General features: G+C 67.0%; 62 protein-coding genes (2 of these 62 running past the window's edge). 37 read left to right on the top strand and 25 right to left on the bottom strand.

Annotated elements, in window-relative coordinates; all coding sequences use genetic code 11:
- Both acnA and V474_RS13475 read left to right on the top strand, forming a co-directional pair.
- A protein-coding gene (gene acnA / locus V474_RS13470; protein ID WP_059151961.1) for an aconitate hydratase AcnA crosses the window boundary here: on the top strand, positions 1–2,585 show its 3' portion. The gene continues 88 nt to the left of window position 1, outside the view; the window shows 2,585 of its 2,673 coding nt (coding positions 89–2,673); its start codon lies off the left edge, out of view; the stop codon is at positions 2,583–2,585.
- A 210-nt stretch (positions 2,586–2,795) separates the two neighbouring features.
- Complete coding sequence (locus V474_RS13475; protein ID WP_201786032.1) at positions 2,796–3,527, top strand: hypothetical protein; 732 nt, start codon at positions 2,796–2,798, stop codon at positions 3,525–3,527.
- A 533-nt stretch (positions 3,528–4,060) separates the two neighbouring features.
- Here V474_RS13475 and ruvB read toward each other — a convergent pair.
- From ruvB to V474_RS13500, 5 genes are all read right to left on the bottom strand, one after another.
- Positions 4,061–5,089 (bottom strand): Holliday junction branch migration DNA helicase RuvB, encoded by a 1,029-nt coding sequence (ruvB, locus tag V474_RS13480; RefSeq protein WP_059151962.1) that lies wholly within the window; start codon positions 5,087–5,089, stop codon positions 4,061–4,063.
- 3 nt (positions 5,090–5,092) lie between these two features.
- Complete coding sequence (ruvA, locus tag V474_RS13485) at positions 5,093–5,698, bottom strand: Holliday junction branch migration protein RuvA (RefSeq protein ID WP_059151963.1); 606 nt, start codon at positions 5,696–5,698, stop codon at positions 5,093–5,095.
- Between the two features lie 203 nt (positions 5,699–5,901).
- Positions 5,902–6,339 carry a hypothetical protein gene (locus V474_RS13490; RefSeq protein WP_059151964.1) on the bottom strand — a complete coding sequence of 146 codons (438 nt, stop codon included), beginning with the start codon at positions 6,337–6,339 and terminating at the stop codon, positions 5,902–5,904.
- Positions 6,336–8,735 (bottom strand): DNA translocase FtsK, encoded by a 2,400-nt coding sequence (locus V474_RS13495; RefSeq protein ID WP_059151965.1) that lies wholly within the window; start codon positions 8,733–8,735, stop codon positions 6,336–6,338. The genes V474_RS13490 and V474_RS13495 overlap by 4 nt, the downstream gene beginning before the upstream one ends.
- A gap of 91 nt (positions 8,736–8,826) precedes the next feature.
- Positions 8,827–9,399: a thiamine phosphate synthase gene (locus tag V474_RS13500; RefSeq protein ID WP_059151966.1), complete on the bottom strand. Its 573-nt coding sequence runs from the start codon at positions 9,397–9,399 to the stop codon at positions 8,827–8,829.
- Between V474_RS13500 and V474_RS13505 the strand changes: the two genes are divergently transcribed.
- Positions 9,398–10,054 carry a YggS family pyridoxal phosphate-dependent enzyme gene (locus V474_RS13505; RefSeq protein WP_059151967.1) on the top strand — a complete coding sequence of 219 codons (657 nt, stop codon included), beginning with the start codon at positions 9,398–9,400 and terminating at the stop codon, positions 10,052–10,054. The genes V474_RS13500 and V474_RS13505 overlap by 2 nt on opposite strands.
- Before the next feature lie 307 nt (positions 10,055–10,361).
- On the opposite strand, the gene pyk is transcribed toward V474_RS13505, so the two are convergent.
- Positions 10,362–11,855: a pyruvate kinase gene (gene pyk, locus V474_RS13510; protein ID WP_059151968.1), complete on the bottom strand. Its 1,494-nt coding sequence runs from the start codon at positions 11,853–11,855 to the stop codon at positions 10,362–10,364.
- 77 nt (positions 11,856–11,932) lie between these two features.
- On the opposite strand from pyk, the gene V474_RS13515 reads away from it, so the two are divergent.
- Complete coding sequence (locus tag V474_RS13515; RefSeq protein ID WP_059152157.1) at positions 11,933–12,244, top strand: DUF1244 domain-containing protein; 312 nt, start codon at positions 11,933–11,935, stop codon at positions 12,242–12,244.
- A 7-nt stretch (positions 12,245–12,251) separates the two neighbouring features.
- Here the strand turns inward: V474_RS13515 and sugE are convergent, their stop codons facing one another.
- Positions 12,252–12,569 carry a quaternary ammonium compound efflux SMR transporter SugE gene (gene sugE / locus V474_RS13520; RefSeq protein ID WP_059151969.1) on the bottom strand — a complete coding sequence of 106 codons (318 nt, stop codon included), beginning with the start codon at positions 12,567–12,569 and terminating at the stop codon, positions 12,252–12,254.
- 359 nt (positions 12,570–12,928) lie between these two features.
- Between sugE and V474_RS13525 the strand changes: the two genes are divergently transcribed.
- Positions 12,929–13,165 carry a DUF2312 domain-containing protein gene (locus tag V474_RS13525; RefSeq protein WP_043977104.1) on the top strand — a complete coding sequence of 79 codons (237 nt, stop codon included), beginning with the start codon at positions 12,929–12,931 and terminating at the stop codon, positions 13,163–13,165.
- A 42-nt stretch (positions 13,166–13,207) separates the two neighbouring features.
- On the opposite strand, the gene V474_RS13530 is transcribed toward V474_RS13525, so the two are convergent.
- Entirely contained in the window at positions 13,208–13,921 is a 714-nt protein-coding gene (locus tag V474_RS13530) for a CPBP family glutamic-type intramembrane protease (RefSeq protein WP_059151970.1), read from the bottom strand.
- A gap of 95 nt (positions 13,922–14,016) precedes the next feature.
- Between V474_RS13530 and V474_RS13535 the strand changes: the two genes are divergently transcribed.
- From V474_RS13535 to V474_RS13550, 4 genes are all read left to right on the top strand, one after another.
- Positions 14,017–14,334, top strand: coding sequence for a heavy metal-binding domain-containing protein (locus V474_RS13535; protein WP_043977106.1), 318 nt, complete (start codon positions 14,017–14,019; stop codon positions 14,332–14,334).
- 139 nt (positions 14,335–14,473) lie between these two features.
- Complete coding sequence (locus tag V474_RS13540) at positions 14,474–15,238, top strand: YebC/PmpR family DNA-binding transcriptional regulator (RefSeq protein ID WP_043977107.1); 765 nt, start codon at positions 14,474–14,476, stop codon at positions 15,236–15,238.
- 166 nt (positions 15,239–15,404) lie between these two features.
- Positions 15,405–15,881: a crossover junction endodeoxyribonuclease RuvC gene (ruvC, locus tag V474_RS13545; RefSeq protein WP_043977109.1), complete on the top strand. Its 477-nt coding sequence runs from the start codon at positions 15,405–15,407 to the stop codon at positions 15,879–15,881.
- A 187-nt stretch (positions 15,882–16,068) separates the two neighbouring features.
- Positions 16,069–17,829, top strand: coding sequence for a cation:proton antiporter domain-containing protein (locus V474_RS13550; protein WP_059151971.1), 1,761 nt, complete (start codon positions 16,069–16,071; stop codon positions 17,827–17,829).
- Between the two features lie 63 nt (positions 17,830–17,892).
- Here V474_RS13550 and V474_RS13555 read toward each other — a convergent pair whose 3' ends face one another.
- From V474_RS13555 to V474_RS13565, 3 genes are all read right to left on the bottom strand, one after another.
- The gene (locus V474_RS13555) at positions 17,893–18,228 is read right to left on the bottom strand and encodes a GIY-YIG nuclease family protein (protein ID WP_059151972.1); all 336 of its coding nucleotides are present in this window, start codon (positions 18,226–18,228) and stop codon (positions 17,893–17,895) included.
- A gap of 64 nt (positions 18,229–18,292) precedes the next feature.
- Positions 18,293–18,691 carry an acyl-CoA thioesterase gene (locus tag V474_RS13560; protein WP_059151973.1) on the bottom strand — a complete coding sequence of 133 codons (399 nt, stop codon included), beginning with the start codon at positions 18,689–18,691 and terminating at the stop codon, positions 18,293–18,295.
- Positions 18,688–20,766: a S9 family peptidase gene (locus V474_RS13565; protein WP_059151974.1), complete on the bottom strand. Its 2,079-nt coding sequence runs from the start codon at positions 20,764–20,766 to the stop codon at positions 18,688–18,690. Before V474_RS13565 ends, V474_RS13560 begins: the two co-directional genes overlap by 4 nt.
- Before the next feature lie 449 nt (positions 20,767–21,215).
- Between V474_RS13565 and V474_RS13570 the strand changes: the two genes are divergently transcribed.
- The 5 genes from V474_RS13570 (at position 21,216) to V474_RS13590 (ending at position 26,562) form a co-directional block, all read left to right on the top strand.
- Entirely contained in the window at positions 21,216–23,036 is a 1,821-nt protein-coding gene (locus V474_RS13570) for an aminopeptidase P family protein (RefSeq protein ID WP_236711264.1), read from the top strand.
- Between the two features lies 1 nt (position 23,037).
- The gene (locus V474_RS13575; protein WP_059151975.1) at positions 23,038–23,439 is read left to right on the top strand and encodes a cupin domain-containing protein; all 402 of its coding nucleotides are present in this window, start codon (positions 23,038–23,040) and stop codon (positions 23,437–23,439) included.
- Between the two features lie 197 nt (positions 23,440–23,636).
- A complete protein-coding gene (locus V474_RS13580; protein ID WP_059151976.1) occupies positions 23,637–24,341 on the top strand; it encodes an EF-hand domain-containing protein in 705 nt (234 codons plus the stop codon).
- Positions 24,342–24,370: 29 nt separating this feature from the next.
- The gene (locus V474_RS13585; RefSeq protein ID WP_059151977.1) at positions 24,371–25,126 is read left to right on the top strand and encodes a response regulator; all 756 of its coding nucleotides are present in this window, start codon (positions 24,371–24,373) and stop codon (positions 25,124–25,126) included.
- A gap of 5 nt (positions 25,127–25,131) precedes the next feature.
- Positions 25,132–26,562, top strand: coding sequence for an ATP-binding protein (locus tag V474_RS13590; RefSeq protein ID WP_407938332.1), 1,431 nt, complete (start codon positions 25,132–25,134; stop codon positions 26,560–26,562).
- Between the two features lie 169 nt (positions 26,563–26,731).
- Here V474_RS13590 and V474_RS13595 read toward each other — a convergent pair whose 3' ends face one another.
- Positions 26,732–28,330 (bottom strand): helicase HerA-like domain-containing protein, encoded by a 1,599-nt coding sequence (locus V474_RS13595; protein WP_059151979.1) that lies wholly within the window; start codon positions 28,328–28,330, stop codon positions 26,732–26,734.
- 298 nt (positions 28,331–28,628) lie between these two features.
- Between V474_RS13595 and pabB the strand changes: the two genes are divergently transcribed.
- From pabB to arfB, 4 genes are all read left to right on the top strand, one after another.
- Positions 28,629–30,458: an aminodeoxychorismate synthase component I gene (gene pabB, locus V474_RS13600; RefSeq protein ID WP_059151980.1), complete on the top strand. Its 1,830-nt coding sequence runs from the start codon at positions 28,629–28,631 to the stop codon at positions 30,456–30,458.
- A complete protein-coding gene (locus V474_RS13605) occupies positions 30,458–31,624 on the top strand; it encodes a pyridoxal phosphate-dependent aminotransferase (RefSeq protein ID WP_059151981.1) in 1,167 nt (388 codons plus the stop codon). The genes pabB and V474_RS13605 overlap by 1 nt, the downstream gene beginning before the upstream one ends.
- 275 nt (positions 31,625–31,899) lie before the next feature.
- Complete coding sequence (locus V474_RS13610) at positions 31,900–32,595, top strand: RluA family pseudouridine synthase (RefSeq protein ID WP_059151982.1); 696 nt, start codon at positions 31,900–31,902, stop codon at positions 32,593–32,595.
- Positions 32,588–32,995 carry an alternative ribosome rescue aminoacyl-tRNA hydrolase ArfB gene (gene arfB, locus V474_RS13615; RefSeq protein WP_043977130.1) on the top strand — a complete coding sequence of 136 codons (408 nt, stop codon included), beginning with the start codon at positions 32,588–32,590 and terminating at the stop codon, positions 32,993–32,995. The genes V474_RS13610 and arfB overlap by 8 nt, the downstream gene beginning before the upstream one ends.
- Positions 32,996–33,006: 11 nt before the next feature.
- Here the strand turns inward: arfB and V474_RS13620 are convergent, their stop codons facing one another.
- The 5 genes from V474_RS13620 to dksA form a co-directional block, all read right to left on the bottom strand.
- Entirely contained in the window at positions 33,007–33,216 is a 210-nt protein-coding gene (locus tag V474_RS13620) for a hypothetical protein (protein WP_059151983.1), read from the bottom strand.
- 38 nt (positions 33,217–33,254) lie between these two features.
- Complete coding sequence (locus tag V474_RS13625; protein ID WP_059151984.1) at positions 33,255–33,644, bottom strand: DUF4112 domain-containing protein; 390 nt, start codon at positions 33,642–33,644, stop codon at positions 33,255–33,257.
- Positions 33,645–33,729: 85 nt separating this feature from the next.
- Positions 33,730–35,226, bottom strand: coding sequence for an ABC transporter substrate-binding protein (locus V474_RS13630; protein ID WP_059151985.1), 1,497 nt, complete (start codon positions 35,224–35,226; stop codon positions 33,730–33,732).
- A 66-nt stretch (positions 35,227–35,292) separates the two neighbouring features.
- Positions 35,293–35,658 carry a PilZ domain-containing protein gene (locus V474_RS13635; protein WP_059151986.1) on the bottom strand — a complete coding sequence of 122 codons (366 nt, stop codon included), beginning with the start codon at positions 35,656–35,658 and terminating at the stop codon, positions 35,293–35,295.
- Between the two features lie 163 nt (positions 35,659–35,821).
- Positions 35,822–36,280 (bottom strand): RNA polymerase-binding protein DksA, encoded by a 459-nt coding sequence (dksA, locus tag V474_RS13640; RefSeq protein WP_059152159.1) that lies wholly within the window; start codon positions 36,278–36,280, stop codon positions 35,822–35,824.
- Positions 36,281–36,577: 297 nt separating this feature from the next.
- Between dksA and V474_RS13645 the strand changes: the two genes are divergently transcribed.
- Positions 36,578–36,916 (top strand): SEL1-like repeat protein, encoded by a 339-nt coding sequence (locus tag V474_RS13645; RefSeq protein WP_059151987.1) that lies wholly within the window; start codon positions 36,578–36,580, stop codon positions 36,914–36,916.
- A gap of 18 nt (positions 36,917–36,934) precedes the next feature.
- Here V474_RS13645 and V474_RS13650 read toward each other — a convergent pair whose 3' ends face one another.
- From V474_RS13650 to V474_RS26820, 5 genes are read right to left on the bottom strand one after another with little or no spacing between them, the layout of a single operon-like run.
- The gene (locus tag V474_RS13650; protein ID WP_082699779.1) at positions 36,935–38,092 is read right to left on the bottom strand and encodes a GNAT family N-acetyltransferase; all 1,158 of its coding nucleotides are present in this window, start codon (positions 38,090–38,092) and stop codon (positions 36,935–36,937) included.
- Positions 38,089–38,883 (bottom strand): glycerophosphodiester phosphodiesterase family protein, encoded by a 795-nt coding sequence (locus tag V474_RS13655; protein WP_059151988.1) that lies wholly within the window; start codon positions 38,881–38,883, stop codon positions 38,089–38,091. Before V474_RS13655 ends, V474_RS13650 begins: the two co-directional genes overlap by 4 nt.
- Positions 38,864–39,328 carry a RidA family protein gene (locus V474_RS13660; RefSeq protein ID WP_059151989.1) on the bottom strand — a complete coding sequence of 155 codons (465 nt, stop codon included), beginning with the start codon at positions 39,326–39,328 and terminating at the stop codon, positions 38,864–38,866. The genes V474_RS13655 and V474_RS13660 overlap by 20 nt, the downstream gene beginning before the upstream one ends.
- Positions 39,325–39,993, bottom strand: coding sequence for an HAD family hydrolase (locus V474_RS13665; RefSeq protein ID WP_059151990.1), 669 nt, complete (start codon positions 39,991–39,993; stop codon positions 39,325–39,327). The genes V474_RS13660 and V474_RS13665 overlap by 4 nt, the downstream gene beginning before the upstream one ends.
- A complete protein-coding gene (locus tag V474_RS26820; protein ID WP_330219643.1) occupies positions 39,990–40,400 on the bottom strand; it encodes a DUF3572 domain-containing protein in 411 nt (136 codons plus the stop codon). The genes V474_RS13665 and V474_RS26820 overlap by 4 nt, the downstream gene beginning before the upstream one ends.
- On the opposite strand from V474_RS26820, the gene V474_RS13675 reads away from it, so the two are divergent.
- The 3 genes from V474_RS13675 (at position 40,360) to spt (ending at position 42,327) form a co-directional block, all read left to right on the top strand.
- Positions 40,360–40,722, top strand: a complete 363-nt coding sequence (locus tag V474_RS13675) for a response regulator (RefSeq protein ID WP_043977149.1) — start codon at positions 40,360–40,362, stop codon at positions 40,720–40,722. The two genes, V474_RS26820 and V474_RS13675, sit on opposite strands and share 41 nt — an antisense overlap.
- Positions 40,723–40,811: 89 nt before the next feature.
- Positions 40,812–41,051, top strand: coding sequence for an acyl carrier protein (locus V474_RS13680; protein ID WP_059151992.1), 240 nt, complete (start codon positions 40,812–40,814; stop codon positions 41,049–41,051).
- Between the two features lie 7 nt (positions 41,052–41,058).
- Positions 41,059–42,327 (top strand): serine palmitoyltransferase, encoded by a 1,269-nt coding sequence (gene spt / locus V474_RS13685; protein ID WP_059151993.1) that lies wholly within the window; start codon positions 41,059–41,061, stop codon positions 42,325–42,327.
- Between the two features lie 38 nt (positions 42,328–42,365).
- Here the strand turns inward: spt and V474_RS13690 are convergent, their stop codons facing one another.
- From V474_RS13690 to V474_RS13700, 3 genes are all read right to left on the bottom strand, one after another.
- Positions 42,366–42,914, bottom strand: a complete 549-nt coding sequence (locus tag V474_RS13690; protein WP_059151994.1) for an NADPH-dependent FMN reductase — start codon at positions 42,912–42,914, stop codon at positions 42,366–42,368.
- A gap of 115 nt (positions 42,915–43,029) precedes the next feature.
- Positions 43,030–43,350 (bottom strand): usg protein, encoded by a 321-nt coding sequence (locus V474_RS13695; RefSeq protein WP_059151995.1) that lies wholly within the window; start codon positions 43,348–43,350, stop codon positions 43,030–43,032.
- A gap of 150 nt (positions 43,351–43,500) precedes the next feature.
- On the bottom strand, positions 43,501–44,139 hold the full coding sequence (locus V474_RS13700) for a YqaA family protein (protein ID WP_059151996.1): 639 nt from the start codon (positions 44,137–44,139) through the stop codon (positions 43,501–43,503).
- A gap of 169 nt (positions 44,140–44,308) precedes the next feature.
- Here V474_RS13700 and V474_RS13705 point away from each other — a divergent pair, with 169 nt between their 5' ends.
- The 15 genes from V474_RS13705 to V474_RS13770 form a co-directional block, all read left to right on the top strand.
- On the top strand, positions 44,309–44,887 hold the full coding sequence (locus tag V474_RS13705; protein WP_236711267.1) for a hypothetical protein: 579 nt from the start codon (positions 44,309–44,311) through the stop codon (positions 44,885–44,887).
- Positions 44,877–46,202 (top strand): DNA-packaging protein, encoded by a 1,326-nt coding sequence (locus tag V474_RS13710; protein ID WP_052505835.1) that lies wholly within the window; start codon positions 44,877–44,879, stop codon positions 46,200–46,202. Before V474_RS13705 ends, V474_RS13710 begins: the two co-directional genes overlap by 11 nt.
- Before the next feature lie 55 nt (positions 46,203–46,257).
- The gene (locus tag V474_RS13715) at positions 46,258–47,421 is read left to right on the top strand and encodes a phage portal protein (protein WP_059151997.1); all 1,164 of its coding nucleotides are present in this window, start codon (positions 46,258–46,260) and stop codon (positions 47,419–47,421) included.
- Positions 47,418–47,726 carry a DUF6127 family protein gene (locus tag V474_RS13720; protein ID WP_059151998.1) on the top strand — a complete coding sequence of 103 codons (309 nt, stop codon included), beginning with the start codon at positions 47,418–47,420 and terminating at the stop codon, positions 47,724–47,726. Before V474_RS13715 ends, V474_RS13720 begins: the two co-directional genes overlap by 4 nt.
- On the top strand, positions 47,723–48,145 hold the full coding sequence (locus V474_RS13725) for an HK97 family phage prohead protease (protein WP_059151999.1): 423 nt from the start codon (positions 47,723–47,725) through the stop codon (positions 48,143–48,145). Before V474_RS13720 ends, V474_RS13725 begins: the two co-directional genes overlap by 4 nt.
- Before the next feature lie 47 nt (positions 48,146–48,192).
- Positions 48,193–49,332 (top strand): phage major capsid protein, encoded by a 1,140-nt coding sequence (locus V474_RS13730; RefSeq protein ID WP_059152000.1) that lies wholly within the window; start codon positions 48,193–48,195, stop codon positions 49,330–49,332.
- A 125-nt stretch (positions 49,333–49,457) separates the two neighbouring features.
- Positions 49,458–50,006 carry a head-tail connector protein gene (locus tag V474_RS13735; protein WP_059152001.1) on the top strand — a complete coding sequence of 183 codons (549 nt, stop codon included), beginning with the start codon at positions 49,458–49,460 and terminating at the stop codon, positions 50,004–50,006.
- Complete coding sequence (locus V474_RS26210; protein WP_169795068.1) at positions 50,003–50,167, top strand: hypothetical protein; 165 nt, start codon at positions 50,003–50,005, stop codon at positions 50,165–50,167. Before V474_RS13735 ends, V474_RS26210 begins: the two co-directional genes overlap by 4 nt.
- 3 nt (positions 50,168–50,170) lie before the next feature.
- Positions 50,171–50,560 (top strand): DUF3168 domain-containing protein, encoded by a 390-nt coding sequence (locus V474_RS13740; RefSeq protein WP_059152002.1) that lies wholly within the window; start codon positions 50,171–50,173, stop codon positions 50,558–50,560.
- A 99-nt stretch (positions 50,561–50,659) separates the two neighbouring features.
- Positions 50,660–51,067, top strand: coding sequence for a phage major tail protein, TP901-1 family (locus tag V474_RS13745; RefSeq protein ID WP_059152003.1), 408 nt, complete (start codon positions 50,660–50,662; stop codon positions 51,065–51,067).
- Positions 51,064–51,390 (top strand): gene transfer agent family protein, encoded by a 327-nt coding sequence (locus V474_RS13750; protein WP_059152004.1) that lies wholly within the window; start codon positions 51,064–51,066, stop codon positions 51,388–51,390. The genes V474_RS13745 and V474_RS13750 overlap by 4 nt, the downstream gene beginning before the upstream one ends.
- Complete coding sequence (locus V474_RS13755) at positions 51,387–51,587, top strand: phage tail assembly chaperone (protein ID WP_059152005.1); 201 nt, start codon at positions 51,387–51,389, stop codon at positions 51,585–51,587. The genes V474_RS13750 and V474_RS13755 overlap by 4 nt, the downstream gene beginning before the upstream one ends.
- Complete coding sequence (locus tag V474_RS13760; protein WP_059152006.1) at positions 51,577–52,149, top strand: hypothetical protein; 573 nt, start codon at positions 51,577–51,579, stop codon at positions 52,147–52,149. The genes V474_RS13755 and V474_RS13760 overlap by 11 nt, the downstream gene beginning before the upstream one ends.
- 13 nt (positions 52,150–52,162) lie before the next feature.
- Positions 52,163–54,505, top strand: a complete 2,343-nt coding sequence (locus V474_RS13765; RefSeq protein ID WP_059152007.1) for a DUF2460 domain-containing protein — start codon at positions 52,163–52,165, stop codon at positions 54,503–54,505.
- On the top strand, positions 54,502–54,794 hold the beginning of the coding sequence (locus tag V474_RS13770) for a DUF2163 domain-containing protein (protein ID WP_059152008.1). Its footprint extends 532 nt past the window's final position; 293 of the gene's 825 nt are visible here — the first part of the coding sequence; the start codon lies at positions 54,502–54,504; the stop codon falls past the right edge of the window. Before V474_RS13765 ends, V474_RS13770 begins: the two co-directional genes overlap by 4 nt.

Genomic DNA, 54,794 nt, shown 5'->3' on the forward strand with positions numbered 1-54,794 from the left:
CAGCCGAGAAGATCGGCGACGTCAGCCGCCTGCCTTTCTCGATGAAAGTGTTGCTTGAGAACCTCCTGCGCTTCGAAGACGGCGGATTTACCGTCTCCACCGATGACATCAAGGCCATCGCCGGTTGGCAGCAGAACCCCGTCACTGGCGAGGAGATCCAGTACCGCCCGGCGCGCGTACTGCTTCAGGACTTCACCGGCGTGCCTTGCGTGGTCGATCTGGCCGCCATGCGCGATGCGATCTCCAAGCTTGGCGGCGATACCTCCAAGATCAACCCGCTGGTTCCCGTGAACCTGGTCATCGACCACTCGGTCATGGTCGACGAGTTCGGGCACCCCAAGGCTGCCGAGCAGAACGTCGAGATCGAGTACCAGCGCAATATGGAGCGCTATGACTTCCTCAAGTGGGGCTCCAAGTCGCTCGACAATTTCTATGCCGTTCCCCCGGGCACCGGCATCTGCCACCAGGTTAACCTGGAGAACATCGCCAAGACCGTCTGGTCCTCGACCGACCAGAACGGCGATCTCGTCGCTTATCCCGATACCTGCGTCGGCACCGATAGCCACACCACCATGGTCAACGGCCTGGGCGTGCTGGGCTGGGGCGTGGGCGGGATCGAGGCCGAAGCCGCGATGCTGGGCCAGCCGGTTTCGATGCTCATCCCCGAAGTGGTCGGGTTCAAGCTGATCGGCGAGCTTCAGGAAGGCGTCACGGCCACCGACCTGGTGCTCACTTGCACCTCGATGCTGCGCAAGCACGGCGTCGTCGGCCGTTTCGTGGAATATTTCGGCCCCGGCCTCGCCTCGCTGAGCCTTGCCGACCGCGCGACGCTTGCCAACATGGCCCCCGAATACGGCGCGACCTGCGGATTCTTCGGCATCGACGACAAGACGCTGGACTACCTGCGCCTGACCGGCCGCGAGGAAGAGCAGATCGCCCTGGTCGAAGCCTATGCGCGCGAGCAGGGCTTCTGGATCGACCCGGCCGCCGCCGACCCGATCTTCACCAGCACGCTCGAATTGGACATGGCGACTGTCGTGCCTTCGCTCGCCGGCCCGAAGCGCCCGCAGGACTGGGTTTCGCTCCCCGAAGTAGACGACGTGTTCAATGCCGACATGGCGACCACGTACAAGAAGACCCCGCAGCGCGTGCCGGTGGAAGGCAAGGACTTCGACATCGGTGACGGCGACGTCATGATCGCGGCGATCACCAGTTGCACCAACACCTCGAACCCGAGCGTGCTGGTGGCCGCGGGCCTCGTGGCTAAGAAGGCTGACGAACTGGGCCTCAAGCCCAAGCCCTGGGTCAAGACCAGCCTTGCCCCCGGATCGCAGGTCGTCACCGATTACCTGGTAAAGGCCGGGCTGCAGTCGCACCTCGACAACATCGGCTTCAACCTCGTCGGTTACGGCTGCACTACCTGCATTGGCAACTCCGGCCCGCTGGCCGAGCCTATCAGCAAGGCGATCAACGAGAACGGCCTGGTTGCCAGCGCCGTGATCTCGGGCAACCGCAACTTCGAGGGCCGCGTCTCGCCGGACGTGCGCGCCAACTTCCTCGCCTCGCCCCCGCTGGTCGTCGCCTATGCCCTGAAGGGCACCGTGGTGGAAGATTTCACCACGACCCCGATCGGCAAGAGCAAGGACGGCGTCGACGTCTACCTCAAGGACATCTGGCCCACCAACCTCGAAGTCAACGAGACGATGAACGCCTGCGTCGACCGCGCGATGTTCCAGGCCCGCTACGCCGACGTCTACAAGGGCGACAAGCACTGGCAGGCGATCAACGTCGTCGGCTCGGACACCTACCAGTGGCGCGCGGGTTCCACCTATGTCGCCAACCCGCCCTACTTCGAGGGCATGGAGATGACCCCGGCGCCGGTTTCGGACATCATCGAGGCCAGGCCGCTGCTGATCCTGGGCGATTCGATCACCACCGACCACATCTCGCCGGCGGGGTCCATCAAGGCAGACAGCCCGGCGGGCAAGTGGCTGATGGAGCACCAGGTCGCCAAGGAGGACTTCAACTCCTACGGCTCGCGCCGCGGCCACCACGACGTTATGATGCGCGGTACTTTCGCCAACATCCGCATCCGCAACGAAATGGTCCCCGGCATCGAGGGCGGCATGAGCCGCTACGGCACCGAGGCGATGCCGGTCTACGACGCCGCTATGAAGCACAAGGCGGACGGCACCCCGCTGATCGTCATTGGCGGCAAGGAATACGGCACCGGCTCCTCGCGTGACTGGGCCGCCAAGGGCACCAACCTGCTAGGCGTGCGCGTGGTCATCGTTGAGAGCTTCGAGCGCATCCACCGCTCGAACCTGGTGGGCATGGGCGTGTTGCCACTGCAGTTCAAGGATGGCGATACCCGCACCTCGCTGGCGCTGGATGGGGACTGCAGCTTCACCATCACCGGCGTCGCCAGCCTGAAACCGCAGCAGGACGTCGAGGTCGAAGTGACCAGAGCCGACGGCTCGAAGTTCACCTTCACGGCGCTGTGCCGCATCGATACCGCCAACGAAGTCGAGTACTTCATGAACGGCGGCATTCTGCAATACGTGCTGCGCAAGCTGGCTGCCTGATTCTTTTCAGGCGTTGAAGAACCCCCGTCCGGGCAACCGGGCGGGGTTTTCTTTTGCCCGGCGGGCCTTCGACCGCACGCAACCTCGCCGCAATCAATACAAGACGCCCACGAAAAAGGGCAGCGCCTGGTGGCGCCGCCCTTCCACATATGGGCACCGTTTGCACGGCCACCCTCCCCATGTGTTCGTTATATCAGGACTTAGGCCGCCTTGGCACGCGAAAGGCGGCGGCGACCGACGATCGCGGCCGCTGCAGCGCCGAACAGGACCAGCATCGGCGGTGCTGGCACGTCGGTGCCGCCCGACGTGGTCGAAGTCGAACCGCCCGATGACGACGAACTCGTCGATGACGAGCTGGATGTGCTCGACGAGGAACTGGTCGCCCCGCCCGTGGTCGAGGAGCCCGACGAAGACGAGGAACCGCTGCTCGACGATCCGGTCGAAGTCGCGCCGCCGGTGGTATTGTCGTTTCCGCCCGAAGAACTGGAGGACGAACTCGACGAAGACGAGGAGCTGGACGACGAGGAAGACGACGACGAAGTGGTGCTCGTCACGTTCCCGGAAGTGCTGCTGGTGACATTACCCGAAGTCGTGCTGGTGACGTTGCCCGAAGTGGACGAGGTCGTCGATGTGATGCCGCCGGTGGTGGAAGTCGATCCGCCGGTGGTCGAGGATATCCCGCCGGTCGTCGTCGAAGTCGACCCGCCCGTGGTAGAGGTGACACCGCCGGTCGTGGTCGACGAGGAAGTCGAGGTAACGCCGCCCGTTGTGGTGACCCCGCCGGTTGTCGTGACACCGCTGGTGGTGGAGCTGATGACGACATTGCCGCCGCCGCTGCTTCCGCCGCCACCGCCAAAGAACCCGCCGAAGAACCCGCCGCCGAAACCGCCCATAGGACCGCCGCCGATCACCACCGGGGTGCCTCCGCCGCCGCCCGAATAGGACGCGGGCGGAGCCGGGGGAATGTATGGTGCGGGCAGCGGAACCATCGCGGCCTGCTGCTGGTCGCAACAGGTTCGCTTGATGATCTTGCGCACGCGCCTGGTGGTGCGCGGATCATCCTTCCGGACGATGCGCTTAACCGGTTTTGCCGGGATGGCCGTCTTGACCTTGCGGTACTCGGTCTTCGCCGATTGCGTTTCGGCCACGTGGACGGCGCCGCCACCGATAATAGCGCAGCCTGCCGCACAGGCAGACAGTTTCGCAAGGGCCATCCGAACGGACATACTGGTTGCTCTCTTTATTTTGCCTGGATCGCGGCGGTGTCTTGAACCGACACTTGCGATCCATCTGCCAGAAACAACGCAGAGTCCGGTTAACGGGACAACGGCGTTAACCGCTATTCTCACGTCCCAAGGCGGGAAAACTGGTTAATTTATTCTTCTAACCATGAGGTTGTGCCGAAACGGGACTGTCCGGACGGAGAGATGTAAATTTCCCCGACGGTTTTGCCTGACGAATCAAACCGCTGGCGTTTACCCTTCCGAATCGAAAAGCCCGTTCTGAGGGGCCGTCGGGGGACTCATTCCAAGGTGCGTCCAGCCCCGGTCGTTAAGGCAGCGGCCGCGCGCCGTGCGTGCCACCAGACCAAGCTGAATGAGATATGGCTCGATCACTTCCTCGATCGTGTCGCGCGGTTCCGAAAGGCCCGCTGCCAGCGTTTCCACGCCGACGGGGCCGCCCTTGTAGATGTCCGCGATCATCCGCAGATAACGCCGATCCTGCGAATCGAGGCCGATCGAATCGACCTCCAGCCGGGTCAGCGAATCGTCCGCGATCTCCCGCGTGATGACGGTTTCCCCGGCTACATGCGCGAAATCGCGCACCCGCCGCATCAGCCGCCCCGCCACGCGCGGCGTACCGCGCGCGCGCCGGGCGATCTCGGTCGCGCCGCCCTTGTCCATGCCGATGCCCAGCAGCCCGGCGCCGCGTGTGACGACCTTCTCCAGTTCCTCCACCGAATAGAACTGCAGCCGCACCGGAATGCCGAAACGGTCGCGTAGTGGGGTTTGGAGCAAGCCTTGCCGCGTCGTGGCGCCAACCAGCGTGAAAGGCGGCAAGTCGATCCGCACCGAACGAGCAGATGGCCCTTCGCCGATGATGAGGTCCAGCGCGCGGTCCTCCATCGCCGGGTAGAGCACTTCCTCAACCACGGGATTGAGGCGGTGGATCTCGTCGATGAACAGGACGTCGCCCTGTTCGAGATTGGTCAGCAGCGCCGCCAGATCGCCTGCCTTGGCAATCACCGGCCCGCTGGTGGCGCGAAAACCCACGCCCAGTTCGCGGGCAACGATCTGCGCCAGCGTGGTCTTGCCCAGCCCCGGCGGCCCAAAGAAAAGCACATGATCCATCGCCTCGCGCCGCGACTTGGCGCTTTCGATGAACACCCGCAGGTTGTCCTTCGCCCCGGCCTGACCGACGAATTCTTCCAGGGTCTTGGGCCGCAGCGCTGCGTCGACGTCTTCGGGCTGGCGCATCGGGGTGAGAATGGGATTGTCGGTCATGTCTTAGCCCGCCGCCCGCCTCAGCGCCACGCGCACAAGGTCGTTCAGGCCTGCAACCTCGCCCAGTTCCTCCACCGCCTTGCCTACCGCCATGGCGGCCACCGCAGGCTTGAAGCCCAGATTCTGCAAGGCCGAAACGGCATCCGCGCTGGCCGAGCCCGGCGGTACGAAAGCAATCGTTCCGGCAAGCCCCGGCGCGGTGGGCAAGGCGCCCGCTTTATCCTTCAATTCATTGACGATCCGGCTGGCCAACTTCGGGCCCACGCCGTTGGCCCGCGCCACCATTGCCGAATCGCCGCCGGCACAGGCACGCTGAATTTCCTCGGTCGTCAACGCCGACAGAATCGCCAGCGCCACCTTCGAGCCCACACCCTGCACCGCCGTCAGCAGGCGGAACCAGTTACGCTCCGCCGCGCTGGCAAAGCCGATCAGGCGCTGGTCAGTTTCCGAAACCTGCATCTCGGTGTGGATCACCACCCGGTCGCCGCGGATGCCGAGATGATCGAGCGTTCGCGCCGAGCACTGGACGAGATAGCCCACGCCGTTCACGTCGATGATCGCCCAATCGGGGCCGGTGTCGTCGAGAAGACCTGTTAGTTTGGCGATCATGGTTTGTTCCTATGGCAGGAAGCGATTCGCTGCGCCAGTCCCTATCGGGAAGGTTGGAAGAGTTGGAAGGGAAAGACCTTGGGCCATTGCCCCGGACCCCGGGACCGTCGACGTAGCGCACGCAGCGACGTTGGGCGCGTGACCTCAGGTAAAGGGGTCTGGGGCGATGGCCCCAGGTCTTCCCTTAGCGCCCGCCCTCCCCCTCAGCGCGGCCGCACCCCCATGCAGATGTACTTCAAAACCTTGCCGTCCTCGGAATTCCAGTCGAAGCGGGTCACTTGGCCCGCCACCGTCGAAGCGCCGATCTGGCCGCCGGTTGGGCCGATCAGGCGCCACTGCGTCGTCACCACGCGGCCGCCCGCGCAATCCACGCTGCGCACCGAAAAGGCCGTGCTGCCGCGCGCAAGCTGCGAGGTCGGATTGAGAATGACCACGGCTTCTCGGAAGGTCCGGCCAAGCCCTCCGGGCACAACGCTTGCAGCATCGATGCGGATGCTGCGGCCAAGCAGGCGTTCCACATCGACGGCGAAGACCTTCACCCACTTGCCGGTCAGGACCTTCAGCGTCGTGTCCGCAACCGCCGGAGTGGCGACAAGAGCGACCAGCGCCAGTGCCGCCCATTTCAGGCCGCATGGCTTCATAGCGGGTTGCCGTTCTCGTCGCGGTAGATGTCGCGGCGGCCGACGTGGTTGGCGGGGCCGACGAAGCCATCATTTTCCATGCGCTCCACCCATTTGGCGGCGGTGTTGTAGCCCACGCCCATCTGGCGCTGCAGCCACGAGACCGAAACTTTCTGGTTCTCGAACACGAGGTGGCAGACCTGGCGGTACTTGCGCTCGTCCGGGGCGTCCGACGCGGTGGCGTCGAGGTCGTCGAAGCCGAAGCTGCCTTCTTCCGGTTCCTCGGTGACGGCATCGATGTAATCGGGCTTGCCCTGGGTGCGCCAGTAGGTAGCCACCTGTTCCACCTCCTCGTCCGAAACGAACGGGCCGTGGACGCGCTTGATCGGGTCGGAGCTGGGTTTGTACAGCATGTCGCCCTTGCCCAGCAGCTGTTCGGCGCCCTGTTCGCCCAGGATCGTGCGGCTGTCGATGCGGCTGGTGACGGCGAAGGAGACGCGGGTCGGCAGGTTGGCCTTGATGACGCCGGTGATGACGTCGACCGAGGGGCGCTGCGTCGCCATGATGAGGTGGATGCCGGCCGCGCGGCTCTTTTGCGAGAGGCGCTGGATCAGCACTTCGATTTCCTTGCCCACGGTGACCATGAGATCGGCCAGCTCGTCGACGATGAGGACGATCTGGGGCAGCGTCTCATAATCCAGCTGGCGGTCCTCGTAGAGTTCCTCGCCGGTGTCGGGGTCGAAGCCGATCTGGATACGGCGGCCCAGCGGCTTGCCCTTGGCAGCGGCGGTACGCACCTTTTCGTTGAAGCTGGCGAGGTTGCGGACGCTGATCTCGCTCATCATCCGGTAGCGGCGCTCCATCTCCTCAACCGCCCATTTCAGGGCGCGGATGGCCTTGGGCGGTTCGGTGACGACGGGGGAGAGCAGGTGCGGGATATCGTCATAGCTCTTGAGTTCCAGCACCTTGGGATCGACAAGGATCAGCCGGCACTGCGCCGGGGTGAGGCGGTACAGCAGCGAGAGCAGGATCGCGTTGAGCCCCACCGACTTACCCGAACCGGTCGTACCGGCGACCAGCAGGTGAGGCATGGTGGCAAGATCCGCGACCACCGGCTCACCGGCGATGTCCTTGCCAAGGATGATCGGCAACATGCCCTTGTGGTTGGCGAAGGCCTCGGACGCGACCATTTCCTTGAACGAAACCATCTGGCGGTCCGCGTTCGGCAGTTCGATGCCCATGACGGTGCGGCCCGGGATCGAGGATACGCGGGCCGAGATCGCCGACATGTTGCGGGCGATGTCGTCGGCCAGGCCGATCACGCGGCTGGCCTTGATGCCCGGCGCCGGTTCCAGTTCGTACATGGTGACGACCGGGCCGGTGCGCACGGCGGTGATCTCGCCCTTGACGTTGAAGTCGTCGAGCACGGTTTCCAGCAGACGCGCGTTGCGCTCCAGGCTGAGCTTGTCGATCTTGGGCTGCGAATTGGGCTGCGGGTCTTCCAGCAGGTCGAGGCTGGGCAGCGTGTACTTGTCGAACATGTCCTTCTGGCGGTCGCCGAAGCCAACCTGTGCTGGCGTCGCGGATACCTTGGGGTCGGCGATCTCCGGCGGTTTGCGCGGCTTGTCGGCGGCGGGCGCGGCGATGCCGACGTTGCCGGCGGCAGCTTCGGCCACGCGCGGGGCGGCTTCGGCGCGGGCCGTTTCCTTCTTTTCCCTGCCGGCCTTGAAGGGCATTTCCTCAGGCACGGACAAACCGCGCGGCAGGCGGCCGATACGGCCCGGCAGCGTCAGCAGGCGTACCCAGTCGAGCGCGAAGACGCGCCCTGCCAGCATCACGCCCACGCCCAGGCATACCAGCGCGAGGGCCAGCTTGATCCAGTTCTGCGCCGGCTCGGGCGAAAGGCCGGCGATCGCGGTGACCGCCTTAGCGCCCAGCAGCCCGGAAATACCGCCCATCGAGGCAGGCAGGGTGCCGCCCGGCTGGGTAAACCACAGCGACAGCACCGTCGCGATCAGCAGCATTGCCAGCGCCAGGACGCCGAAGGGCATCCACCAGCGCTGGTCGCTATGCTCGATCTCGCCGTCGTCCTCTTCGACCAGCAGCCACAGCTTGCGCGCGAAAACGTAAAGCAGCGGGACCAGCAGGGCGGAGACCGGGCCGAACAGGAACAGCGCGCGCTCCGCCGTCCAGGCGCCGGTTGAGCCCATCCAGTTCTGCACATCGCCGCCGGCGGCGGTGGAGGTGGACGGGTCGGTCTGCTGGTAGCTTACCAGCGCCAGCGCCAGAAACACCATCGCCGCAAACAGCGCAATCGAGCCGGACAGCTCTCCGGCACGGCGCAGCGAGCGCTTCAGGACGGCGCGCCAATCCGGCTTGGCGATACGCCGACCGGGCGCGATGGGCCGAGTAGCCATGTAAAATTCCCTTGGGGTTCGAACCCGGATTATGCGGCGGAGGGGGACTCCGCGTCAAGAATGGATGGGGAACGCGGCTGTGGAGGGGGAACTACCGCGCGCCGCCGGTCAGCCCGTCGATCGCGGCCCAGCGCTCCAGTCGGAAGGCCAGCGCCCGGTGCGCCGTCATGCCGCCCAACGCAATCACCGGCACCCGGGAGCGCGCCGCGAGCAGGCGGAAGCGCACAGGGCCGAGCGTGTGTCCGCCGGGGTGCGAGGCCGTGGCGAAAACCGGCGAGATCAGCACCGCATCGGCCCTTGCGCGGTGGGCCTGCGCCAGTTCGCGCAAGTCGTGCGCGGTAACCAGCCGTAGCACGCCGGGGCCTTGCGCAAGACGGTCCGCCGCGCCGTAGGCGCCATGCGCTTTCCATGCCCGCGCCTGCCGTGCCTCCCCCGCCAGCACCATGACATGCCCGAATCGCCGCGTCGCCCGGGCGAGCACGTTGAAACGCGCGCGCCGTTCCCGCGAAGGCAGGTGATAATGCCGGAACACCAGCCCCGATCCGCGAGGCAGACGTGCCAGCACGGCCTCGATCCGGTCATCGTTGCGGGCATCGCTGATAAGCCATAAGGCAGGAAGGGACGGCTGGCGGTTCGGCACAGGGACGCTATAGCAGCGCGCCATGGATCAGCTAGAAGACATCCGCGCCCGCATCGCCCAGTCCGCGCGCATTGCGGGACGCCAGCCCGGCGCCGTAGAACTCGTCGCCATTTCCAAGACCCACGCCGCCGAAGCGATCGAGCCTCTGCTCGCCGCCGGCCAGCGCGTTTTCGGCGAAAACCGCGTGCAGGAAGCGCAGGAAAAATGGCTGCCCTTGCGCGAGGCCTATCCCGACGTGAAACTGCACCTCGTCGGCCAGCTTCAGTCGAACAAGGCCGAGGATGCCGTCGCCCTGTTCGACTGCATCCACTCGGTGGACCGCCCCTCGCTGGTCACAGCGCTGGGCAAGGCGATGGAAAAGGCCGGGCGGCAGGTGCCCTGCTTTATCCAGGTCAACATCGGCGCGGAAGAGCAGAAGGGCGGCTGCGCGATTGCCGAAGTGCCCGCGTTGTTGGCGTCGGCGCGTGAAGCTGGGTTGCCCGTGATCGGCCTGATGTGCGTGCCGCCCTTCGATATCGAGGCAGCGCCGTTCTTCGCTTTGCTGGCGAAGATTGCTGCCGATAACGGCCTGGAGCAGCTTTCCATGGGAATGAGCGACGACTTCGAAACCGCCGTGCTGCTGGGCGCTACGCATGTTCGGGTGGGCAGCGCCTTGTTTGGGTCGCGGCAGAAGAAGTAGAGGGTAGAGCAGGGGCCACCGCCACTGCACCCCGGTTTCGTCGAGGTCACGCGCGTGGCCACGTTTTGCGCCCACGGGGGAGCAGGCAGACATTCGTGGCCTTCGGCGCGGGCAGGACGTGAATGGTCCCGACCTCGTCATTCCCGCGTAGGCGGGAATCCATCCGGGTTCAGCGCCGTGCCGTGAGATGGATCCCCGCCTGCGCGGGGATGACGAAGAGCTAGTTGGCCGGCCGAATAGCTGCACGCGCAGCGCCGACAATAAAGGGGTCTGGGGCAATGGCCCCAGAACTTCCCCTCCATTCATCTTACTTCGGCGTATCCAATTCGTTCCCGGTCAGCGTCACGATGTGCAGCAGGTTCGTCGACCCCGGCACCCCGAACGGTACGCCGGCCAGCGTCACCAACCGCGATCCCGCTGCGCCGAAACCGTGGCGCAGGGCCATGCGCTTGCCCTTGGCGATCATCTCCTCGAAGCTGCCGATGTCGCGGGTGATGACGCAGTGCGTCCCCCACAGCATCGCCAGACGGCGCGCCGTTTTCTGCGCGGGGGTCAGGACCAGCATCGCCGCTGCCGGGCGTTCGCGTGCCACGCGGCGGGCCGAGCCGCCCGAGCCGGTGAAGACGATGATGCCTTCGATGGTCAGGGTATCGGCGATCTGGGCGCAGGATTCGGACAGGGCATCGGCGCTGGTGGCGTCGGGCGGGGTCTGGGCGATGTGGATGCGCGCCCGGTAGGTCGGATCGCTTTCGACGCGCACGGCGATGCGGTCCATGATCGTCACCGCCTCGACCGGCCACTGGCCTGCCGCCGTCTCGGCCGAGAGCATCACCGCGTCGGCGCCGTCGTAGACCGCGTTGGCGACGTCGGAAACTTCGGCGCGGGTCGGCGAAGGGCTGGTGATCATCGATTCCAGCATCTGCGTCGCCACAACCACCGGCTTGCCCTGAGCGCGGGTCTTTTCGATGATGTGCTTCTGGATCGGCGGCACTTCCTCGGGCAGCAGTTCGACGCCGAGGTCGCCGCGCGCCACCATGATGCCGTCCGACAGCTCGATGATCTCGTCGAGGCTTTCGACGGCTGCGGGCTTTTCGATCTTGGACATGATCGCCGCATAGCCACCCGACAGGCGGCGGGCTTCGGCGACGTCTTCGGGGCGCTGGACGAAGGACAGGCCGATCCAGTCCGCCTTCTGCTCCACCGCGAAGGCGAGGTCGCGCCGGTCCTTTTCGGTCAGCGCGGGGATCGGGATCAGGGCATCCGGGATGTTCACGCCCTTGCGGTCCGAGATCGGCCCGCCGACTTCCGCGCTGCACAGGATCGCGTCGGGTTCGGCGCGGATGACCATGAGGCGCAGCTTGCCGTCGTCGATCAGCAGGCGCTGGCCCTTCTGGAGAATGCCGAACAGTTCGGGGTGGGGCAGGCAGACCCGCTCGTCGTTGCCGGGAGTGGGATCGCGGTCGAGCGTGAAGTGGGCGCTGTGGCGGATGAAGGCCTTGCCGCCTTCGAACGTGCCGACGCGCAGCTTGGGGCCCTGCAGGTCGCACAGGATGGCGACGGGGCGCTCGAGGTCCTTTTCCACCGCGCGAATGTTGGCGATGGTTTCGCGGTGGGTGTCGTGGTCGCCGTGGCTCATGTTGACGCGGAAGGCGTCGGCGCCCGCCTTGAGCAGCTTGGCGATGGTCTCCTTGTCGCGGCTGGCGGGGCCGAGCGTCGCCAGGATCTTCACCTTGCGCTGGCGCTTGATGCCCCGGTGGTGCGGGGAGCGGCGGTAGGGAACGACGGGGGGAGTATGAGCCAAGGTTCTGTCTGCCTCTTTCAGGAACGGGGGTTCATATGGCAAAGGCAGCATTACAAACCAAGGACGATTGGCGGATTATGAACGATAGTGACCGTATAGATGCGTTGGACGACGCCGTGGCTGCCGCGGCATTCCGCCGATTGGTACGCCATCTGCGGCAGCGCCACGATGCGCAGAACATCGAGCTGATGGGCCTGGCGGGTTTCTGCCGCAACTGCCTGGCAGACTGGATCCGCGATGCCGGTTTCGAGGGCGACAAGGCGGAGGCGCGCACGGTGATCCACGGAATGCCGGCCGGCGAGTGGAAGGACAAGTACCAGACCGAAGCTACGCCCGAGCAACTGGCGCGCATGGACGAGAGCATGAAGAAAAACGCTCCCGGCCACTGAGTGGCCATCAGGGCGTCGCCACCTTCATGAGCACGATGCCCGAGAGGATCAGCCCGGCGGCGAGCAGCCGCAGCGGGCTGGCCGCCTCGCCCAGCAAGACTATGCCGACGGCGAAGGCGCCCAGCGCGCCGATCCCGGTCCACACCGCATAAGCGGTGCCCAGCGGCAATGCCCGCATCGCGCTCGCCAGCAGGGCGAAGCTGGCGATCATCGCGACGATGGTCACCACGGTGGGCCAGGGCCGGGAAAAACCCTCCGACTGCTTCATCGCGGATGCCCAGACCACTTCCAGCAGACCGGCGATGAAAAGAAATATCCAGGACATGGCGCGGGCATTTTTCCAACAAGGGTTGAGTGCCGGGCCGTCCCGGTCTTGAAGCTCCGCTGGAGGCGCGAACGTGGTCGGCGCGGGGCCGAAATAGCGCCGCGACCGGGCGCGGGCAAGTCAGGTGCCAGCTAGGGCGCAAGTTGATGAAACACATGCGCGGCGCGCGCGTGAACAAGCGAGGGAAAACGACGGTGCAAAGATCGGCCGCGATGCTAGCAGGCCGGGGCGGTGTAGGAAAATCGTGAAGGGCCCCTTCCCTCCACACGATTTCCACAGACCGGTGCTTTGCCCGAATCCCTTCGCCTCGCTATCAGCGCGCCAACCGATTCACGCTTTATACCGGAGCACGTACCCCAATGGCCGAAACCACCGACGATCGCCTGCGCCTGCTGATCGAGCGCGTCGAGCGCCTCGAAGAGGAAAAGAAGGGCATCTCGGACGACATCCGCGACGTCTACAACGAGGCCAAGGCGGTCGGCTACGACGTCAAGATCATGCGCCAGATCGTCCGCATCCGTAAGATGAAGCCCGACGATCGCCGCGAACAGGACATGCTGCTCGACACCTACAAGTCGGCACTCGGCATCGACTGAAGGACCCCGCTTCGCCCGCGATCATGAGCGAAGCGGCAGCGATCAACTGCCCGCCATCACCAGTGCCATGCTTGAAGCATTGGCGATGGCGTGCTGGAGAATCGCCGCAGGAAGACCAATGCGCTGGCGGGTGAAACCCAGCAGCAGCGCAGCCCAGAACTGGGGCAGGACCATCGGCAGCGATGCGATCGACGCACTTGGGTAGTTCATCAGGTGAACGCCCGCGAACAGCGCCGCCACTGCCCAGAACACACCCGGATAGGCCGCCGCGAAGGCAGCCGAAGGCCCCCGGCGCCGCAGCCACCACCATCCGCCCGCCGCCGCCAGGACGGTAGCCAGCAGCAGCCCCGCCAGGACCAGCGGCGCGATCGCCTGCGCCGTCATCGTCAAAACCACGAACAGCGCGAAGCAGCCCAGCAGCCACAGCGCGCGGGGCCTGCCGGTATGCCAGCCGCGAAAGATGATTTCCTCCAGCAGCGGCGCGATCAGGATCGTGATCGGCAGCAACCAGCCGCCCGGCAGCTTGCCGAAAGCATCCGGCAGCGGCAGGTCGAACGCCTTTTGCCACATGCCCAGCAGCGGCAGCAGCACCAGCAGCAACCCGCCGACATGCACCGCCGCCAGCACACCCAGCGCGCGCCAGGCCTCGCCCCGGCGCAGCCCCCAGGGCACCAGCACTGCCGGCCGTTTGAGAAAACCGGCCAGTTCGCGCAGGATCTGCGGGCCGGGAATGCGGGTCTCGATCTGTGTCGCCATAGGCCCTGCTAGCCGCTTTCCCTTGCCAATTCGCTACCTTGCGAGAACCCCTGCGCCGGTGCAAGCATCGCCCTTCGCATCGAGGGAGAGCATTCGTGATCGTCACCACCACCCCCACCGTCGAAGGCCGCCCGGTCCGCGACTACCTTGGCATCGTCACCGGCGAGGTCATCGTGGGGGCCAACCTGTTTCGCGATATCTTCGCCGCCGTCACCGATCTGGTCGGCGGGCGTTCGGGCAAGTACGAGCAGGTCCTGCAGCGTGCCCGCCGCGAGGCACTGGCCGAAATGGAGGCCGAAGCCGCAAGGCTGGGCGGCAACGCGGTGGTCGGCGTGGATATCGATTACGAGGTGATCGGCTCGAAAGGCTCCATGCTGATGGTAAGCTGTTCCGGCACGGCGGTGGCGCTCTAGCGCGTCAAGAACGGCCCGGGGGGCCCTGCGCGGTTGCCCTTGCCCCCCGGCGTGTTGTAAGGGCCGCGCCACCTTATTCATCGACACCCGCCGCGTCCTTACCGGACCTTCAGGCGGCGGGCAGACAGCGAGCGGACCCATGGCAGGCCATTCCAAATTCAAGAACATCATGCACCGCAAGGGTGCGCAGGATAAGAAGCGCTCGGCGCAGTTCAGCAAGCTGAGCCGCGAAATCACCGTCGCGGCCAAGATGGGCCTGCCCGACCCGGACATGAACCCGCGCCTGCGCGCGGCGGTCAACGCCGCCAAGGTCCAGTCCATGCCCAAGGACAACATCCAGCGCGCCATCGACAAGGCGAGCAAGGGCGACGCCGAAAACTACGAGGAAGTGCGCTACGAAGGCTACGGCCCCAGCGGCATCGCCATCATCGTCGAGGCCCTGACCGACAACCGCAACCGCACCGCCACCAACGTACGCACCGCCTTCGCCAAGAACGGCGGCAACCTTGGCGCCACCGGCGCGGTCTCGCACGGGTTCGAACGCCTTGGCCTGATCGAATATCCCAGCAAGGTGGGCGATGAGGACAAGGTCCTTGAAGCCGCGATCGAAGCCGGCGCCGACGACGTGCAGAGCGACATGGGCGACGGCGACGAGAATCCCGGCGGCCACCAGATCTGGGTCTCGGTCGATTCGCTGCACGAAGTCGCGCGTGAACTGGAAAAGGTCCTTGGCGAAGCCGACGGCGTGAAGCTGGCGTGGAAGCCCACCCTCACCGTCGACGTCGACGCCGACACCGTGGGCACGCTGATGAAGCTGGTCGACACCCTGGAAGAAGACGACGACGTCCAGAGCGTCTGGGGCAACTACGAAATCTCCGACGAAGTGATGGAAACGCTGGGTTGATCCAGACCGGTGGGGCGTGCGCGGGGGGCTTCGACAGGCTCAGCCTGAGCGGGATCGAGATGATACCTCTCACCCCCCTCAGGCAAACATATCCCCTCCCCCCGCTCAGGCTGAGCCTGTCGAAGCCCCCGCGCCCCGGCACCAGCCCCGCCCTGAGCGTTGCCGCATGATAATCATCGGCATCGACCCCGGCCTCACCTGCACCGGCTGGGGCATCGTCGCCAAAAGCGGCAGCCGGCTGTCCCATGTCGCCAATGGCCAGATCCGCACGGACGCCAAGGCGGGCATGGCCGAACGTCTGGTCGAACTGGACGCCGGGCTCACCGATGTGATCCTCCACCACCGGCCCGATACGGGCGCGGTGGAGGAAGTCTTCGTCAACGTGAACCCGCAGTCTACCCTCAAGCTGGGACAGGCGCGCGGCGTCGCGATGCTCAGCCTTGCCCGCGCGGGAATGCCGGTGGCGGAATATTCGACCAAGGTCATCAAGAAGGCGCTGGTCGGCACTGGCGGCGCGGACAAGAAACAGATCCAGGCAATGCTCAAGGTGTTGCTGCCGGGCGTGAAGCTGGCGGGGGAAGACGCCTCGGATGCGCTGGCGGTGGCGATCACCCATGCCAACATGCTGGGCAGTCACAGGTAGAGGCTAGGGGGAAGACCCGGCGCCATCGCCCCAGACCCCTTTACTGTCGTTGCCGCGCATGCAGCAGCCTCGTTCGCTCCCTGCTCCAATCCTTTTGTCCCAACCAACGTATGGTTGGAAAGCAGCCTCGCCGCCCCTAAGATGGCGGCGCGCAAATGCTCCCCGAATGCATTCTCGAAGGGTTTTGATGGAAGAACATGCACAGGATTTCCTGCTGCGGGACGGGTTCCTGCTGCTGGGCACCGCGCTTATTTTCGTGCTGCTGTTCCGGCGGCTCGGGCTGGGTGCGACGCTGGGATTCCTGCTTTCGGGCGCGGTCCTGGGGCCTTATGTCCTCGACCTGATCGGCGATCCCGAAAGCAAGCTGGGCATAGCAGAGCTGGGCATCACCCTGCTGCTGTTCATCGTCGGCCTTGAACTCGCCCCGCCGCGCCTGTGGCGGATGCGGCACGAGATTTTCGGGCTGGGGCTGCTGCAGGTGGCGCTGTGCGGCATGGCGGTGACGGCGGTGATCTACTTCTTCACCGGGTTCAGCCTGCAGGCCTCGCTGGCGCTGGGGCTGCCGCTGGGGCTGTCCTCCACCGCGCAGGTCCTGCCGATGCTGCAAAGCGCCGGCCGCCTGCACACCCCGTTCGGCGAGCGGTCGTTCGCGATCCTGCTGTTCCAGGACCTCTCGATCATCCCGCTCATCACGATCATCGCCGCGATGAACCGCAACCCCGCCCTGCCCGCCGGGCCTCCGGGCTGGGTGCTGGCGCTGGAGACCGGCGCGGCCATCGCCGGGCTGATCCTGGCCGGGCGCTTCGCCATCCGCCCGCTGTTCCGCCTGATCGGCAATCTGGGCGAGCGCGAGATGTTCGTCTTTGCCGCCCTGTTCACGGTGATCGCCAGCGCCGCGCTGATGCAGGCGCTGGGGCTGTCGACCGCGCTGGGCGCCTTCATCGCCGGGGTCATGCTGGCCGATTCGCCCTACCGGCATGAACTGGAAGCCGATGTCGAGCCGTTCCGCTCGATCCTGCTGGGCCTGTTCTTCATGTCGGTGGGCATGATGCTGGACCTTTCCGCCATCGCCGAGCGGCCGCTGTTCGTGATCGCGATGGCGCTGGCGCTGATCGCGGTGAAGTCCACGATCATCTTCCTGCTCGGCCTGGCCTTCCGCATGGAGTGGCGCAGCGCCCTGGCGCTCGGCCTGCTGCTCAGCCAGGGCGGCGAATTCGCCTTCGTGCTGTTTGCGCAAGGCGCCAATGCGATGCTGGTGGACGGCGGCGCCACCAGCCTGTTCAGCGCCATCGTCACGCTGTCGATGGTCACCACTCCGTTCCTGATGATGGCCACCCGCCGCATCCGCGAACGTCCTGTCAGCACCGAGGAGCGCGAGGCCCCGCAGGATGACGGCGCCAATGCGCTGGTCGTCGGCTACGGCCGCTTCGGGCAGACGGTGGCGCAGATGCTGATCGCCGCCGACATCGAGGTGACGCTGATCGACACCGACATCGAGATGATCGACGTGGCCAGCGGCTTCGGCGCCAAGGTCTACTTCGGCGACGGCACCCGCATCGACCTGCTGCGCCAGGCCGGCGCCGCCGAGGCCGAACTGATCGTGTTCTGCATTGACGGCGACCAGTTGAGCGAGGCGTTCCTCCACGCCGTCCACCAGGCCTTCCCCCGCGCCGAGATTCACGCCCGCGTATTCGACCGCCGCGCATTGCTGCGCCTGAAGGACGCGCCGCTCAAATCCATGGCGCGCGAGGTGAAGGAATCCGCCGCGCTCCTCGCCCGAAACGCGTTGGAGGGGCTGGGCCTCTCGCTGGAGGAGATCGAGCGGGCCGAAAACGCCTATCTGGCAAGCGACAGGGAACGGCTATCGCTGCAGAAGGAATCGGGCGATCTGCGCACCGCGCGAGATCACATCATCACGCAAAGAACGCGGGAGCCGAGGGGGACCTGAGGGGCGCTGCTGGGGGAGACGGCGCAAGGTTGCTTTTGGGCATGTCGTCATCCTGAACTTGTTTCAGGGTCCATCCCTCGTTTTACCCGAAGCGAGGGGCGAAAAACCCAGCGCCACGGCCAGATCCCTCCACTCAGGATTCTCGGCGTTGATAAGGTTGATCTTCCACTGCCGGTGCCACCGCTTGAGCTGCTTTTCCCGCGTGATGGCCGGGATCATCTCACCGAACATCTCGAAGTGAACCAGGCGATGCACATCGTAGCGGGAGGTGAAGCCCGGCAGCACATCGCTGCGATGCTGCCAGATCCGGCGGATCAGGTTCGAGGTGACGCCGATGTAGAGCGTGCCATAGCGTCCGCTTGCAAGGATGTAGACGCAAGGCTGGCGCTCGTTCTGCATGGCTCCGGAATGTGCGGCGCGATGGATGCTGAAACAAGTTCAGCATGACAAGATTGCCAGAAGTTCACCCTGCCACGAACGGCGCCGCCACTTCGGGCGGTACGCGCATCAGCCGGCCCGAGGCGATGTCGATCATCGCCCAGGTGGTGCGGGCCGAGACGATCACCTTGCCCGCCGCGTTGCGGAATTCCACGCGGCGGTCGAACCGGGCGCCGCTGGGGCCATCCGGGATGAAGGTTTCGCCCGTCACGCTCTCGCCCTCGCGGATGTTGCCCCGGTAGTCGATCTCGTGACGGGTCACGAGCCAGGCGTATTTCGCCTGATGCTCCGCCGGGGCGAGCGCGGCCCAGTGCGCGCCCGCCATCGCTTCCATCCACTGCACCCAGACCGCATTGTTGACGTGGCCCATGATGTCGATGTGCTCAGGGGACGCCGTGAAGGTCAGGGTGAAGTGCTCACTCACCCCTCGATACCCAGCTGCCACAGGATGAAGGCGAATTCCTCCGCCGTTTCCTTCAGGCTTTCGAACCGGCCCGACTTGCCGCCGTGGCCCGCGCCCATGTTGGTCTTGAGGATCAGTTCGTTGTCGTCGGTCTTGAGTTCGCGCAGGCGCGCCACCCACTTGGCCGGCTCCCAATAGGTCACGCGCGGGTCATTGAGGCCGGCGGTCACCATCAGCGGCGGATAGGCTTGCGCGGCTACCTGATCGTAGGGGCTGTAGCTGGCGATCAGTTCGAACGCGGCCTTGTCCTCGATCGGGTTGCCCCATTCCGGCCATTCTCCCGGGGTCAGCGGCAGGGTGTCGTCGAGCATCGTGTGCAAGACGTCGACGAAGGGCACATGCGCCACCACCGCGCCGAACAGGTCCGGGTCGGAGTTGATGACCGCGCCCATCAGTTCCCCGCCGGCAGAGCCGCCCGAGATGCTGATCTTGCCGGCCGAAGTGAAACCGCGCTCCACCAGCCCCTTCGCCACGTCGACGAAGTCGGTGAAGGTGTTGGTGCGCCGCTCCAGCTTGCCGGCCTTGTACCAGGCGCGGCCCATGTCGTCGCCGCCGCGGATGTGAGCGATGGCATAGGCGAACCCGCGGTCGACGAGGCTGAGACGCGTCGTCGAGAAACCGGGGTCGATGCTGATGCCGTAAGCGCCGTAGCCGTAGAGATGCAGCGGGCCGGCGCCGGTTCGGTCACGCCGGTAGACGATCGAGACCGGGATCGCGGTACCGTCTCGCGCGGTGATCTCCAGACGCTCGGTGGCATAGAGCGAGGCGTCGTAGCCCGAGGGGATTTCCTGGACCTTGAGCGTCTCCAGCGTGCGCGCGGCCACATCGTAATCCAGCACCGAGGCGGGCGCGACCATCGACTCGTAGCTGAGCCGCAGGGTCGTCATGTGCCATTCGGGGTTGTTCGACAATCCGGCCGAATAGCTGGCCTCGGGGAAAGCGATCGCCTCCACGCGGGAAGGGTCGTCGTAGTAACGGACCTGGATCTGGTCGAGACCGGCAAGGCGGCCCTCGATCACGTAGAAATCGCGGAACAGGTCCGCGCCCAAGAGGTAGAACGCGTCCGAACCCTCGATCAGGGTGGTCCACGTACCGGGATCGGCCAGCGGCGCGGTGGCGAGGCGGAAGTTCTCGTGCGTGTCGTTGGTGTGGATGTAGAGCACGTCCTCGCGCTCGTCGACGTCGTACTCCACGCCCTTCACGCGCGCCTTCACCAGGATCTGCGGGCCCAGCGGATCGGCGGCGAGGACCATGCGGCACTCGCTGGTTTCATGATCGCTGGAGCCGATCAGCAGCCACTTTTCGTTAGCGGTCAGCGAGGAGCCGACGCGGAAACCCTCGTCGTCCTCGTGGTACAGCTCGACATCGCTTTCCAGCGGCTGGCCCAGCCAGTGCAGGCGGGCGTTGTCGGTGCGCCACTGCTCGTTGGCGAGCGAGTAGACCAGCGCCTTGTCATTCGCCACCCAGACCAGCGAGGACAGCGTGCCGGGGATTTCGTCAGCCAGCAGTTCGCCGGTTTCGAGGTCCTTGATACGGGCGGTGAAGCGCTCCGAACCGTTGTCGTCATAGGCGTAGGCGAGCAGCTTGCCGTCGGCGCTGGTCGAAATCGCGCCGAGGTTGAAGTATTCCTTGCCCGCAGCCAGCGCCACTTCGTCGAGCATAAGCTCGTCCGGGCCGCCTGCGACGGGCTTGCGCCACCACTTCTTGTACTCTGCGCCTTCCTCGAACTCGATCCAGTAGAGCCAGTCGCCATCCTTCTGCGGGACCGAGGTATCGGCCTCCTTGATGCGCCCGCGCATTTCCGTGAACAGGGCATCGATGCGGCCCTGATGCGCACCCATGCGCGCCTTGAACCAGTCGTTCTCCGCCTCGAGGTGGGCGAGCACTTCCTTGTCGGTCACTTCGGGATAACCGGCGTCGCGCAGCCATGCGTAATCGTCGGTCACGGTCACGCCGTGGTGGGTGATCGAATGCGGCTTTTTTGCCGCCAGCGGGGGACCGATCAGGGTCGGGGTGGAATCTGCCATGGTCCCCATCTAGGGGCTGGGCGGGTCAAGGTGAAGCGGTCTTGCGCAAAACTGCGGTGCGTTCCCCAATCGCGTCACCACGCGCTTCGGTCACTCCGCGTTCCGGTCAATCGCTTCCGGTCACCCACGCTCCCGGTCACCCGCTTCCGTCACCCTGAACTTGTTTCAGGGTCCATCTGCCGGTTTACGCCGAGCCGTTACCCCGCCAACCGCCTTTTCAGCTTACTGTTCCAACCTCGGGACCGGCGGCGCGATGGACCCTGAAACAAGTTCAGGGTGACGAGGGCTTTTTATGGCGGCCGCTCGGCTGGCCGCCTCCCGGCCAACGGTTCTGAACACTTGCGCCCGGCGCCGCACTTCGGGGGCGAGCGAGGAAACCAACCTCCGCCGCCGCTTCCCCTTCCGCCCTACAAACCCTATGTTCGCCGCATGACACCCGCAAGCCGGATACCTTACCCATGCTGATGAATACCCATGAAGCCCGCCTCGATGCTCTCCGCAAGGAGTTGAAGGCGCGCGGCCTCGACGGCTTCGTGATCCCGATTTCCGACGAACACATGAGCGAATATGTCGGCGGCTATGCCCAGCGCCTCGAATGGCTGACCGGCTTCGGCGGATCGGCGGGTACGGCGGCGGTACTGACGGACCCCGCGCTGACCCCGGCGGCGGCGATGTTCGTCGACGGGCGCTACACCCTGCAGGTGCGCGATCAGGTCGACGGGCGGCTTTACGCCTACGAAAGCGTGCCGCAGACGACCATCGCCGCATGGCTGGCCGTCCACGCCCCGGCAGGCGCGAAGATCGGCTACGATGCATGGCTGCACGGGTCGAAGTGGGCGCAGGCCGCCGAGGCGGCGCTGGCGGCCAAAGGCGGCACCCTCGTCGCGGTGGACGGCAACCCGGTCGACACCGTGTGGCAGGACCGCCCGGCCCCGTCGCCCGCCCCTGCCCTCGTCCATCCCGACCGGTTCACCGGCGAGGTCAGCGAGGCCAAGCGCGCCGCCGTTTCCGAATGGCTGGCAGGGCGAAACCTGGACGCCGCCGTCATCACCGCGCTCGATTCGATCGCCTGGCTGCTCAACATTCGCGGCACCGACGTGGAACGCACGCCGGTCGCCCTGTCCTATGTCATCGCGCGCGCCGATGGCACCGCCGACCTGTTCATCGCGCCCGAGAAGGTGACAGACGACCTGCGCCGCCACCTCGGCAATGCGGTCAGCATCAAGCCGCGTGACGGGTTCGTGGCGGCCTTGCGCGATCTTTCGGGCAAGCGCGTCTCCGTCGACCCTGAACGGGCGGTCAGCGCGATCTTCGAGGAGCTTCGCAAGGCGGGCGCCGCCGTGGTCGAGGACCGCGATCCCACCGTGCTGCCCAAGGCGATCAAGAACCCGGTCGAGCAGGCCGGCCACCGCGCCGCGCAGGCCCGCGACGGCGCCGCAGTATCGCGCTTCCTGCACTGGCTCGCGGTGGAAGCGCCCAAGGGCGAAGTCACCGAGATGTCCGCCGCCGACAAGCTGCAGGCCTGCCGCCAGGAAGCGGGCGACCTGCGCGACCTGTCGTTCGACACGATTTCCGGCGCGGGGCCGAACGGCGCGGTCGTCCATTACCGCGTTTCGGAGGAGACCAACCGCACGCTGGAGGCCAATTCGGTCTACCTCGTCGATTCGGGCGGCCAGTATCCCGACGGCACCACCGACATCACCCGCACCGTCTGGGTCGGCCCCGGTGCTCCGGGTCCCGAAGTGAAGGACCGCTTCACCCGCGTGCTCAAGGGCCATATCGCCCTGGCCTCGGCGGTGTTTCCCAAGGGCACGGCGGGCAGCCAGCTGGACGTTCTGGCGCGGATGCCGCTGTGGCAGGCCGGGCTGGACTATGCCCACGGCACCGGCCACGGCGTGGGCAGCTTCCTCTCGGTCCACGAAGGCCCGCAGCGCATCGCCAAGTCGGCGGGCGGCCAGCCCGGCGGCGACCAGCCGCTGCTGGCCGGCATGTTCCTCTCCAACGAACCCGGCTACTACAAGGCCGGCGAATACGGCATCCGCATCGAGAACCTCGTCCTTGTCGAACCGCGCACGATCGCCGGCGGCGAAGGCGACTTCCTCGGCTTCGAGACGTTGACTCATGTGCCGATCGAGCGGCATCTGGTCGACACCGGCCTGCTGACCGAAACGGAGATCGCATGGTGGAACACCTATCACGCCCGTGTCCTGGAGATCATCGGCCCGCAGCTGGAAGGCGCCGCCAAGGCCTGGCTCGAAGCGCAGTGCGCGGCGCTGTGACATGACCGCCCGGGCGCATGACCTTCGCACCCACCCCGTCCACCTCGGGCTGGGCGCGAAGGCGGCGGCCCAGCCGGCCTTCACCGGTATGGAGTGGTACGCCGCCTATGCGCAGCGTAACGCGGCGGACGGCCGCGAAGGCCGCCTCGTCTCCATGTACGATTTCACCTCGGACTGGGACGTCTGGGAAATGCACCCTCTCGGCGACGAACTGGTGGTGTGCCTGTCGGGCGAACTGACGCTGATTCAGGAAGGGCCGGACGGCGGCCTCCATTCCGAGACGATCACGGCGGGCCAGTACATCATCAACCCGGCGGGCGTCTGGCACACCGCGAATGTGGCGGCGGCGGCCAGCGTATTGTTCGTCACCGCCGGGGAAGGCACCGAAGGGCGCCCGCGCTGAACCGCCGTTCATCGGCTTTGCGGTCAGCTGAACAGCCCAGGGCGAATGTGACAATTGGCGACAATAATCGCCTGACCCGGCATAACTGCGCGACAAAACGCGTCTAGAACAGTTCTTAGAGAGCCGCGGGGCAGTTCTTCCCCCTCCCCTACTCGTCTCGCGGTTCTCATCCATTTTTCTGTTCGGGACACACGCTCATGACAATCTCCATCAAGAAACTGGCGCTGGGGCTTTCGGTCGCAGCTCTCTCCATCGGCGGCGTTGCCTGCGCGCAGGCGCCTGCCGCACCGGCCCGCCCCGGCCACGAACGGCCGAAGATCGACGCCAACGGCGACGGCACCATCACCCGCGCCGAAGCCCAGGCCGCCGCCGCCGCGATGTTCACGAAGGTGGACGTCAACAAGGATGGCAAGATCGACCAGGCCGACCGCGAAATGGCTCGCCAGCAAAAGCGCGAAGGCCATTTCGCCAAGCTCGATGCCAACAGCGACGGCTCCGTCTCGAAGGCCGAATTCATGGCCGACAGGGGCCCCGAAGGTCGCGGCCGTGGCCCCGGCATGGATGGCCCCCCGCCGCCTCCGGGTGAAATGGCCAAGGATGGCCCCGGCAAGGATGGCCCGCGCGGCGATCACGGCAAGCGCGGTCGTCACGGCCACGGCTTTGGCGGCGGCCGGATGGGCGGCGGCATGATGGGCATGGCCCGCGATGCCGACGCCAACAAGGACGGCGCCATCAGCAAGGACGAGTTCATGGCCGCCGCCACGAAGCGCTTCGACGCCGCCGACACCAACCACGACGGCAAGGTGACCAAGGAAGAAAAGCAGGCCGCCCGCGCCGCCATGAAGGCCCAGTGGGATGCAAAGCGGGAAGCAAAGCGGGCTGACAAGACGGCCGGAAACTGACAGGACGGCGCGGTAATCAAGGATTTGCAATGAACGATACCGCGCCCTCCCCCGCACCGGCCAAGCTGCTCCTCGTCGACGACGAAGCGGCGCTGCGCGAACCCCTGGGCGACTATCTGTCGCGGCAGGGGTTTGCCGTCGTCCAGTGCTCTAGCGCGGCCGAGGCCCGCTCGCGCCTGCGCGACGCCCCGCACGAAGGCCCGTTCGACCTCGTCCTGCTCGACATCATGATGCCGGGCGAGGACGGCCTTTCGCTGTGCCGCCATCTTGTCGAGACGCAGGACCTGCCGGTGATCTTCCTCACCGCGCGCGGCGAGGCGACGGACCGCATCGTCGGCCTCGAAATCGGCGCCGACGATTACGTGGTGAAGCCGTTCGAGCCGCGCGAACTGGTCGCCCGCATCCGCAGCGTACTGCGCCGCGCCTCGCGCAGCGCTCCTGCGGCGACCGAAAACGAGGCTTTCGAATTCGAAGGCTGGCGCCTCGATCCGCTCAAGCGCCGCCTGATCGACCAGGAAGGCGCGATCGTCGCGATCTCCTCGGTGGAATTCCGCCTGCTGCTGGCGTTCCTCGAACACCCCCGGCAGGTGCTCAACCGCGACCGCCTGCTCGACATGGTGCAGGGCCGCGAGGCGCACCTGTTCGACCGCGCGGTGGACAACCAGGTCAGCCGCCTGCGCCGCAAGGTGGAAGTCGACAGCCGCAACCCGCAGCTGATCCAGACCGTGTGGGGCGGCGGCTACATGCTGGCCACCGATGTGCGCCGCGTGGTGCTGGACAACTGATGCGGATGCCGCGCCTTTCCTTCCTGCGGCCCAAGAGCCTGATGGGCCAGATGCTGCTGGCGGTCGCCGCCGCGCTGCTGCTGGTGCAGGGCATCGGCGCCATCCTCGTCTACCGCGCCCAGCGCGAAAGCTACGAAGTGGGCATGGTCAATGCCGCTGCCTTCCGCCTCATCGCCGAGACACGCGGCCGGGGCGGCGTCGGCCATATCGGCCGTCACGACCGCTCGCCCTTCGCGGGCCCGCCCCTGCGCGGTTTTCCGCTGCAAACCAGCAATGCATCGCCCGCCAACCCCGGCGAGCCGCGCGACACCCGGGCGGAAGCACGCCTCCAGCGCATTCTGACCGAACAGGAATTCCCTTCGTCCGGCATCGTCGTGGTCCACCGCACGGTCCAGGGCGATCCCGTGGGCCACGACAACACCATGAAGTGGGCCGCGCACAGGGGGAAGGATGAACGGCAGATCGCCGACCGGATGGACGACCACCTGCTCGTCGTCGGCGTAAAGCAGCCTGCCGGCGGCGGCTGGACGATCGTGCGGGTCCGCTCGCCGCGCGACGCGAACATGCTGGTCCAGCCGCTGATCGTCCAGACGCTCATCATCTATCTGGTGCTGGTAGGCGCGGTGGCGCTGATCCTGCGGCGCATCACCCGCCCGCTGGCGGCGCTGACCCGCCGGGTCGAACAGTTCGCCGTCGCCCCCGGCTCGGTCGGCCAGCTCGAACCGAGCGGGCCTGAGGACATGCGCCACCTGATCGTCGCGCACAATGCGATGGAGGCACGCATCGTCGCCATGCTGGATGAAAAGGACGTGATGCTCGGCGCCATCGGCCACGATCTCAAGACCCCGCTGGCGGCGCTGCGCGTGCGCATCGAATCGGTCGAGGACGATAACGAGCGCGGCCGCATGGCCCGCACGATCGAGGATATCGTGCGTACCCTCGACGACATCCTCTCGCTGGCCCGGGTAGGCCGCCCGAGCGACCCGCGCGAACGCACCGAACTGTCCGCCCTCGTCGCCTCGGTGGTCGAGGAATACGAGGACATGGGAGAGCCGGTGGAACTGGGCGATACCCAGCGCATCGTCCTGGAACTGCGCTCCACCTGGATGCGGCGCGCCCTGCGCAACCTGATCGGCAACGCCCTGCGTTACGGCCAGCGCGCCCGCGTGACGCTGGTGCGCGAGGGCGGCAGCGCCGTTATCCTGATCGAAGACGATGGCCCCGGCATCCCGGACGACACCATTGAGGACATGATGAACCCCTTCGTGCGCGGCGATCCTTCGCGCAATTCCACCACCGGCGGCGCGGGCCTCGGCCTTGCCCTGGCCCGCGCGATCGCCGACCAGCACGGCGGCGCGCTGATCCTGGCGAACCGCCTGTCGGCTGCGGGCACGGTAGAGGGCCTTACCGCCAGGCTGGAAATCCCCGTCGGCTAAGGCTGGTGCGCCTTAGAGACCGTTTGGAAATTCGCGGACGCGAATTTCGCGGCACCGGCCCTGTCCCCCACCCGACCGCCCATCGGCAGTATCATGTGGGTGGTCGGGTGGGGGAGAGGGCCGGTGCCGCTTCGAAAATGCCGCTTTCGGCATTTTTGCAAACAGACTCTCAGCGCATCAGCCCGCCGATGAGGTTACGCGCGAAGCGGCCCAGCCCAGGAAAACCGATCGCCCGGCCCAGCGTATCGCCCACGGTGCCCGCAACCGCGCTCGCGGCGGACGCCTTGGGGCTGGCACGGCTGGTCTTGCCCTGCATCGTCTGCGCCAGGATCGACCCGGCGCTGGCCGCAGCCGCCCCTGCCGCCGCCTTTGCCACCTTGCCGCCGATGCCGTCCCACAGGCCGGGGCTCTTGCGTTCCTGCTTGCCGACTTCCTCCTTGCCCTTCACCGCCACTTCCTGCGCGGTGGCGGCAGCGTCGGCGGCCTTGGCGGCCAGCACTTCCTCGGCGCTCTCGCGGTCGATGCGGGTATCGTACTTGCCCTCTGCCGGGCTGATCGACTGGACGATGGCGCGCTCCTTGGCGTCGATGGGTCCCAGCCGCGAGCGCGGCGGCGCCACCAGCGTGCGCTGCACCACGCCCGGCGAACCATCATCGGCAAGGGTGGAAACCAGCGCCTCGCCCACCTTGAGTTCAGTGATCGCGGTCTCGACGTCGAGGTCGGGGTTGATGCGGAACGTGTCCGCCGCCGCCTTTATCGCCTTCTTGTCGCGCGGGGTGAAGGCGCGCAGCGCGTGCTGCACGCGGTTGCCCAGCTGGCCGGCGATGTCCTCGGGGATGTCGATCGGGTTCTGCGTCACGAAATACACGCCCACGCCCTTGGAACGGACCAGACGCACCACCTGCTCCACCTTGTCCGTCAACGCCTTGGGGGCATCGTCGAACAGCAGGTGCGCCTCGTCGAAGAAGAACACCAGCTTGGGCTTGTCGGGATCGCCCACTTCGGGGAGCACCTCGAACAGTTCGGACAGCAGCCACAGCAGGAAAGTGGCGTAGAGCTTGGGGCTGCGCATCAGCTTGTCGGCGGCAAGGACGTTGATGTAGCCGCGCCCCTTCTCGTCGCAGCGGATGAAGTCGGCGATCTCCAGCGCCGGTTCGCCGAAGAACTGCGCCGCGCCCTGGCTGTCGAGCGACAGGAGCTGGCGCTGGATCGTGCCGACGCTGGCCTTGGTGACATTGCCGTACTTGGCCGAAAGCTCGGAGGCATGTTCGGCGGTATAGGCCAGCATCGCCTGGAGATCCTCCAGGTCCAGCAGCAGCAGCCCCTGCTCGTCGGCATAGCGAAAGACGATGTTGAGCACGCCTTCCTGCGTGTCGTTCAGGTCCATCAGCCGGGCCAGCAGCAGCGGCCCCATTTCCGAGATGGTGGTGCGAACCGGATGCCCCTGCTCGCCGTAGATGTCCCAGAACACCGCCGGATTATCGGCGTATCCGTAATCCGCGATGCCGATTTCCTTGGCGCGCGCTTCCAGGATCGCGGCGTTCTTGAACTGCGGGCTGCCTGCCATGCAGATGCCGGAAAGATCGCCCTTCACGTCGGCCATGAACACCGGCACCCCGGCGGCGGAGAACTGTTCGGCGATGGTCTGCAGGGTGACGGTCTTGCCGGTGCCGGTGGCGCCCGCGATCAGCCCGTGACGATTGGCGCGGCTGAGGCGAAGGACCTGCCGTTCGCCGTTACCGCCCAGTCCGAGAAAGATTTCGCTCATCCGGCCGTCTCCAAGTTTCCCACCGGGTGTAGCGCGATCGCGGTTGATGTCCCATGCCAAAAACGGCCCGTCACCCTGAACTTGTTTCAGGGTCCATCGTGCGGCTTTTCGCGGTCAGTCGGCTTTACCGAACTCCCCGCGCGGTTTGCATTCTCACCGTGCGGAATACGCGGCGCGATGGACCCTGAAACAAGTTCAGGGCGACGGGGACAAACGGACATGCCCTGATCCATGCGAACGTAAAGCCCCCCGGCACTTTGCCACCGGCCCGCAGTGCCGCTAAAGGCCGGGACAGCCTATGCCAGAACCCTTCATCCTCATCGATGACGCCCGCTCCGAGGGCGCCGCCGACGCCCGGCTCTACCGCGCGCCGCTGGAAACCGTCGTCGCGGTGCGGGGGGACGAGGTCGCCGCCGCGCTGGAGCGTATCGAAACGCTGGTCCGCGCGGGCCGCCATGTGGCAGGCTACATCGCCTACGAAGCAGGGCTGGCGCTGGAGCCGCGCCTTGCGCACCTGCTCCCCACGCGCACCGGCGCGGGCGGGCCGCTGCTGTGGTTCGGGGCGTTTGACGGCTACGAGACGATCCCCGCCGCAGCAATGCCGCAGTGGCTGGCTGACAACGCCGGTTCCGCCGCCCCGGCGATCGGCCCGCTGGAACCCCAGGTCGAATTCGCCGCTTACCGGCGGGCCTTCGATACCCTCCACGCCGCGATCGAGGCGGGGGACATCTACCAGGCGAACCTTACCTTCCCGCTGGCCGGACCGTGGCGCGGCGATCCGCTGGCGCTTTACGCCGCGATCCGGCCCAATGCGGCGGCGGGCTATGGCGGGGTGATCCACGACGGCGCCCATTGGCACCTCAGCTTCTCGCCCGAGCTGTTCTTTTCCGCGCGCGCCGGCACGATCCGGGTCAAGCCGATGAAGGGCACCCGCCCGCGCGGCCGCACCCCGCAGGAAGACGCGGCCCTGCGCGCCGATCTTGCCGCCAGCCCCAAGGACCGGGCCGAAAACCTGATGATCCTCGACCTGATGCGCAACGACCTGTCGCGCGTGGCGCAGGCGGGCAGCGTTCAGGCCCTCAGCCCTTTCAGCGTCGAAACCTATCCCACCGTCCACCAGATGGTCTCCACCGTCGAGGCGCGGCTTGCCCCTCAAACCGGCGCGGTGGACGTCCTGCGCGCGCTGTTCCCCTGCGGTTCGATCACCGGCGCGCCCAAGATCCGGGCGATGGAACTGATCGCCGAAGTGGAAGGCTTCCCGCGCGGTGTCTATTGCGGTTCCATCGGCTACATCGAACCCTCTGGCGATGCGGCGTTCAATGTGGCAATCCGCACCTTGCGCCTCTCGTCCGACAGGAATGGCGGCGCAGGCGGCGGTAGAGCGGTCCTCGGGGTAGGATCGGCGATCGTCGCGGATTCTGAGGCGCTTCCCGAGTGGCGGGAGTGCCTGGTCAAAGGGGGTTTCGTGCGAGAGTCGGCAGTTCGAGCGTCTGGAGGGGCCATCTCGCCCGCCAGCTTCGACCTCATCGAGACGATGTGCTTCACGCCCGAGGCTGGCATCGCCCTTCTCGAACTTCACCTTGAAAGGATCAGCGCGAGCGCGGTCACGCTGGGCTTCGGGTTCGACCGCCACGGCGTGCGCAATGCGATCCAGGCCCTGTGCTTCGACGCTGAAAAGCCTTCCAAGCTGCGTCTGGTGGTGGGCCGTACCGGCGCGTTTTCGCTGGAACTGGCGCAGGTGCCGCCGGCTTTGTCCGAACCAGCCAGCGCCGCCGTACTGCGCCTGCCGGTGGACAGCGGTGACTGGCGACTGGCCCACAAGACCAGCGACCGCGGTTTTTACGACAAGGGCCTCACCCTTGCCAAAGCCGCCGGCGCCGACGAGGCGATCCTGCTGCGCGACGACGGGCTGGTCACCGAAGGGTGCTTCACCAACATCTTCGTGGAGCGCGATGGCACTCTGCTGACCCCGCCCGCAAGCCTCGGCCTTTTGCCCGGCGTACTGCGCCGCTCGCTGCTGGATTCCGGCCGGGCAAGCGAGGCGGAGCTGACGCTGGACGATCTGGCAGGGGGCTTCCTGATCGGCAACGCCCTGCGCGGCTTGATGCCCGCCCGGCTGCTCGCCTGATGCATATCTCCGCCGCCCTCTCCCGCATTGCCCCGTCGCAGACGACCGCGATGACCGACCGCGCCACCCAGCTGCGCGAGGCAGGCCGCGACATCATCTCGCTTTCGGTGGGCGAGCCGGATTTCGCCACCCCGCCCCATGTGCTGGACGCCGCCAAGGCCGCGCTCGACGGGGGTGACACCAAATACACACCCGTCGGCGGCACCTCGCGCCTCAAGCAGGCCGCCGCGCTGCACTTCGCCCGCGACCTCGGGATCGAGGTTCCCACCTCGCAGGTAACCGTCAGCGCGGGCGGCAAGCAGGCGATCTTCCACGCCATGCTCGCCACCGTAAGTGAAGGCGACGAAGCCATCGTCCCCGCGCCGTGGTGGGTCAGCTATCCGGAAATCATCCGCTTCGCCGGCGGCAAGGTCGTGCCGCTGCACACCCACGCCAAGGACAACTTCCGCTTCACCGCCGCCGACCTCGAAGCCCAGATCGGCCCGCGCACGCAGTGGCTGCTGCTCAACAGCCCCGGCAATCCGACCGGCGCCTGCTACCCGGCCGAGATGCTGCTGGGCATCGGCGAAGTGCTGCGCCATCACCCGCGCATCCTGATCCTGTCGGACGATATCTACGCGCCGATCAACTACACCGGCGCGCGCCACGCCACGCTGGCGAACCTGTGCCCCGACCTTGCCGACCGCATCCTGACGATCTCCGGCGTTTCCAAAAGCCACGCGATGACCGGCTTTCGTATCGGCGTGGCCGCCGGGCCGGAATGGCTCATCAAGGCGATGGAGCGGCTGCAGTCGCATTCCTCGGGCAATCCCTGTTCGATCAGCCAAGCCGCAGCCGTCGCCGCGTTCGAGGGACCGCAGGAATTCCTGGCCGAGTGGTGCGAGCGCTTCCGCGCCCGGCGCGATCTGGTGGTCGGCGCGATCAACGCGATTCCCGGCCTCTCGACCCCGACGCCCGACGGTGCGTTCTACTGCATGGTCGATGCCGCCCCGCTTATGGAGCGTTTCGGCGACGACGCGAAACTGGCGCTGCACCTGCTCGACCACGGCGTCGCCATCGTTCCGGCTTCCGCCTTCGGCCACCGCGACGGCTTCCGCATCAGCTTCGCTGCCGACGAGGCCAAGCTGGTCGAAGCCTGCAGGCGCATCGCGCAGGCCGTGGCTTAAAGCTGAGGTGGCAGGCCCGGCACCCCTCTCCTTGCCCCCCAACACCCCGTCACCCTGAACTCGTTTCAGGGTCCATCGTGCCGATCAAATGGGGGAGTGAACCGTGAGATGGACCCTGAAACAAGTTCAGGGTGACGACTGCGGGTGACGATTGCGGACGGTAATTGTCGATGTCGGTCCGCTCTTCGATCCGCCCCCAATTTGAACGGGGGCAGACTTTCGGAAAGGTCGCGCCTAAAGAAGCGCCATCAACGCATTTGGAAAAAAGACGTACAATGGAACTGGACATCCTCTTCGAGGACGGCGAGGCGCTCGTCATCGACAAGCCCGGCGGCCTGCCGCTCGACCAGCCGCGCGCAGGCGGGCCCTGCCTCGAAGACCGGCTGGACGAGCTGAAGCTGGGCTTCCAGCGCCAGCCCTTCCCCGTCCACCGGCTGGACCGCGACACTTCTGGCTGCCTGCTGCTGGCCCGCAATCCCAAGGCGCTCAAGCGCTACTCCGCCGCCTTCGAGGAACGCACGGTGGAAAAGCGCTACCTCGGCGTGGTCGCGGGCGAAGTCGCGGATGAGGAGGGCACGATCGACCTCGCACTGTCCAAGATCAGTTCCATCACCGATGGCTGGCGCATGATCCCGGCGCGCAAGGGCAAGCCCTCGGTCACGCACTGGCGCAAGCTGGAAGTGCAAGGTGGCCTGACGCTGGTGGAGTTCCGCCCGGAAACCGGCCGTACCCACCAGATCCGCGTCCACGCGGCATCGGGCCTGGGCTTCGCGCTGCTGGGCGATCCGATCTACGGCGACGGCGCCGACACCCCGCACGGCGCGCGCCGCACGATGCTCCACGCCGCCGGTCTCACCGTCCCGCGCACGGGCGACAAGGCGCCGATCGTGGCGGTCGCTCCGATGCCCGCGGATTTCGTCGCACTGGGCTTCACGCCCGAAGCGGCGCCGGACCACGAGCCGGATGAATGAGGTCATAGACCGCGCGCAGGCGCTCGCGACCGAGAGCTTCATCGCCTCGACCGGGCCGGGCGGGCAGAACGTCAACAAAGTGGCGACCGCCTGCCAGCTCAGGCTGGACTGCTATGCCCTGCGCCTCAGCCCCGAGGTGTTCGCGCGGCTCAAGGAACTGGCCGGCAGCCGCATGACCCTGCGCGGCGAACTGGTGTTTACCGCACGCCGCTTCCGCACCCAGGAAGCCAACCGCGCCGATGCCCGCGAACGCATGGTGGAGCTTCTGACAGAAGCGCACAAATTCCCGGAAAAGCGCGCCAAAAGCCGCCTCAACCGGATCGGCAAGGAACAGCGGATCAAGGGCAAGAAGCTGCGCGGCTCGGTCAAGGCCGGGCGCGGCAAGGTCAGCTTCGACTGATCTTGAGGGCTTCAGGGCGCCTTCGCGTCTTTCGGAGCCGAGGGCTGGAGCGCTGCGGCCGGGGGCCTGCGCTCATCCAGCATGGCAGCGGCTTCGTCGAGCGCGCGTGCCTCGCCCATGGTGACGCCGCCCGGGCCCGGCGCGGTATCGGGCTTGGAACAGCCGCCCAGCGCCAGCATGGCCGGAATCAGGCTGAGGAAGATCAGGCGGGCCTTTTTCATCCCCCATCCATAGCCCGGAGCGCGCCCGCGCGAAAGCGTCAGGCGTCGATCACCCGGGTATGCGGGTGATGCTTGTCGAGATGCTTGCGGATGATCTTGAGATTGCGGCTGTTCGACCGGAACAGGAAGTCGAACAGGTCGCCCGCCACGGGGATCGCGCCCAGCACAGTGTCGAACCCGACATTGGCGGTCATGCGCGCCAGCTGCCACTTCGACATGCCCAGATTGCGCGCCTCCCACACCAGGTAAAGGCCCATTGCTCCCGAGATCAGGTCACCGGCGATCGGCACCAGCCCGACAACGGCATCCAGGCCGAGCTTGCGGTTGATGCCCGGCACCGTAAAGGCACGCTCCAGCACATGTTCCAGCGCCTCCACCCGGCGGCGGATGGCCACGGGGTCAGTGCCGAGCGGAAAGTCCAATTCCATCCGCTTGGCGGACCGGGGAGTGGATTGAGGTCCTGTGACCAAAGCCTTGCCTCTCATCGAGCCGCGGCCACCAGAGCCGCTAAGCCTATTTGGGGAGCCAGGACAGGGGCATCAAGGGATGCCATCCCCACGCATTCGCCGCGAAGCCGTCGACACTGCCGCGCACCAGCGACCAGCGGATCGGTGTGCCGAAGGGAATGAAGACATTGCTGGCGGTCAGTTCGGCCTCTGCCTCGGTCAGCAGCGCTGCCCGCTCTACCGGTGTCGCGGCATTCGCCGCCTCGGCAATGCGGGAATCCGCATCCTGAGAGCACAGTCCCCGCCCGTCCCGGCACGAGAGCCGGTTGAGATACCAGGCCGCACGGGGATAGCGCGCCACATCGTCCACCAGTGCAAGGTCAGCGCCGTCCGCCTCGGGTGCTCGCTCCAGTTTAACCCCGATGGCAGCGAAATCGGCAAGGAGGCGGTTGAACAGCAGCTGCGATCCCCCGCCCTGCGGCAACCAGACATGCAGGCGCACAGGCCCCTCATCCGCCGGAACCGTCGCGCCCGGAGGCGGACGCCAGGCCCGAACGCGGGCCGCGGCCACCGCGCGGCGGTCTTCCAGCGACTGTTCTGCCCAGCGCTCGCCGATGGTGCCCAGATCGCCGTCGAGGCTGGGCGTGACGATCCGCGTCGTCGCAGACCAGCCACCCACACCGAAAGGTGCGATCAGGGCGGGCCGGTCGATCGCCATGGCCAGCGCCTCGCGGTTGGCCGGTTCGGCCAGGAAACCCTTGTCGGTCATCACCTGAAGGCCGAACAGTCCGACCACGGGGTCAAGCTGGATGGTGCCGCGCAGGATGCCCACCGAGCGGGTCAGCATGAAGTCCTGGATGCGCCCGCCAAGCACCAGGTCAACCTCACCGTCGTTGAACGCGGCAACGGCAGCGGGCCCCGGCAGCGCGCGAAGCTGAATCTTGCGGGTGCGTTCGGCCCAGTCCTCGATCCCCGGCAGGCCCAGCCGCGAAGGCTCGATGGGGGTGAGCGCGGCCAGCTTGCCGTTCCGCGCCAACGTCATCGAACCGCCGCCCTTGTTGCCATGCTCCAGACCCAGTTCGGGCTGGGCGAGCAGTTGCAGCAGGTAGGGCATCGGGCGGTTCAGACGGATTTCGATCACGCGCCCCGCCATGGCCCGGATTTCGTCGATGCCGCCCAGGTCGAGCGCCAGCGGCGTATTGTCCATCGTCTTGAGCGCGGCACGGATCGCCTTGCGTGCCGATTCGGCGGTCAGCGGGTCGCCATTTTCCCAATTCCCCTCTCGCAGGCGGAAAATGTAGCTCTGCCCATCGTCGGTGACGATCCAGCGGTCGGCCAGAGCCGGGATGACCCGTCCCGCCTCATCAAAGGCGACAAGGCCCTCCACCGTCGCCGCTCGCACCAGTTGGCCGGCGGCAGCCCGGGGAGTGTCGTCCGCGAACGGATCCTCCGCGCTGCCCACAACGGCGACACCGAAGGCCGAATTGTCATAGGAACTGCAGGATACGAGCGAGAGCCCGGCCAGAACGGCCATAAGCCTCACTGGAGGGCGCTTGGTGAGCATGTCGCACCGAGTAATCCATTTCGCCCGCCCCGCAAATGGCGGATCGGGAAATTTCGCGTGGCAGGATCAGATCTTGCGCAGAACCGCGCTGCTGGCCATCCGCGCTTCATGGTTGCGCATGAACTCGGGGGTCGGGTCCTCGGCCTTGCCGACAGGCGCGCGGGCGAGGCGCGGATCGATATCTTTGGCGAAGGCGACGCCGAACCGGCTATCCTGCACCCAGGCGACCGATCCCTCGATCCAGCCAATATTACGGATGCTCACCTGAACGACGGTGCCGCGCACGACGCGCACGGCTCCTTCGCCCATCATGCCCCCGGCGGACAGGTTGCGGACCTTGATGCGGAATTCTCCGTCAAGTCCGTCGACGCGCAAGTCAGCCATGAGGAACAGGCTGTCGCGCGCGATCTGCCGATTTTCACCTTCGTTCATGCGCTCCGTCCGGCTTCGATTGCGCTTTGTTTGCGGCCAGGTCGTTTGCGACCGGCGCCCGCAAAATAGCGCGCCTCAGCCTCGATTCCTAGCCGACAATGGCAAACAAAGGCTTAATGACCCGGCCGAGGCTAACCCTGCGGCCGGGTCCAAAACCGAAATGTCAGTCGTCCCGCGAGACTTTCTCGCGGCGCTCGTGCGCTTCCTGCGCTTCTACCGTCATCGTCGCGATGGGGCGTGCTTCCAGTCGCCCAAGGCCGATCGGCTCGCCAGTGACTTCGCAATAGCCGTATTCGCCTTCTTCGATGCGGCGCATGGCCGAATCGATCTTGGCGATCAGCTTGCGCTGACGGTCGCGGGTACGCAGTTCGATCCCCCAGTCGGTCTCGCTTGACGCACGGTCGTTGAGATCGGCATCGCGGATCGGACCATCCTGCAACTGTTGCAAGGTGCCTGCAGACGCTTCGAGGATCGAGCGCTTCCAGGCCATAAGCAGCTTGCGGAAATAATCCTGCTGCGCATCGTTCATGTATTCTTCGTCGGCGGTGGCAATATAAGCCCCGCCTATGGCACGCTTTGCTTTTGCCAGTACATCGATTTCGTCAATTAGGGCCGTTGCCATCCAGAGAAACTCCGCAGGTGTCTCCATCGGATCGCTAACGCCCTGCAGCCCCGGGTTTTTCCCGGTAACCCAACAACGATCCGCGGTTCCGGGGCCTATAGTTCCGCAAGAATCCCTGCACAAGCGGATATAAGCGATCCTCCACAAAATTCTTAACGAAGTTCCGGGGTGGGACAGGTGCCATGCCCGTAAAGGACAGTTTCCCAACTCTTGTTAACTATATCTTCGGGAGAATCATCCAGTTTCAGGTCATCGATCGCAGGGGAATGCATCGATCGAACGAATCAGGGGCCTACAATGGAAACTGTCTGGATTAATCAAACCACTGCCGCTCCGCTGTCCGCCAAGGACTTTACGGCGGGCGACATGACAATCGCACAGGCGCTGGCCGCAGCGGCTCAGGGCGACAGCTCGGCGTACTTCGACCTCGGCGTGGCCTACTCGACCGGAAGTCACGGCGCGGAGTGCGATCTGATCGAAGCGCACAAGTGGTTCAACCTCGCCGCCGTCGGCGGCCATGAAGATGCAGCCGCCTGCCGCGCCGAAGTTTCCGACGACATGACCGCCCGCGAAATCGCCGAAGCCCAGCGCCGCGCCCGCCAGTGGCTGTCCGCGTCGATGCGCAAGGCCGCCTGAGCCGCCGGTTCTCCCGCGTCAGTCCTCGCCCTTGCGAAAGGGTGAGTGCGCCCCGAGGGACATCTGATCCAGCGCGATGCCGGCCCGTTCCTGCTCGAGGTAATCGGCGATCGCGGCGCGAAGGCCGTCGTGAACGATGTAGTGCGCGGAAACCGTGCGTACCGGTTCATAGCCGCGCGCCAGCTTGTGCCCGCCCTGTGCCCCCGCTTCGACACGGGCCAGGCCCAGCGCGATGGCGGCGTCGATGGCCTGATAGTAGCACAGTTCGAAGTGCAGGAACGGCTTATCAATCCGCGCGCCCCAGTACCGGCCGTAGAGCGCCTCGCCGCCGATGAAGTTGAGCGCGCCTGCCACCGCCTCCCCTTCGATGAAGGCCATGACCAGCAGCACCTTGTCGGCCATCGTCTCGCCCAGCAGGCTGAACGCTTCCCGGGTCAGATAGGGGCGGCCCCATTTGCGCGCGCCGGTATCCTGGTAGAACTCCCAGAACGCGTCCCAGTGCGCTTCTTCGATCTCAGCGCCGGTGAAGCTGCGAATCTCCACGCCTTCCTGCGCCTTTGCCCGTTCCTTGCGAAGATCCTTGCGCTTGCGCGACGACAACGCTTCCAGAAAATCGTCGAAGCTGGCGTAGCCCCGGTTCTCCCAGTGGAACTGGATGTCCTCGCGCATCAGCCAGCCCGCGTCCTCGAACACCGATACCTGCCCCGGCTCGATGAAGGTGGCGTGGGCGGAGGACAGGCCGTTCTCGCGGCACAGCGTTTCCGCCGCGCGCAGCAGCGCCGGCGCGAGTTCGGGATGCGGGGTCAGCAGGCGCGGGCCGGTCGCGGGCGTGAAGGGCACCGCGATCTGCAGCTTGGGATAGTACGCCCCGCCCGCCCGGTGCCAGGCATCGGCCCAGGTATGGTCGAACACGTATTCGCCTTGTGAATGGTCCTTGAGATAAGCGGGGAGCGCGGCGGCAAGGCGGCCGTCGGGCCCGTCGATCACGATCGGCACCGGGGTCCAGCCGCTGCGGGCGCCGACGCTGCGCGATTGCTCCATTGCGGTGAGGAAGGCGTGGGATACGAAGGGGTTGGTCCCGTCCGTCAGCGCGTCCCACTCGCCCGCGGGCAATTCGCCGACCGAGCCGAGCAGCCTTGCCGTGAAGCTGCCGTGCGAGGCGCGGTCATCGCTCACGCCTGCGCCCCGCTCCTGAAAGGCGCATTCTCGGCCCCGCCCGTCTCGAAGATCGCGGCATCGGCATAAGCCTCGGCGCGCTCGTCGTGTTCGGCCTCGCGCACGGTCCAGGTCGCCACGGGAAGTCCCCGGCGGCGCTGGGCGGCGGCAAAGCTGCTGGGCAGGTCGCGCACGTCGTAGGCGAGGAAATCGGGCCGCGCATGCCACAGCGACAGGCGGCGGCGCAGCTTGCCGGGAAGCGCGCGGTCCTCCCCCTCGGAAACGATAAGGCCGCGCACGGTATGCGGCGAATTGCGCCAGTACCAGCGCGCCACGCGCGGATCGAAGCTCATCACCGCATGTTGGCCGGTGTAGCCCTCCAGCACCCGGCGCACGCTGAGGCACAGCGCGGCGATGCGGGCGTGGCGGTCTGACTTCACCTCGATCAAGACCGGCACCTGGCCGGCGATCTGGGCCAATACCTGCCGCAATGTAGGAATGGTTTCGGCGGTTCCGCCAAGTGCGATGGCGCCAAGCTGGGCGGCGCTGCGCCGGACAACCGGGCCGGCCTCTGCCGTCAGCCGGTCAAGCGCATCGTCATGGAAGACCACCGCCTGCCCGTCGCTGGAACGCTGCACGTCCAGTTCGATGCCGTGGCCCTGCGCGATGGCCTTTGCAAAGGCCGCGCGCGAGTTTTCCGGCACGCCGCTTCCATGCAGTCCGCGATGGGCATAGTCCTGCGCGCCGATCCACGCGACCTTGCGCGGATCGGGTACAGGCGAAACCCAGCGGTCAAGCAGGGCGAACGGCAACGATGGCGTCCACTTCGACAGCGGCGCCCAGAGGCAGGACGGGGACGCCCACGGCGCTGCGCGCATGCTTGCCCGCCTCGCCAAAGACCGCCACCATCAGTTCCGAGGCGCCATTGGCGACCTTGGGCTGATCGGTGAAATCGCCGGTGGAATTGATGAACACGCCCAGCTTCACGATCCGCTCCACCCGGTCGAGCGAACCGAGGGCGGCTTTCAGCTGCGCCAGGATCATCACCGCGCAGGCCTGCGCCGCTTCGGTGCCGGCTTCGATCGAGACGCCCTCGCCCAGACGGCCGGTCACCAGCTTGCCTTCCACGAAGGGCAGCTGCCCGGAAACGTGGGCGATCCCGCCCGCGACGACGACCGGCACGTAAGCCGCGACCGGAGCCGCCGCTGCGGGCAGGGTCAGGCCAAGGTCGGTCAGGCGGGTGTCGATGTCACTCATGGAATTACAGATCCTTTGGTTTCGGGTTCGATCGGGCCGGTCAGGCTGTCAAGCAGCCAGGGGAGCGCGCTGCCCCAGTCGTCGATCCGCGCATGGGCATGGCCAAGCTGGAGCGCGCACTTGATGTTGGGGGCGATCTGCGGCTCGCCGCAAAGATGCAGGCGGCGCACCGAGGGCGACGTTTCGAAAACCGAGCCGTGGTGCTGCGAAAGATCGTCGATGAAAACGGCGCGGCTGGGCTTGTACTCGTCCAGGATGGCTTGCAGCGCCGGGCCTTTCGGACCCTGGTTGGTGAATACCCGCAGGTCCAGGCCATGCTCCAGGAGCTGCGCCACGCGCGCCTCGCGCCGGAAGTCCTGAAGGTTGGTGAGGACCACCACGTCGGCATGTTCGCGAATCGCGGCGATGGCGTCCACCGCGCCTTCGATCGCGGTCTGACGGTACATCTGGGTGTCGAAGAAGCGGCCCAGCAGCTCCCACATCTCCGCATGTTCCATCGGCGCCTCCGCCCCGATCCGGCGCATAGACTTGTAGAACTCGCCGCCGGTGAGGTCGAATTCGACGCCTTCTTCCTCGGCCAGCCAGTCGCGGAAGTGCTTGATCATGTGCAGCAGCACTTCATCGCAGTCGGTGATGAGCAGCGGCCTGCCCGTGTTTACGCTCATGCGCCCAGCCTTTCGCGTGCTGCCACCAGCGTCTGCGGAGAAACGCTCAGCGCGTCGGCGGCGCCGAGGAGGTCCGGCTCGTGCTGGCACAGGAATTCCAGCACCGCCGCCAGAGTGGCAGGCTCGCCCAGCGAAGCGCGCAGTTCCTCGGGCGTCAGCCCGGTCAGCGACAGGAACCGCTCGGCGCGCGAATCGTCACCCAGCACCCAGCCCAGTGCGTTGAGGGCCAGGGCCTGAGGGTCACTTGCGGGGGATGGCGGTTCTCGAAGAATTGTCAGTCTCGCTTGCTTGGAATAGACGGGAGGCGAACTCTGGCATGGCCCATGACAGGGATATGTTACCTCCAGATGGTTATCAGGGCGTCGAATGGCAAAGCGAATCCTCGTTGTCGAGGACAACGATCTCAACCGGAAGCTCTTTTGCGACGTGCTTCGCAGCCAGGGCTACGCCGTGGAGCCGGTCGGCGACGGGCTGGACGCGCTCGACCGCGCGCGCCAGTTCGTGCCCAATCTGGTCATCATGGACATCCAGCTTCCCAACGTCTCGGGGCTGGACCTGATCGAGGCGGCCAAGAAAGATCCGGTCCTGCGCTCGATCCCGATCCTGGCCGTCACCGCCTATGCCGGCAAGGGCGACGAGGAACGCATCCGCGAGGCCGGGGCCGAAGGATACCTCGCCAAGCCGGTTTCGATCGGGCCGTTCATGCAGGCGGTTCGGGCGCTTCTCTGATACACACCGCTTGACATGACACACCCGCGCCGCTTTTGCGCCGCAATTCGCGGCCAAAGCGCCGCCAGGACCCTTTCGGAGATACCCCCATGGACCGCGCAGAGACCTCGGCCCGCATCGCCGCGCTGATCGAGCCCTTCAACAAGAAGGGCGTCGCCATCACCGACGCCACCCGCTTCACCGACGATCTGGAGTTCGACAGCCTGACGGTGATGGATTTCGTCGCCGCCATCGAGGACGAATTCGACATCATCATCTCGATGAACGCCCAGGCCGAGATCGAAACCTACGGCCAGCTCGTCGACGCCGTCGTCAAGATCAAGGGCTGAGCGCCAGATGACCGATGCCGTGAACCAGCCCGACCAGCCCGAAACCATCGTCGGCGGAAACGCTCCTGCAAACGGGGGCGACCTGTTCAGCAAGTTCGACCCGCTGATCCAGATGCGCGAGAACCTGCTTGCCACCGGCGTGACCGATCCGTTCGGCCTCGTGATGGAAAAGGTGATCTCGCCCACCGTTGCCCTGTGCAACGGCCGCGAGACGATCCTGCTCGGCACCTACAACTACATGGGCATGACCTTCGACCCCGACGTGATCGCGGCGGGCAAGCAGGCGCTCGACGATTTCGGCGCCGGCACCACCGGCAGCCGGGTTCTCAACGGAACCTATGCCGGCCACCGCGCGGTCGAAGAAGCGCTCTGCGACTTCTACGCCATGGACCACGCCATGGTGTTCTCGACCGGCTATCAGGCAAACCTGGGGATCATCTCCACCATCGCCGGCAAGGGCGACTACATCATCCTCGACATCGACAGCCACGCTTCCATCTGGGACGGCTGCAAGATGGGCGACGCCGAAGTGGTGCCCTTCAAGCACAACGACATCGAAGCCATGGAAAAGCGCCTCAAGCGCATTCCCGAAGGCGCGGGCAAGCTGGTCATCCTCGAAGGCGTCTACTCGATGCTGGGCGATATCGCCCCGCTCAGGGAAATGATCGCCATCGCCAAGAAGTACGGCGCCATGGTGCTGGTGGACGAGGCGCACTCGATGGGCTTCATCGGTCCCAACGGGCGCGGCGTGGCCGAGGACCAGGGCTGCCTGGACGACGTCGATTTCGTGATCGGCACCTTCTCCAAGTCGGTCGGCACCGTGGGCGGCTTCTGCGTCTCGAACCATCCCAAGTTCGAGATCATGCGCCTGGTCTGCCGCCCTTACGTGTTCACCGCCAGCCTGCCGCCCAGCGTGGTCGCCACTGCCGCCACCTCGATCCGCAAGCTGATGAACGCCGCCGACAAGCGCGCCCACCTGTGGGAAAGCTCACGCACCCTGCACAAGGGCCTGACGGACGCCGGCTTCCAGCTCGGCACCGACAGCCCGCAGAGCGCGATCATCGCGGTTATCATGCCCGATCTGGAACGCGGCGCGATGATGTGGGAGGCCCTGCTGCACGAGGGTCTCTACGTGAACCTCGCCCGCCCGCCGGCAACGCCCGCGAACATGACCCTGCTGCGCTGCTCGCTTTGCGCCGAACATTCGGCCGAGCAGGTGCAGCAGATCATCGGCATGTTCATCCGCGCCGGCAAGACCGCGGGCATTCTGGGCTGATTTCCCATTCCTCCCCGAGCAAGTTCGGGGAGGAATTCTCAACCCGCGTGCGTCTCTACCAGCTTCAGGAACGCTTCCAGCCAGCCGCCCAGGAACTTCGCCGAAGCCTCGCCCACGGTGCCGTCGGGGTTCAGCAGCCCGTCCTTCCACTGCAGGAACGCTTCGGGCTGCGTCAGCGTCGGCATGTCGAGATACGCGAGCACGTTGCGCAGGTGCTGCTGCGACAGCGCGGTGCCGATCGCCCCCACCGAAACACCGATGACCCCGGCCGGCTTGCCGGCCCAGGCGCTTTGCCCGTAAGGCCGCGAGGCGTGGTCGATGGCGTTCTTGAGCACGCCGGGGATCGAGCGGTTGTACTCCGCCGTCACGAACAGCACGCCGTCCGAACCGGACACCAGCGCCTTTAGCGCCTTCACGCTGTCCGCCTGATCCGCGTCGTCATCCTGATCGTACAGCGGCAGTGACCCGATATCGGCGAAAGTGAACGCATGGCCTTGCGCGGCGGGCAACCGGGTCAGCGCTTCGGCGACCTGACGGTTGAACGATTCGGCGCGAAGGCTGCCGACGACGATGACGATCTTGGACATGGTGCGGTTTCCTTAGATGGCGACTGCGATCGGCGCCCAGCATCGCCCCGATCGATGTCAGGGGAAAGACCGCATCGCCACTGCCAGTTCCAGCCCGGCGCGCTCAGCCGTGTCTTCAGTGGATCGAGATGATCCCGTCGACCGCGCGCCATTCCTGCGGTCCGATCAGGTGATTGTGGGCGATCCGCACCGAATGGAGCGGTCCCTCGATCTCGCGTCCCCAGAAGTCGAGGAAATCGCGCAGCACCGGGAAGCGCGGGGCGACGTCGTATTGCTGGAACGCGAAAAGCTGCAGAAGCCGGGGATGGTCGGGCAGGAAGTAGTGCACCTCGATCGTGGTCAGGCCGTAACCCGCAAGCTGTCTGAGGAAATCCGGGGAGCTTTGCAAACCCCGCGCCGCGTCCTGGATCGATGATGCTTCCGGTCGACCAGCCATAGTCCTCCTTCCGGCGCCGCAGGGCCGGATGGCGGATGGAGCAATATGCCCCATGGTGCGGCGCATCCCGAGGAGGATGACATATCGATGACGGCAGTCAAGCGCCTGTGCAGGCAACCGGATTCCGTCACCCCGCCGGGGCCAGGCCGCTCAGGCGGCTGTCGTCGCTGCGACCGAGGCGCACTTCTCGCTGGTCTTGCCGCCGCCGCCGCCCAGCATCGTCACCGCGAGGAAACCAGCGACGATCAGCACCACGAAGGCGATGGTCACCTTGCCCAGATGCTTGTCGATCACCGCCTTGATCGGTGCGCCGAACAGGCGGAACAGCACGCCCACGATCATGAAGCTGATCGAGCGCGACACGATCGAGGCGCCGATGAAGACCCACAGGTTCATGCCGATGAACCCTGCCGTGATCGTCAGCAGCTTGAAGGGGATCGGCGTCGCGCCCTTCACGATGATGATCTCGGCGCCGTAATCGCGCAGATAGCACGCGGCCTTGGGGAAGCTCTCCGCCAGCCCCAGCGCCTGCAGCATCGCCTCGCCGAATGCGGCATAGGCAAAGTGCCCGATCGCATAGCCGAGCAACCCGCCCGCGACCGACCCGAGCGTGGCGAAAGCGGCAAAGCGAATCGCCTTCTTCGGTTCGGCCAGGCACATCAGGCCCAGCAGGGGGTGCGGCGGCACCGGGAAGAAACTTGCCTCCATGAAGGCGAAGGCGGCCAGCCACCACTCGGCATGGCGGTGCGCCGCCTTGGCCATGGTCCAGTCGTAGAGGCGGCGCAGCATAAGTTTCCCCCAAGGCATCACACCCCAACGCGGCTCCGTTTAAGGCCCGCGCTGCATCGCGGCAAGGGGCAGGCAAGGAGACGGCGAGGGGACGGCGGCGTCATTTGAAAAACCTATTTGGTTCTTTCTAGTTGACATCATCATGCTGATTGGGTACATATCAGGAACATTGCAAAACACCGAACGCTCCGGCGGCTTCGGCGTAGTGCCCCCCTCCAGCAATCGAAACGGACAGCAAGATGGCGGACCAGAGTTCGATCGTCGGCGCGCGCCTGCCGCCGAGAAAGCCGTGCCTGCGCGCGTCTGGCGCGGGCCATTCCTCGCCGAACTCGCCGCTACCTCGAACGTGGCGGCCTCGGCCCGCAAGGCCGGGACCAACACCGCGCGCGTCTACGAACTGCGCCGCGCCGATCCGCTGTTCTACCGCGAATGGCAGGAAGCCCTGTGCGAGGGATATGACCTGCTGGAGCTGAACCTGCTTCACCGCCTGCGCGAAGGCGAAGTGAAACCCGCCCCCGGCTCCAAACGCGGCACCCGCGTGTTCGACAACGCCACCGCCCTGCGTCTGCTTGTCGCCCACCGCGAAACGGCGGCCCGCCAGCGCGCGGTCATTGAAAACCGCAACTCCGACGCGATTCTCGACGCCATCAACGCCAAGATCGAAAAGATGCGCGAACGCCGCCTCGCCGCGCCCCGGCCGCAGCTGCCGTCCCTGGAAGAAGGAGCGCCGGCGACCGATGATAAGTGAACACCTGGCGATCCTCGAATCGCTGCCCCCCGCCGAACGGCGCCGCAAGATGAACACCTTCAACGACAAGGAACGCGACGAACTGCTCACCCACTGGCAGCTCTGGGCACGCCCGCAGCAGCTGCCCCCGCCCGGAGACTGGCGCACCTGGCTTATCATGGCGGGCCGCGGCTTCGGCAAGACCCGCGCGGGCGCCGAATGGGTGCGCGCGCTCGCCAAGGCCGATCCCGATGCCCGCATCGCCCTCGTCGGCGCCACCCTGCCCGAAGTGCGCGCGGTGATGGTCGAAGGCGAAAGCGGCCTGCTCTCGGTCGGGCCGGAACGCCAAAGGCCGCGCTTCGAACCCTCGCTGCGCCGGATCTCATGGGCAAACGGCGCGCAGGCCACGATCTACTCGGCGCTCGAACCCGAAACCCTGCGCGGCCCCCAGCACAGCCATGCGTGGTGCGATGAAGTCGCCAAGTGGGACAACGCCTCCGCCCGCGCGACGCGGGCCTGGGACAACCTCCTGCTTGGCCTGCGCCTGGGCGAAAGGCCGCGCGCGCTTGCCACCACCACCCCGCGCGCCGTGCCCCTGGTCACACGCCTCATGGCCGAACCGGCGGAGGATATCGTCATCACCCGAGGCAGCACCGAAGACAACCGCGACAATCTGCCCGCCCGCTTCGTGAACGACATCCGCCGCAGCTTCGGCCGGTCGCTGCTGGGCCGGCAGGAACTGGACGGAGAACTCGTCGCCGACATCGAAGGCGCCCTGTGGACCCGCGCCCTGCTGGAAACCTGCCGCGAGGACACAGCGCCGCCGGAACTGACCCGCGTGGTCGTGGCGGTGGACCCCCCGGCCTCCGCCTCAGGCGATGCCTGCGGGATCGTGGTCGCCGGTCTCACCGCCGAAGGCTCGGCCCATGTGCTGGCCGACGCCTCGGTGGAAAAGGCCAGCCCCGAACGCTGGGCCCGCGCAGTGGCGAACGCCGCGCAGGTCTGGAACGCCGACCGCGTCGTTGCCGAAGCCAACCAGGGCGGCGCGATGGTCGGCTCGGTTCTGCGGGCGGCGCAGTTGTCGCTGCCGCTGAAACTGGTCCACGCCAGCCGAGGCAAGGTCGCCCGCGCAGAGCCGGTCGCCGCGCTCTACGAAGCAGGCCGGGTACACCATGCCGGGACGTTTCCCGCGCTGGAGGACGAACTGTGCGGGCTGGTCGCGGGCGGGGCCTATCAAGGTCCGGGCCGGTCGCCGGACCGGGCGGACGCTCTGGTCTGGGCTTTGACCGAGCTGATGCTCGGGAAGGCTTTGGAGCCGCGCGTAAGGATAGCCTGAAGGGAAGATCTGGGTCTTCCCTCTTCCTCCGATCCCCTCCCCCGAAAGGAATCCCATGTCCTTCCTCGAAACCCTCATCGCCGCCTTCAAGGGCGAGAGCACCCGCGTGCCACTCGCGCGCGGCAGCGCCTCGCCCTGGTTCTTCGCCGAAACCGCAGCCGGGCGTGCTCCGTTCGAGTACAACCACGCCGTCCGCCGCGCCTATCTTGAAAACCCGGTTGCCCAGCGTGCCGTGCGTCTTGTCGCCGAGGGTATCGGCGGCGCGCCGCTGAAGCCTGCGGACCCGGCGCTTGCCGCGCTCGTCACCGATACCAGCGCCGGGCAGTCGCTGCTGGAGACGCTGGCCTCGCACCTGCTGCTTCATGGCAACGCCTATGTGCAGGTGCTGAAGGACGCGCGGGGACGGCCGGTCGAACTCTATGCCCTGCGGCCCGAGCGGATCAGCGTCATCGCCGGGGACGACGGCTGGCCCGCCGCCTTCGCCTATGAGGTTGCAGGCAAGCGCCTGTCGATCCCGCTGCTGGACGAGGACGCCTCGCCCAATGTGATCCACATACGCCACTTCCATCCGGGCGACGATCACTACGGCGCGGGCTGCCTTTGCGCTGCCGACGAGGCGATCGCCACGCACAATGCCGCGTCGATCTGGAACCGTCAGCTGCTGGAGAACGCGGCGCGGCCTTCGGGCGCGCTGGTCTACGAAGGGGGCGACGGCGCGGGGCTGACCGCCGACCAGTTCGACCGCCTGAAAGCCGAGCTGACCACCGCCTATTCGGGCATGGCCAATGCGGGCCGCCCGATGCTGCTGGAAGGCGGGCTGACGTGGCAGGCGATGGCGATGACCCCCGCCGACATGGACTTCGCCACGCTGAAGGCCGCCGCCGCGCGCGACATCGCGCTGGCTTTCGGGGTGCCGCCGATGCTGCTGGGGCTGCCCGGCGATGCGACCTACAACAATTACCGCGAGGCCAACCGCGCGCTGTGGCGGCTGACCCTGCTGCCGCTCGCCGCCAAGCTGCTCGCCGCGATCGGCGAAGGTCTGGCGCCGTGGTTCCCGGATGCCGCGCTGGCCGTCGACCTCGACCGTGTCCCCGCGCTGGCGGAGGACCGCGAGCGGCTGTGGTCGCAGGTCAACGCCGCCGATTTTCTCGACGATACGGAAAAGCGCGGCCTGTTGGGCCTGCCTCCGCGCGCAATCAATCAGGAGAACAAATCATGAACTCCAATGACATGCTGGCGGGTCTGCTCGCCCAGGCGAGCGCGCAGGGCGGTGATCTCGTCACCTTGCGCGCGGTGGTGGAGGAGGCCAGCGAACTGGGCGCGCAGCGGATGCTCGCCCGCATCGGTCTGGACGACGAGACCGCGCTGCAGGACATGGGCGAACTGCGCGAACTGCTCCGCGCCTGGCGCGATGCGAAGTCGAGCGCGCGCAGGGCGGTGGTAAGCTGGATCGTGCGCGGCGCGCTGGCGCTGCTGCTGCTTGGCCTGACGGTGCGCCTCGGCGCCACGGAACTGCTGCGATGATCCTCGGGCAAGCTCAGGATGAGCGGACGCTGAGGTTCGCCGGCTACGCCGCCCTGTTCGGCAAGCCCGATGCGGCGCGAGACACGATCCGCCCCGGCGCCTTCGCCCGCACCCTTGCCGAGCGCTGCGATCCGCTGCCGCTGCTCTGGCAGCACCGCGCGGACCTGCGCATCGGCTGGATCGAAACCGTGGCCGAGGATGCGCGCGGCCTGCGCATCCTTGGCATCATCGACAACCCCCTCGGCGCGGCCGGGCTGGCGCTGAAGCGGGGGACCGTCACCGGCCTTTCGTTCGGCTACCGCGCCCGCGCCAGCCGCCGCACGCAGCAGGGCCGCGAACTGCTCGACATCGAACTGTTCGAGGTGAGCCTCGTCACTCACCCGATGCAGCACGAAGCGCGCGTCCACCTGACCGCGTGACTTTGCCGCCTCCCCCGTTTCCCACGCCAACGAAAGGTGAATACCCCATGGAAGCCACTCCCCCCGTCGAGGCGCTGGACGCCTCGTTCGACCTGGTTACCCGCCAGGACGCCACCGAAGCCGCCGTCGAGGCACTGCGCGGCGATGTCGACGACGTGAAGACCCGGCTCGACCGCGTCTCGCGCGCCGCCTCCCGCCCGCTGATCGAAGCCTCGGGTGCAGCCCCCAGCCTCGAAGTGAAAAGTTTCGTGCAGGGCTACCTGCGCTCGGGCCGCGAGACGGAACTGAAGTCGCTTTCGGGCGCGGCACTCGCGGATGGCGGCTATGCCGTCCCGCGGGAGATCGACGCGCTTATCTCGGCCCGGCTCAAAAACATCAACCCGATCCGCGCCATCGCGCAGGTCGTCCAGACCGGCAGCGCGGGGTATCGCAAGCTGGTCACCACCAGCGGCACCGCCTCGGGCTGGGTCAGCGAAACCGCGCTGCGCCCCGAAACCGCCACCCCCGCCTTCGCCGAGATCGCCCCGCCCTCGGGCGAACTCTACGCCAACCCGGCGGCCAGCCAGGCCATGCTCGACGATGCCGCCTTCGACATCCAGACCTGGCTGGCGGACGAGATCGCGATGGAATTCGCCCGCGCGGAAGGCGCCGCTTTCGTGGGCGGTTCGGGCACCAACCAGCCACGCGGCTTCCTCAATGCCGCGACCAGCACCGCAGGCGATGCGACGCGCACTTTCGGCACGCTGCAGCACCTCGTCTCGGGCAATGCCACCGGTTTCGACACCTCGCCGGAACTCAAGCTGATCGACCTTGTCCACTCGCTAAAGGCAGGCCATCGCCAGGGCGCGAGCTGGGTGATGAACTCCAAGACGCTTGCCCAGGTGCGCAAGCTCAAGGCGGCGGACGGCTCGTTCCTGTGGCAGCCGGGCCTGATGGAAGGCCAGCCCAACCGCCTGCTGGGCTACCCTGTGGTCGAGGCCGAGGACATGCCGGATGTCGGCGCCGGCGTGTGCCCGATCGCCTTCGGCAACTTCCGCGCCGGCTACCTGATCGCCGAACGCTCGGCGACCTCGATCCTGCGCGATCCGTTCACCAACAAGCCCTTCGTCCACTTCTACGCGACGAAGCGGATCGGCGGGCAGGTGCTGGATTCCGACGCGATCAAGCTCCTGCGCATCCAGGCCTGATCCCAGCAGGATAACGCGGGCGGGGGTGATCCCCAGCGCCTCCCCCGCGTCAGCCCGCGCCGCCGTTACCCTCCGGCGGCGCGGGCACCTCATTCCTTCCCGTCCATTCCTGATCGGAGATACCCATGAACCGGGTCATCCTTACGCCGGCCGCGCTGCCGTCATCGGCGCTTGCCGAGCTCAAGCAGTGGCTCGGCATCACCGCCGGCGGCGATGACGCGCTGCTGACCGCACTCCTCGCCGCCGCGCTGGAAACCTGCGAGGCCTTCACAGGCGCCCTTCCGCTGGAAGCGACGTGCGAGGAGCGGCTCCCCGCCCGCGCCGGCTGGCACACCCTTGCGACCCGCCCGGTCCAGGCCATCGCCGCGATCGAGAGCCTGAGCGCAGACGGCGCCCGCATCCCCCTCGACCACGCCAGCTGGGAGGCAGACCTCGACGCGGGCGGCGCCGGCCGCGTTCTCCTGCCCCTACCGGGTGAGGCAAAGCGGGTCGTTGTGCGCTTCACCGCCGGTCTCGCCGCCGACTGGGACGCCCTGCCCGAAACGCTGCGTCACGGCGTGGTCCGCCTTGCCGCCCACCAGCACCGCGAGCGTGACACCGCCGGCGCCGCACCGCTGCCGCCCGCCTCGGTCGCCGCGCTGTGGCGCCCCTGGCGGCGGATGCGGCTGGCATGATCGAGGCCGACGCCCCGTTCGAGGCCCTCGCCAAACGGCTCGCCGCCCGCGCTGCCACACTCGCCGCCGCCCATGCCACCGCCCGCCTTCTTCGCACGCGCGGGGATGAACGCCGCTGGCGCCGCGCCGGGCTGGTCTGGCCGCTTTTCGCGAAAGGATAAGTGATGGAAATGCCCCTGCGCGCCGCCCTGATCAGCTGGCTCCGCGCCGATCCGGTGCTGGTCTCCAGCCTGAACGCGGTGACGGAGGAAGCCCCCTCGCGCACCAGCCTGCCGTGGCTCGCCATCGCCGCCAGCGCCAGCACCGACTGGAGCTGCAAGACCGCGCCGGGCCGCGAGGTGCGTGTAGCTCTCGAACTGCACTGCCGGGGCGACGCGCCGGATACGGCCGCCGATCTCGTCGCCGCGATCGAGGCGCGCATCGAAACCCTGCCGCGCACGCAGCCGAAGTTTCAGATCGCCGCGATCCAGTTCCTGCGCGCCCGCGCCGAGCAGCGCGGCGAAAGCCGCCGCGCGGTCCTGCTCGAATACCGCTTCCGCCTGCTGGCGGCCTGATCCTTCGCCAAGCTCAGGATGAGCGGAACGCGTGCCCCTCACCCCGCTCAGACTGAGCCTGTCGAAGCCCCCTCGCCCCTCACACAAAGGAACCACGCCATGACCGCCCAGAAAGGCAGCGCCTTCCTCCTCAAGATCTCCAACGGCGGCGCGCCCGCCAGCTACCAGACCGTCGCGGGCCTGCGCACCACGCAGATGTCGGTGACGGGCGACGCGGTCGTCGTCACCTCCAAGGACAGCGGCGGCTGGCGCGAACTGCTCTCGGGCGCGGGGGTGCGCTCTGTCTCCGTCAGCGCGGCGGGCATCTTCCTGGGCAGCGCCGCCGAGGCGCAGGTGCGCGCAAACGCCCTGTCCGGCACGTTGGACGACTACGAACTCAGCTTCGAGGACGGCGAGCGGCTGCGCGGCAGGTTTCTCGTCCAGCGGCTGGACTATGCCGGCGATTTCAACGGGGAGCGCAATTATACGCTCCAGCTGGAAAGCTCGGGCCAGGTCTCCCCGGCATGACGAGCCAAGATTTCGGGGGAGCCAATCCCCTGCGCGGCGAGGCCAGCCTTGCCATCGCCGGCACGCCGCGCCGCCTGCGCCCCACCTTCACCGCGCTCGTGGCCGCCGAGGAGGAACTCGGCCCGCTCTTCGCGCTGGTCGAACGCGCGGGAGCGGGTGAGCTGCGCCTTGGCGAAATGGCGGCGCTGTTCTGGCACTGCCTGGCTGACCGCGAAGCCCTCCCCCGCGAGGCCGTGGGCGAGGCGGTGATGGCGCAGGGCCTTGCCGCCTGCGCCGCACCCTTGCGCACCCTGCTCGCCCAGATTCTGAAAGGCGCGCCGTGAACCACACCTTTGCCGCCGCCGCGCTGGCGCTGTGCGGCCTTTGCGCCCGCACGCTGGGTTGGCGGCCGCCCGAATTCTGGGATGCGACCCCCGCCGAACTCGCCGCCTCGCTCGGCCTGCTTGGCCCTGATGCAACCGCTGCCGGGTTCGACCGGCAGACGCTGCAACGCCTGATGGAGCACGATCATGGACGATGAAATCGACAGCCTGCTGGTGGAAGTGCGCGCCAGCACCGCCGGCTTCACCCGCGACATCGCGCAGATGCGCGGCGCCGTCGACGGCGATCTGGTGTCGGGCTTCACGCGGGCGGGCGACGCGCTCGAACGCGGGCTTTCCGGCGCGATCCGCAAGGGCAGCCTCGGGTTCGACGACCTGAAGCGCACTGCCTCCTCCGCGCTGGACGCCATCGCCGGACAGGCCGCGCAAACACTGGCCTCGGCCATCCTCGGCGGCGGTTCCGGCGGAGGCGGCAGCGGGCTGCTCGACCTGTCGGGCCTGCTTTCGGGCGCGCTGGGCCTGCCGGGCCGGGCGACGGGCGGCAACGTCTCGCCGGGGCGGGGCTACATGGTGGGTGAGCGCGGGCCGGAAGTCTTCGTGCCCACCTCCGCCGGGCGCATCGAGACGGGCGGCAGCGGCGCGGGCCGCGACGTGCGCGTGGCGATCAACCTCCATGCGCCGCGCGGTGCCGGCACGCCGCAGTCGCTCCAGCGCTCCTCGCGCCAGGTGGCCAGCGCCGTGCGCCGCGCCCTCACGTACTGATAGGAGAAACCCCATGGCATTCTGGCTCGCCGCAAAACGCGAAGGTCAGGCCAGCGACTGGATCATGCGTTTCGATCCGCGCTTCTGGACCGTCAACTTCCCGCGCCCGATGATGGCCAGCGTGGTGTCGACCGCGCCCGATGCGCTGCGCGTCGACGCCGCATTCCTGCGCCGGGCCGACCTTGGCGGCCTGATCTGGGACAGCGCGGACACGCTTGACCACCCGCTGCTCGCCTACCGCACCGACCGCGATTATGCCCACACGTCGCTGCGGCTGCGCTGGCGCTCGTCCGGGATCGTCCCGCTGGACGCGGTCAACGGCCCCACGCTGACGATCGAGGGCAAGGACGCCGCCGGCGCCCCGCACACATGGTACGTGCGGCTGTGGAACTATGCCCAAGGGACGGGCGAGGATGCCCTGATCTCGCTGAACTTCTCTGCGCTCGACGGCGGTTTCTCGCTGCCTGCTGACGCCGACCGCGTCTGGCCCGGCGCCATCGAGCGGATGTTCATCTCCTTTGCCCCGCCCGGCTACGACGGCGCCAGCGCCGATCCCCTGCCCGCCGAGGCGGAAGGCTGGATCGAGATGACCGAAATCGCCGCTGACGGCGCGCGGGCGATGCTGGAAATCGGCGATGTCATGGTCCCCGCCACCGGCCTCGCCATCGCCACCGGCTTCGACGATCAGGGCGTGCAGACGCCCGCGCGCCTGCTGCGCAGCGTGTGCCAGCTCGGCTATCGCGGATCGGTGGTCCATTACCTGGGCATGAGCCATTACTTCCGGCTCATGGGCGCAGGCGGTGCATTCCTCGCCGGACAGGGGGGCGATCCGCTCAACGCCCCGACCCGCGCATGGCACCGCGCCTTCTTCGCCGAATGCGTGGGCCAGGGTTTCAGCCCGGTCGCCTCGCTATCGTACGAACTGCTCGACCAGCACTGCCCCGATGACTGGAAGCAGCGCGATCTGGACGGCAATCCGGCCCTGACCGGCTGGGACCCGCCCTCGACGCTGCTCTCGCCCGCCAACGAAGCGGCGATGGCGTGGCTCCAGTCCGTCGGCGCCGCATTCGCCGCACTGATGGCCGAGGCCGGTGCCCCGGTCCGCTTCCAGGTCGGCGAGCCCTGGTGGTGGACCTTGGCCAACGGCCGCATCCACCTTTACGACGACGCCGCGCGCGCCCTTTTCGGCGGATCGCCCCGCGCCATCCCCGACATGCGCCTGCCGCTGGACGAAGCGCAGACCGCGCTGCTCGATCAAGCGGGCGCGCTGCTGGCCGCATCCACCGCAGGCCTCGTCTCCGCCGTTCGCGCCGCCGTGGCCCCTGCCCCGGTCGAGGCGCTGGCGCTGGTCTTCACCCCCACCCTGCTCGCGCCCGACATGCCCGAACTCAAACGCGCGAACCTGCCGCTGGGCTGGGCCGCCCCCGCCTTCGACCGCCTGCAGGTGGAGGACTACGACTGGCTCACCGCCGGCGCCGATGGCCACCGCCGCAAGGCCTATGCCGAAGTCGACGCCCGGCTGGGCTATCCCCCGCACCAGCAGGACTACCTCGCCGGCTTCGTCCTTTCCCCCGCGCAGAGCGACCAGTGGCGACACATCGACGCCGGTATCGACGAGGCCCTCACCCGCGCCCCGCACGAGATCGTGGTCTGGGCGCTGCCGCAAGTCGCGCGCGACGGATACGTCCGCCTGCCGCAATCCCCGCAATCAGGAGCCGACCCCATGCAGGCCTTCGACGACGTGCTCTACCCCCTCGCGCTCGGCCGCGATGCGACGGTGACACCGGAATTCTCGACCAGCGTATCGGTCGCCGCCTCGGGGTTCGAGCGGCGCAACTCTCTGTGGTCGAACGCGCGGCTGCGCTTCGATGTCGGCCCCGGCGTCCGTTCGGAAGCGGAACTGGGCGAACTCCTCGCCTTCTTCCGCGCCCGCCGAGGCCCCGCGCGCGGGTTTCGCCTGCGCGACCCCAGCGATCACAGCTCCAACGCCATGGTCGGCACGCCCGGCCCGATGGATCAGGAGATCGGCATCGGTGATGGGCTGGCCTGCGAATTCGCGCTGGTGAAACGCTACGGCAGCGGCGAGGCAGCGCAAGTGCGGCGGATCACCCGGCCCGATTTCGCGGCGATGTTCGTCTCGGTGAACGGCGCGCTTCAGGTCGGCACCTGGACGCTGGGCGAGCACGGCACCGTCGTGTTCGACGAGCCGCCCGCCGCCGGTTCGACCATCTGCGCAGGCTTCCTGTTCGACGTGCCGGTGCGATTCGCCGAGGACAGCCTCGAAGTATCGGGCGCGGCCTTTGCCGCCGGTGAGGCGCCCAGCGTGCCCATCGTCGAAATCCGGGAGGCATCATGAGCAGGACGTGGTTCGCCGGTGACCTCGAAACGGTGGCCACCTTCTGGCGCATCGCGCGCCGCGACGGCGTGACGCTGGGCTTCACCACCCACGACCGCGACTTGTGGCTGGACGGCGTGCTGCACCGCGCCTCGCCCGGCATGGTGCCCAGCGCCATCCGCAAGTCGGCGGATTTCGAGGCCGACAGCGCCGAAGTGCGCGGCTCCATCACGCATGAGGCAATCGCCAGCGAAGACCTCGCCTCTGGCCGGTTCGACCGGGCGCAAGTACGCATCGGCCTCGTCGACTG

It is taken from the genome of Novosphingobium barchaimii LL02 (assembly GCF_001046635.1).
Lineage (GTDB): Bacteria > Pseudomonadota > Alphaproteobacteria > Sphingomonadales > Sphingomonadaceae > Novosphingobium > Novosphingobium barchaimii.

Bases quoted from the DNA above. Each gene is read 5' to 3' on its own strand.
- ruvB (WP_059151962.1), bottom strand. From the start codon at position 5,089: ATGACCGACAATCCCATTCTCACCCCGATGCGCCAGCCCGAAGACGTC.
- ruvA (WP_059151963.1), bottom strand. From the start codon at position 5,698: ATGATCGCCAAACTAACAGGTCTTCTCGACGACACCGGCCCCGATTGG.
- V474_RS13490 (WP_059151964.1), bottom strand. From the start codon at position 6,339: ATGAAGCCATGCGGCCTGAAATGGGCGGCACTGGCGCTGGTCGCTCTT.
- V474_RS13495 (WP_059151965.1), bottom strand. From the start codon at position 8,735: ATGGCTACTCGGCCCATCGCGCCCGGTCGGCGTATCGCCAAGCCGGAT.
- V474_RS13505 (WP_059151967.1), top strand. From the start codon at position 9,398: ATGGATCAGCTAGAAGACATCCGCGCCCGCATCGCCCAGTCCGCGCGC.
- V474_RS13500 (WP_059151966.1), bottom strand. From the start codon at position 9,399: ATGGCGCGCTGCTATAGCGTCCCTGTGCCGAACCGCCAGCCGTCCCTT.
- V474_RS13515 (WP_059152157.1), top strand. From the start codon at position 11,933: ATGAACGATAGTGACCGTATAGATGCGTTGGACGACGCCGTGGCTGCC.
- sugE (WP_059151969.1), bottom strand. From the start codon at position 12,569: ATGTCCTGGATATTTCTTTTCATCGCCGGTCTGCTGGAAGTGGTCTGG.
- V474_RS13525 (WP_043977104.1), top strand. From the start codon at position 12,929: ATGGCCGAAACCACCGACGATCGCCTGCGCCTGCTGATCGAGCGCGTC.
- V474_RS13530 (WP_059151970.1), bottom strand. From the start codon at position 13,921: ATGGCGACACAGATCGAGACCCGCATTCCCGGCCCGCAGATCCTGCGC.
- V474_RS13540 (WP_043977107.1), top strand. From the start codon at position 14,474: ATGGCAGGCCATTCCAAATTCAAGAACATCATGCACCGCAAGGGTGCG.
- ruvC (WP_043977109.1), top strand. From the start codon at position 15,405: ATGATAATCATCGGCATCGACCCCGGCCTCACCTGCACCGGCTGGGGC.
- V474_RS13550 (WP_059151971.1), top strand. From the start codon at position 16,069: ATGGAAGAACATGCACAGGATTTCCTGCTGCGGGACGGGTTCCTGCTG.
- V474_RS13555 (WP_059151972.1), bottom strand. From the start codon at position 18,228: ATGCAGAACGAGCGCCAGCCTTGCGTCTACATCCTTGCAAGCGGACGC.
- V474_RS13565 (WP_059151974.1), bottom strand. From the start codon at position 20,766: ATGGGGACCATGGCAGATTCCACCCCGACCCTGATCGGTCCCCCGCTG.
- V474_RS13570 (WP_236711264.1), top strand. From the start codon at position 21,216: ATGCTGATGAATACCCATGAAGCCCGCCTCGATGCTCTCCGCAAGGAG.
- V474_RS13575 (WP_059151975.1), top strand. From the start codon at position 23,038: ATGACCGCCCGGGCGCATGACCTTCGCACCCACCCCGTCCACCTCGGG.
- V474_RS13580 (WP_059151976.1), top strand. From the start codon at position 23,637: ATGACAATCTCCATCAAGAAACTGGCGCTGGGGCTTTCGGTCGCAGCT.
- V474_RS13585 (WP_059151977.1), top strand. From the start codon at position 24,371: ATGAACGATACCGCGCCCTCCCCCGCACCGGCCAAGCTGCTCCTCGTC.
- V474_RS13590 (WP_407938332.1), top strand. From the start codon at position 25,132: ATGCCGCGCCTTTCCTTCCTGCGGCCCAAGAGCCTGATGGGCCAGATG.
- V474_RS13595 (WP_059151979.1), bottom strand. From the start codon at position 28,330: ATGAGCGAAATCTTTCTCGGACTGGGCGGTAACGGCGAACGGCAGGTC.
- pabB (WP_059151980.1), top strand. From the start codon at position 28,629: ATGCCAGAACCCTTCATCCTCATCGATGACGCCCGCTCCGAGGGCGCC.
- V474_RS13605 (WP_059151981.1), top strand. From the start codon at position 30,458: ATGCATATCTCCGCCGCCCTCTCCCGCATTGCCCCGTCGCAGACGACC.
- V474_RS13610 (WP_059151982.1), top strand. From the start codon at position 31,900: ATGGAACTGGACATCCTCTTCGAGGACGGCGAGGCGCTCGTCATCGAC.
- arfB (WP_043977130.1), top strand. From the start codon at position 32,588: ATGAATGAGGTCATAGACCGCGCGCAGGCGCTCGCGACCGAGAGCTTC.
- V474_RS13620 (WP_059151983.1), bottom strand. From the start codon at position 33,216: ATGAAAAAGGCCCGCCTGATCTTCCTCAGCCTGATTCCGGCCATGCTG.
- V474_RS13625 (WP_059151984.1), bottom strand. From the start codon at position 33,644: ATGGAATTGGACTTTCCGCTCGGCACTGACCCCGTGGCCATCCGCCGC.
- V474_RS13630 (WP_059151985.1), bottom strand. From the start codon at position 35,226: ATGCTCACCAAGCGCCCTCCAGTGAGGCTTATGGCCGTTCTGGCCGGG.
- V474_RS13635 (WP_059151986.1), bottom strand. From the start codon at position 35,658: ATGAACGAAGGTGAAAATCGGCAGATCGCGCGCGACAGCCTGTTCCTC.
- dksA (WP_059152159.1), bottom strand. From the start codon at position 36,280: ATGGCAACGGCCCTAATTGACGAAATCGATGTACTGGCAAAAGCAAAG.
- V474_RS13645 (WP_059151987.1), top strand. From the start codon at position 36,578: ATGGAAACTGTCTGGATTAATCAAACCACTGCCGCTCCGCTGTCCGCC.
- V474_RS13660 (WP_059151989.1), bottom strand. From the start codon at position 39,328: ATGAGTGACATCGACACCCGCCTGACCGACCTTGGCCTGACCCTGCCC.
- V474_RS13665 (WP_059151990.1), bottom strand. From the start codon at position 39,993: ATGAGCGTAAACACGGGCAGGCCGCTGCTCATCACCGACTGCGATGAA.
- V474_RS13675 (WP_043977149.1), top strand. From the start codon at position 40,360: ATGGCAAAGCGAATCCTCGTTGTCGAGGACAACGATCTCAACCGGAAG.
- V474_RS13680 (WP_059151992.1), top strand. From the start codon at position 40,812: ATGGACCGCGCAGAGACCTCGGCCCGCATCGCCGCGCTGATCGAGCCC.
- spt (WP_059151993.1), top strand. From the start codon at position 41,059: ATGACCGATGCCGTGAACCAGCCCGACCAGCCCGAAACCATCGTCGGC.
- V474_RS13690 (WP_059151994.1), bottom strand. From the start codon at position 42,914: ATGTCCAAGATCGTCATCGTCGTCGGCAGCCTTCGCGCCGAATCGTTC.
- V474_RS13695 (WP_059151995.1), bottom strand. From the start codon at position 43,350: ATGGCTGGTCGACCGGAAGCATCATCGATCCAGGACGCGGCGCGGGGT.
- V474_RS13700 (WP_059151996.1), bottom strand. From the start codon at position 44,139: ATGCTGCGCCGCCTCTACGACTGGACCATGGCCAAGGCGGCGCACCGC.
- V474_RS13710 (WP_052505835.1), top strand. From the start codon at position 44,877: ATGATAAGTGAACACCTGGCGATCCTCGAATCGCTGCCCCCCGCCGAA.
- V474_RS13715 (WP_059151997.1), top strand. From the start codon at position 46,258: ATGTCCTTCCTCGAAACCCTCATCGCCGCCTTCAAGGGCGAGAGCACC.
- V474_RS13720 (WP_059151998.1), top strand. From the start codon at position 47,418: ATGAACTCCAATGACATGCTGGCGGGTCTGCTCGCCCAGGCGAGCGCG.
- V474_RS13725 (WP_059151999.1), top strand. From the start codon at position 47,723: ATGATCCTCGGGCAAGCTCAGGATGAGCGGACGCTGAGGTTCGCCGGC.
- V474_RS13730 (WP_059152000.1), top strand. From the start codon at position 48,193: ATGGAAGCCACTCCCCCCGTCGAGGCGCTGGACGCCTCGTTCGACCTG.
- V474_RS13735 (WP_059152001.1), top strand. From the start codon at position 49,458: ATGAACCGGGTCATCCTTACGCCGGCCGCGCTGCCGTCATCGGCGCTT.
- V474_RS26210 (WP_169795068.1), top strand. From the start codon at position 50,003: ATGATCGAGGCCGACGCCCCGTTCGAGGCCCTCGCCAAACGGCTCGCC.
- V474_RS13740 (WP_059152002.1), top strand. From the start codon at position 50,171: ATGGAAATGCCCCTGCGCGCCGCCCTGATCAGCTGGCTCCGCGCCGAT.
- V474_RS13745 (WP_059152003.1), top strand. From the start codon at position 50,660: ATGACCGCCCAGAAAGGCAGCGCCTTCCTCCTCAAGATCTCCAACGGC.
- V474_RS13750 (WP_059152004.1), top strand. From the start codon at position 51,064: ATGACGAGCCAAGATTTCGGGGGAGCCAATCCCCTGCGCGGCGAGGCC.
- V474_RS13760 (WP_059152006.1), top strand. From the start codon at position 51,577: ATGGACGATGAAATCGACAGCCTGCTGGTGGAAGTGCGCGCCAGCACC.
- V474_RS13765 (WP_059152007.1), top strand. From the start codon at position 52,163: ATGGCATTCTGGCTCGCCGCAAAACGCGAAGGTCAGGCCAGCGACTGG.